Raw genomic sequence first — 56,615 nt, forward strand, 5'->3', positions numbered from 1 at the left:
GCACTTTCCTCGGACCAGGTCGACGGCGTCATTGCCGGCATGTCGATCACCGACGAACGCAAGGCCATCTATGACTTCTCCGAACCCTACTTTGAGTCGGGAATCCAGATGGCCGTCGCCAAGACCGATGACGCCATCAAGGGCTATGAGGACCTCAAAGGCAAGACGGTGGTCGCCAAGACCGGGTCCGAGGGCGAAACCTACGCCAAGTCCATTGCCGGCCAGTACGGGTTCGAAGTCACTTCCCTCGACCAGTCGGCCACCATGTATGAATCGGTGAAGGCCGGATCCGCCGTTGCCGTCTTCGACGACTACCCGGTGCTCGCCTACGGCGTGGCCCAGAACAACGGGCTCAAGACCGTCACCGACAAGGTTCCAGGTGGTTCCTACGGTTTCGCGGTCGACAAGGGAAACAACTCGGCCCTGCTGGCCGCCTTCAACGACGGCCTGGCCCAGCTGAAGGCCAACGGCGAGTACGACCAGATCCTGAACAAGTACCTTGCCGATCCCACCGCTGCGGTTCCCACCACCTTCTGGGAGCTGCTCACCGAATCGTTCCCGGCCCTGATGAAGGGCCTTGGCAACACCGTCCTGGTGACCGCCATTTCCTTCGCCGTGGCGATGGTCCTGGGCCTGCTGGCCGGTTTCATGAAAATCTCCCACAACATCGTGCTGCGCGGCATCGCCACCACGTTTGTGAACGTCTTCCGCGGCACCCCGCTGCTGCTGTGGGCCTTCATGTTCTACTTCGGCGTCCCGCAGCTGACCGGGCAGCCGATGAGCATCTGGGTTGCCGGCGTGCTGACCCTGTCGCTGAACTCCGGCGCCTACGTCGCGGAGATCGTGCGCGGCGGCATCCAGTCGGTGGATCCCGGCCAGCTGGAGGCATCCCGCTCGCTGGGCCTGGGCTACGGCAAGTCGATGCAGAAGGTCGTGGTCCCGCAGGCCTTCAAGATGATGACGCCGTCGTTGATCAACCAGCTAATCATCATGCTCAAGGATTCCTCGCTGCTGCTGGCCATCGGCTTTACCGAGCTGCTCTACCAGGGCCAGCAGATCTACGCGTCCAACTTCCGGGTCACCGAGACGCTGCTGATCGTCGGCGTGATCTACTTCGTGGCCATCATGGCCCTGACCAAACTGGCAAACTTCGCCGATAGGAAGTTCAACAAATGAGTGAAGCAACCGTAGCCTCGCCGCGCGAGGCGAAGATCGCCGTCAAGGGGCTGCGCAAGTCCTTCGGCACCAACGAGGTGCTCAAGGGCATCGACGTGGAAATCGCCGAGGGCGAGGTGGTGTGCGTGATCGGCCCCTCGGGCTCCGGGAAGTCCACGCTGCTGCGCTGCCTGAACAAGCTCGAGGATATCTCCGCCGGCCACGTCATCGTCGACGGCTTTGACGTGACCGACCCGAAGGTCGACATCAACGAGGTGCGCCGCCACGTGGGAATGGTGTTCCAGCACTTCAACCTCTTCCCGCACATGTCCGTGGCCGAGAACATCATGTTGGCACCCGTGGAGCTGAAGAAGGCGACCAAGGCCGAGGCCCGCGAGCAGGCACTGAAGCTGCTGGAGCGGGTGGGGCTGAGGGAGAAGGCCGACGCCCGTCCGGCGTCGCTCTCCGGCGGCCAGAAGCAGCGTGTGGCCATCGCCCGCGCGCTGGCCATGAACCCGGGAATCATGCTCTTCGACGAGGCCACCAGCGCCCTTGACCCGGAGATGGTGGGCGAGGTGCTCCAGGTCATCCGCGACCTGGCCGCCGAGGGCATGACCATGGTCCTGGTGACCCACGAAATGGGCTTCGCCAAGGAAATCGGCGACCGGGTGGTCTTCATGGACGCCGGCGTGGTGTGCGAGTCCGGCCCGCCTGCCGAGCTCTTCGGCAACCCGCAGCAGGACCGCACCAAGGAGTTCCTCTCCAAGGTGCTCTGACGGGGATTGCTCCCCGTGATGCACAAGGCCCGCGGTGCCCGCCTCCCCCTGATGGGGGAACGGCGGGGCACCGCGGGCCTTCGTCGTCGCGGCGGTGGTCCGGCGGCCTAGTTCCCTGCCGCGGCCTGCCGGCCGGTCTTGTAGTCCGTTCCGGGCTTCGGGTCGCCGACCAGCTGGCTGACGGTGACGAAGTGGAACCCGCGGGCCTTGAGGTCGGTGAGCATCTTTGGCATCGCCTCGATGGTGGACGGATGGATGTCGTGCATCAGGACGATCGAGCCGGGGACGACCTTTTCGGCGGCCTTCACGGTCTTCTTGGCGTCACGGGTCTTCCAGTCAAACGTGTCAACACTCCACATCGCCACGGGGAGGTCCAGGGACTTCATGTGGTCCTCCCGAATCGTGCCATAGGGCGGGCGCATCACCGTTGGGGCGGCGCCGGTGACTTCCTTGATGGCTGCGTCCGTCTTGCTCAACTCGCGCTGGCCGGCGGCGACCGAAATCTTGGCCAGGTCCTGGTGCGACCAGGTGTGGTTTCCAATTTCATGTCCCCTTGCCGCCTCGTCGCGCACGATGTCGGGGAACTTCACGACGTCCTTGCCGATCAGGAAGAACGTGGCCTTGGCCTCGTGTTCGTCCAAGACGTCGAGCAGGGACTCGGTGTGGGGGCCGGGGCCGTCGTCAAAGGTCAGTGCCACGCACTTGACCTGGGCGCAGTCCGGGCCGGCGTCGGCGCGCGGAGTGTCCTTGCCGTCCGCCTGGCCGGTGGCATCCGGAGGGAAGCCCTGCCAGGTGGCGCTCAGCGGGGCGCCGCAACCGGCCAAGACCAGGGCCAGCGCCGAGGCAGAGAGGAACTGAAGAACTCTTAAGCGGGAAACCATGATGACCATGGTCTCCCGTGAACCTGCGAAGTTCCTCAAACGGCCACCCGTTTCGGTCCTTTGTGTCGTTTCTCGCCTCCGGCCCGTGAGGCATATCTCACAGCACTTGAAGGTTCAAGTAAGTCTGTGGCATGGTTGAAGACAGATTGCGGACCGGACAAACCGGGCCGCCGCAACCGGCCGCCGAGCGGATCCCCGGTTGCGACGAAACGACCCAAGGACTTTTCATGGACACTGCAGTAAAGAACCCCGCGTTGGCCACCGCCGCACAGACCACCCTGCGCGTCGTCATCGGTTTCCTCTTCGCCGCCCACGGCTGGCAGAAGTTCTTCCAGTTCACGCTGGACGGCACCACTGCTGCATTCGGCCAGATGGGCGTGCCCGCGGCAGGCCTGGTGGCGCCGGTGGTTGCAACCCTTGAAATCGTCGGCGGCATCGCCCTGATCCTCGGCGTGCTCACCCGCATCTTCGCCGTGTTGCTGACCGTGAACATGCTTGGTGCATTGTTCATGGTGCATGCCCCGGCCGGCGTGTTCGTCGAGGCCGGCGGCTTCGAGCTGGTGTTGGCGCTGGCCGGCGGCGCCGCAGCGATTGCGCTGCTCGGTGCGGGACGCATTTCCGTGGACCGGTTCATCCCGGCCCGCATCGCAGCCTAGTCTCCAGACGCAGTAAACCCCCGTGGACACCGGTTGAAACCGGTGTCCACGGGGGTTTTCCCATTTTTGAACGCCTACTCGGCGTCGATCGGGACCAAGAGGTCCTTGACGGCCGGGTCGGTGCGCAGGAACTCCTGCACCGCGGGATCCTGGAACGCCTTGACCAGGTTCTTCACGTTCTCGGTGTCGGCGTACTCGGTGCCGATCGTCAGCTGCCCGGCGAATTCGTCCGGGGCCGCGGGGGCGAAAATCTGTTGCTCGACCGGAACCTTGGCCGCGACGTAGTACTCGGTGTAGCCCACGGCCGCATCCAGGTCCGGCAGCGCGCGGGACTGGGCGGCGAAGTCCAGCAGCTTGAACTTGAGGTCCTTGGGGTTCTCGGCCACGTCCTTCTGCGTGGCCTTCCACTTGTCCACGCCGTCGGCGAGCTTGATCAGCCCGGCGCGTTCCAGCAGCCACAGGCCCTGGGCCTCGTTGGCCGGGTCGGAATAGAGGGAGATGGTGGCCCCGTCCGGGATCTCGTCGACCGACTTGTACTTTTCGCTCCAGATCCCGAAGCCCCAGCGGAAGACCGGGGTCGCGGCGGCCAGCTTGAAGTCGGGGTTGGCCTCGAGCACCTGCGAGAGCCAGAGCTTGTGCTGGTAGATGGTTCCGGCAACCTCGCCGGTGGACACCGCGCGGTTCAGCGTTGTCGAATCGGCAAGCCCCTTGAAGGCCACCTTGATGCCGTACTTGGGGGCGACTTCCTCGGCCACGAAGTTCACCAGTGCCTGCTCGGCATGGTTGCCTTCCGCGGTGACCACCGTCAGCGTGGCCCCGGCAACCGTGTTCGGCGACTTCGTGCCCGCGTTGGAGTTGATGATGGCTGCCGCGGCGATGGCGCCGGCCAGGGCAATGGCGCCGAGCGTCCAGGGCCATTTTTTCTTCTTTTGGATGGTGAAGCCGTGCGACTCGGGTCCGGTGTCCGTCTTGTGGTCGGTGATGGTCATGGGGAGCTACCTTTCGGGCAAGGGGGAGTGGGCGGGCTGGCGTTGGAAGGAATCGGGGGGATTGCCTGGGCGGGTGCGGCGCGATGCCGCTGCGCCTAGGCGCGGCGGCGCAGGTGCGGGGTGGTGGCCCGCACCAGGGCGTCCCCGGTGAGCTGGACGACGGTGACCATCACGATCAGCAGGATCACCGTGGCGAGCATGACCGTCTGGTCGAAGCGCTGGTAGCCGTAGGTGACGGCGACGTAGCCGATGCCGCCGGCGCCGATGGTTCCGGCGATGGCCGAGTACTCGATCATGGCGATGGTGTTGATGGTCAGCCCGCCCAGGATGGCGGGGACGGCCTCGCCGAGCTGTGCGCTGCGGATGATCTGCAGCGGGGACCCGCCCGAGGCGCGCGCGGCGGCGGTGACCGAGCGCGGGACCTCGCGCAGGCAGTTCTCCACGAGCCGCGCGAAGAACGGGATCCCGGCCAGTGACATGGGCACCACGGCGGCGGCTATGCCGATGTTGGTGCCGGTGACGAAGCGGGTGAACGGGACGATGGCAGCCATCAGCACCAGGAACGGCAGGGACCTGCCGATGTTCACGATCCAGCTGAGCACCGAATAGGTGCCCCGGTGCTCATAGAGCCCGCCGGGTGCCATGTTGTGCAGCGCCACGGCGATCGGGGTGCCCAGGGCAACGACGATCAGCATCACGATGCCGACCATGGCCAGGGTCTCGCCCAGCGCCGGAACCAGCAGCGCCGGGAGTTCGGGGATCGGGGTGTCGGACAGGGCGCGGATCTGCGCCGCGGCGGGGATGCTCAGGCCCATTGGAGTTCCTCCGAGGATCGTGGTGCGGATGCGGTTCGGGCCTCCGGTGCTGCGGCCTCCCGGGGCACGGCGCGCAGTCCGTGGAGGGCAAACGCCGCGGCGGCGCGGGGCTCGGGGGCGTGCAGGCCGACGGTGGCGTTGCCGGTGCTGGTGCCGTCGATGCTCTGGATGGTGGCGGCAAGCAGGGCCACCGGTTCGCCGAGGTCGGCCGAGACCCGTTGCAGCCAGTCGGCCGGGACGGTCCGCGAATCGTAGGTCACGTGCCAGGCCCGCGACCCCGCCCCGGGATCCGCCGGGGACAGGCGCGGCTGCAGCGCCCGGCCCAGTGCCGAGTCGTGGTCGGTGAGCAGGTCCACCAGGGACCCCTGCTCGGTGATGCGGCCGTTTTCCAGCCGGGCGGCGGAATCGGCCACGTGCAGCACCGTGTCCATTTCGTGGGTGATGAACACGACCGCGAGGTCCAGGTCGTCGCGCAGCTGGCGCAGCAGCGAGACCACCGAGCGAGTGGTTTCCGGGTCCAGTCCCGAGGTGGCCTCGTCGGAGAGCAGTACCGAGGGACGCAGTGCCAGTGCGCGGGCGATGCCCACGCGCTGGAGCTGGCCGCCGGACAGTTCAAACGGGTAGTGGTTGGCGCGGTGGGACAGGCCCACGCGATCCAGCAGCTCCGCCACCCGCGCCTTCGTCTCGGCCGGGGTCACGCCCAGGTATTGGAGCGGCAGCGCAATGTTCTCGGCAGCTGTGCGGCGCGAAAGCAGGCTCGCGGACTGGAAGACCGTGCCGATGCGGCGCCGGGCAACCCGAAGCTTGCGTTCCGGAAGCCGGGCCAGGTCTTCGCCGTTGACGATGACCTGGCCGGAGGTGGGGCGCTCCAGGAGGTTGATGCACTGGGCCAGGGTGGATTTCCCGGCACCCGAGGGGCCCACGATGGCAAGGATCTCGCCGGTGGCAACGTCGATCTCCAGGTTGTCCAGGACCGTGACGGATTTGTCTCCGTGTCCGTAGACCTTGGTGAGGTTCTTCAGGCTGATCATGCGATGGCTTTCCGTGCTGGGTTGGCGCCGATGCGAGTCGGTTGCCGCGAGGGGGATGGTCAATTCTGCGCCGCGGCGACAGGCCCGGGCCATGGGCCTGTCACGCAGGGGCACGCAGCGTCTTGCCGCGTCACGCAGGCCGGCCGGGGCGCGCCTTTTATTGCGTTGCATGACGGACCAGGGGGCGAGGAAGACGTGCGGCGTCACAAACATGCCGCCGGTCGGAAACGCGGTGCCGCCCGCGAAAAAGCCGATTTTCGGTCCGTCCTGCCTCGTGCAGGACGGGGTGCGGCGTTCGGGGGGGGGCGAGTGGGGTTCGACCGCCGCCGCGGTTCGGCGTCCGCGCGGGGGGAGGGGGTGCGCCCGGGCAATCCGCGGTGCCGCGCCGGGCGCTTGCGCAGGGCGCGGAGATTGACGAAAAGGTGATCGTCCGCATATCCTGAACGAACGGTCAGTAAATAATCTTTTTGTCACAGTGAGGTGAGCACTATGGCTGCACAGCAAGAAAGCGGCGGATCGCTATCCGCGGTACTTTCTCCTGAGGAGCAAGCAGGGCAGGATCGCTTCAACGCGATCATTGCCGAGGATTCACGCATCGAACCGCGCGACTGGATGCCCGAGGCATACCGCAGGACCCTGACGCGGCAGATGTCCCAGCACGCGCACTCCGAAATCATCGGCATGCAGCCCGAGGCCAACTGGATCACCCGGGCCCCGTCCCTGAAGCGCAAGGCCATCCTCATGGCCAAGGTGCAGGACGAGGCCGGCCACGGCCTCTACCTGTACTCGGGCACCGAGACCCTCGGCACCCCGCGCGATGTGCTCAACGACCAGTTGATGACGGGCAAGGCCAAGTACTCCTCGATCTTCAACTACCCGGCACGCTCCTGGGCGGACATGGGCGCGATCGGCTGGCTGGTCGACGGCGCGGCCATCGCCAACCAGGTCCCGTTGTGCCGCGCCTCCTACGGCCCCTACGGCCGGGCCATGGTGCGCATCTGCAAGGAGGAATCCTTCCACCAGCGCCAGGGCTTTGAGATCCTGCTGGAGCTGGCCAACGGCACCGAGGCGCAGAAGAAGATGGCACAGGACGCCATCAACCGCTTCTACGCACCCTCGCTGATGATGTTCGGCCCGCCGGACTCCGACTCCCCGAACTCGGGCCAGTCAACCGCGTGGAAGATCAAGCGGTTCTCCAACGACGAATTGCGCCAGCGCTTCGTCGGCATGATCGTCGAACAGGTCAAGATCCTGGGCCTGACCCTGCCGGACCCGGAGCTGCGCTTCGACGAGGAATCCGGGACCTGGAAGCACATGGACCTGGACTGGGTCGAGTTCAAGGCAGTCATCGCCGGCAACGGGCCCTGCAACGCGCAGCGCCTCCAGCGCCGCCGCGATGCACACAATGAAGGCGCCTGGGTGCGCGAAGCTGCCGCGGCATACGCGGCAAAGATGGCTCGAAAGACCGAGGTTGCATAAATCATGACCGAATCAGAAGGCACCTGGCCGCTCTGGGAAGTATTCGTCCGCTCCTCCCGCGGGCTCTCCCACGTCCACGCCGGCTCCCTGCACGCACCGGATGCGGAGATGGCGCTGAAGAACGCCCGCGACCTGTACACCCGACGCAACGAGGGCGTGTCCCTCTGGGTCGTGGCCAGCAGCGACATCATCGCCTCGGACCCCGATGCCAAGGGCATGTACTTCGAATCCCCGCAGGGCAAGGACTACCGCCACGCCACCTACTACACCAAGTCCGAGGGCGTGAAGCACCTGTGAGCGCACACAACATCGACCATTCCCTGGACAGCTTCGGCGACTCGACGGCCTCGGCCACCCGCGTCACCCCGGGCAACGCGCTGCGCCCCGAGGACATCGCCATCGCGCAGGAGAAGCCCAGCGAGCAGGTCGCCGAATACGCCCTGCGCCTGGGCGACGACGCCCTGATCCTGGCCCAGCGCCTCTCGCACTGGATCTCGCGCGGTCCGGAGATCGAGGAAGACATCGCCCTGGGCAACATCGCCCTGGACCAGCTGGGCCACGCCCGCTCCTTCCTCTCCTACGCCGCCAAGGCCTGGGACAAGACCGAGGACGACCTGGCCTACTGGCGCGAGGAAGAGGACTTCCGCTCGCTGCACATCGTCGAACAGCCCAACGGCGACTTCGGCGTGACCATCGTGCGCCAGCTGATCATCTCCATCTACCAGCACCTGCTCTACACCGCGCTGCTGGACTCGGGCGACGCGACCATCGCGGCAATTTCCGCCAAGGCCGTCAAGGAGGTCGACTACCACCGCGACCACGCCATCGCCTGGACGCTGCGCCTGGGCATCGGCACCGAGGAATCGGCGCGCCGGATGCGCCACGCCCTGGACATCCTCTGGCCCTACGTCGGGGAGATGTTCGAGGACGAGGAACTGCACGCCGCCCTGGGCGACGTCGCTGTGGCCCCCTCCTCGCTGCGCGCGGCCTGGGAAGAGGAATTCACCGCCGTGCTGCACGACGCCGAACTGGCGGTTCCGACCGTTCCGTTCGCGATGGCCCGCGGACGGCGCGGCGAGCACTCCGAGCACCTCGGCTTCATTCTGGCCGAGATGCAGGTGTTGGCGCGCAAGCACCCCGGCGCCACCTGGTAAGCAAAGGACGAAAGAAAATGATTGCCACCATCACCGAGCTGCGCGAGATCGCCGCACGCGTGACCGACCCCGAGATCCCGGTGCTCACCATCGCGGACCTGGGGATCCTGCGGGACGTGGAGCTTCAGGGCGACACCGTGGTTGTCACCATCACCCCCACGTACTCGGGATGCCCGGCGATGGACGCAATCACCGAGGACCTGGGGACCGTCTTCCGGGCGTCCGGGTACCCGGATGTCCGGGTCAACCTGGTCCTTTCCCCTGCCTGGAGCACCGACTGGATGACCGAGTCCGGCAAGGCCAAGCTCCAGGCCTACGGCATTGCCCCGCCCACGGGCACCGGCCACCGCGGGCCGGTGACCCTGGGCCTGGGCGTGAAGTGCCCGCAATGCCACTCGCTGAATACCAAGGAACTTTCCCGCTTCGGTTCCACCTCGTGCAAGTCCATGTACCAATGCAAGGACTGCCTGGAACCCTTCGACTACTTCAAGGTGCTCTCATGACAGACACGACTGCTGCCCTGCCGGCCAACGACGGCGTTGACCCCGAGGTCCCGGGCCGTCGCCGGACCACGTTCCACACCCTCACGGTTTCCGAGGTCCGCCGGCTCACCGCCGACGCCATCGAGGTCACCTTCGAGGTCCCCGCGGACCTCGCCGGCCAGTACGACTACCTGCCCGGCCAGTACGTGGCACTGCGCAAGGAACTGGAGGATGCCGAGGGCAACCTCGTGGAGCTGCGCCGCAGCTACTCCATCTGCGCCGAGCCCACCGCCGGGGAAATCCGCGTCGCCATCAAGCGCGACATCGGCGGCATCTTCTCCACCTGGGCCAACGAGTCGCTGCGTGCCGGGGACACCATGGACGTCATGAGCCCCACCGGCGGCTTCATCTCCAAGCACAAGATGAACGGGATGAACGACCCCGAGGACATCGACGTCGAAACCGAGGACACCTTCGTGGCCGTGGCCGCTGGATCGGGCATCACCCCGGTCATGGCCATCGCCCGCACGGTGCTGGCAGCCAACGAGAACGTGCACTTCGACCTCGTCTACGCCAACAAGGCCGCCATGGATGTGATGTTCCTGGAGGAACTGGCGGACCTCAAGGACCGCTATCCGGCCCGCTTCGCCCTGCACCACGTGCTGAGCCGCGAACAGCGCATCTCCCCGCTGCTCTCGGGCCGCATCGACGCCGAAAAGCTGAACAAGCTGCTGGGCTCGGTCATCCGCACCGACCAGGTCGATGAATGGTTCCTCTGCGGCCCCTTCGAACTGGTCCAGCTGGTGCGCGACAACCTCGCCGCACAGGGCGTCCCGGCCGAGAAGGTCCGCTACGAGCTGTTCACCACCGGGGAGCCGACGCGTCCCGAGGGAAACATCGGCCGCCCCGTCGTGATCGACGAGTCCGACGAGACCTACCAGATCGCGTTCAAGCTCGACGGCCTGCAGGGCGAGGTCAAGAGCCCCGTCAACGCCCGCGAGACCATCCTGAACGCCGCGCTGCGCGTCCGCCCGGACGTCCCGTTCGCTTGTGCCGGCGGGGTCTGCGGCACCTGCCGTGCCAAGGTCGTCGAGGGTAGCGTGGACATGGACGAGAACTACGCGCTGGAGCCGGACGAGATCGAGCGGGGCTACGTGCTGACCTGCCAGTCGCGCCCCACCACCGAACGCGTCCTGGTCGACTACGACGCCTAGGCACCAACCACACCGGCAAGGATCCATCCGCGGGAGCGGGTGGATCCTTGGCGTAGGACCATAACCGGAGGGACACGGACCAACATGATTGAACTGAACATCACCGACGGCGTGGCAGAAATCGTGCTCAACGCCCCGGAGAAGATGAACTCGCTGAACGAGGCAGCCCTCGATGAGCTGGGCGCGGCCTACGACCAGGCCGCCGCGGGAGTCGAAACCGGACAGGTCCGGGCCCTGCTGCTGCGCGGCGAGGGCCGCGGCTTCTGCGCCGGACGCGACATCTCCGGGGTGGTCCCGGCCGACGACGACGTCCTGGGATACCTCGGCGGCAAGGTGCAGCCCTTGCTGGCCAAGATGTCCTCGTTCCCGGCGCCAACCTTCGCCGCCGTGCAGGGCGCGTGCCTCGGGGTCGGGCTGGGCCTGGCGATCGCCACGGATGTGGTGTACGTGGCGCAGAACGCGAAGATCGGTTCGCCCTTCGCCAACCTCGGAGCGACGCTCGACTCGGGCGGGCACTGGCTGTTCACCGAACGACTGGGCACCCACCGAACGCTGGATATGATCTACACCGCCGAGCTGATCAGCGGCGCCGACGCGGTGGCCTCCGGGCTCTTCTCCCGGGCCATGCCTGCAGACGATTTGCTGGAGACCACGCGCGGCATCGTCGCCAAGGTCGCCTCCGGGGCAACCGGTGCGTTCCGGGCCTCCAAGGAACTCGTGGCCGAGATCCGCGACCAGCGCCTGGGTTTGTGGGACTCGATGGCCAATGAGAACCAGGCCCAGGCGGACCTGTGCGCGACGGAGGACTATGCCGAGGGGTTCCTGGCGTTCCAGGAAAAGCGGAAGCCGGTCTTCAAGGGCTAGCGACCAGTGCCCGCGATGAAGCGGTGCCCCCGTCTCTGGCGGGGGCCCGTTCGCACGTGCGGGGTCCGGCCCGCATCCCGGCGCAACGTTCCGCCAGGTGGATCACGATCACGTTCGGGGTGGAAATCCTGCTGTGGGTGTTTGGCGAACCGGGGGGTGTGCCGGGGACGAACGTGCCGATCCGAGCCGCGTCCTTAAACCACTGAAGTCAACATGCTTTTGGCTAGGCCGATTCATGGCGCCGCCTGCCCGTTGCCGTCCAGAACGACAACAGCGGCAACCCCGCGCACGCCGTCACGCCCACCCATATCCACATGACCGGCTGCAGGCCCAGCGCATCGCCGGCCAAGCCGCCAATGATTCCCAGCAAGGGAACCGGACCCATCGTGAACACCAACCGGAATCCTTGCTGCCGACCCATCATGGTGTCGGGTGTCGCCCTGGCCAGAAGCCCGTAGGCAGTGGCGTTGTAGGACACCATGAGCGCGTTGTACAGCACCGAATGGGCGATCACCACGATGAGCGAGCCGGCGGTTAGGTTGCCCGCCAACGGAACCAACACGACCGAGAGCGGCAGGAAAAGAGCGGAGTACGCGAGGAGCCGGGTTTCGCCCAGCCTGGCCACCAAGGCGGGAACCGCCAATGAACCACACAGCCCCCCAACAGCGATCATCGAGATGACCAGCCCGATGGCCTGGGGCGTGAAGCCCAGGACCTTGACGAAGTAGAGGGTTTCCACGGCGGAACCAAAGGCCAGGCCCATGTTGGTGATCGCCGAGGAGGAAACCAGGGCTCGGATGGCGGAGTGCTTGAGCGTGAATCGGAGGCCCTCCCCAAATGACTGCCGGAAGCCGATCCGTGGTGTCGCTTCCCCCGGGGGAGCGGCGGACTTTGCCGCCGTGCGGAGGCCCCACAGCAGGGTTGCTGCGGCGAGCAGGTTCGCCGTCCCGGCCACGAGGAGGGTGAAGGGCGCGGAGATGACGGCGACCAGGGGTCCTGCCAGGCCGGGTGAGATGATGCCGGCAGAGGTATCGACGGTTTCCTTGCGGGCAAACGCCGCGGAAACCAGGTCGCGCCCGACGATGGCCGGTAACGCCGAGCCCGCCCCCATGCCCCACACCATGCCGGCGGCTCCCACCAGGAAGGAAACCACCACCAGCTGCGGATAGCCCAGAAGACCCAGCGACCAGGCCAAAGGGACCGAAAGGATCGCCGAGCCCGCCGCCAGTTGAGCCCAGAACATGGTCTTGACCCGGTTCACGCGATCGAGCATGATGCCCGCGGGGATGGCCAGGAACAGGAATGCCACGGATTCGGCGGCATTGAGGAACCCGATTTGGGTGGCGTTCGCATCGAGGGCGTAGATCGCGACCAGGTCATTGGCCACATTCAGGATCCCGGTGGAGATCGCCCCGAAGGCCACGGAAACCATCAGCGTTCCAAATCCGGGTCTGTCCCGCAGCCGGGGCGGCGTCTTCGCCGGCAGTCCCGGGGCTTGCCTCTGGCTCATGGGTTCCGCGCTTTCGTTCACGGGCATCGTGAACCCGATGCTACCCGAGGGGATTCGTCATCCGGCCGAGGGCGCCGGCCCCGGACGCGCGCGGCTCGCGGGCACGTTCCCGGCCAGCGCGGCTCCGGGCGAACATGACGGCGTGGATCCAGGCCTCAGCGGGTCGGCCGAGTGCCCGGCGCGGCGGCCGAAATTCTCGGCTCGCCGCGCAGAATGCGCGCCATGGTCCGGCGAGCCTGCCGCCCCTCCGGGATGGGCAGCAGCGGGTAGACGTGGACCATGCCCGGCGCCTGGTGGAACTCGGTGTTCACGCCTGCCGAGCGGGCCTTGGATACCAGGAGCTCGCAGTCCGGATGGGTGATGTCGCGGGTGCCTGCGAACACGGCGAGCGGACCGAGCCCGGCCATCTGGCCGAACAGCGGGGACACGAGGGGGCTGTCCAGCGGCAGGTCGCCGCGCCAAAGTTCCACGGCGGCCCGCAAGCCGGGCCTGACCAGCCACGGATCGTTGGGTTCGAGCTCGTCGATCACCGGATTGTCAAGGTTCAGGTCCAGGGCGGGTGCGATCAGCACCGTGTGGGCGAGCGCCAGGTGTGCGTCGCGGGCCAGCTGGGCGGCGGCGAGTGCGATTTGGCCTCCCGCCGAGTCGCCGACGACCGACACGTTCTCGGCCCCGTGCTCGCTGGCAAGACGCCCGAGCAGGTCAGCGACGCGCGGGACCACCGTCGCGGCCGTGCCCCGCGGGGCCAGGGGATAGATGGGGACCAACACCCGGGACCCGGTGGTGACAGCCAGCTCGGCGACCAGCTGCCAATGCTGGAGTGCTATCTGGTTGATCCACGCCCCGCCATGGACGTAGACGATCTGTCCGCGCGGAAGCCCGCTTGAGGGCACGATCTCGTAGAGGGGCCAGCCGCCCTCGTCCTCGACACTCACACTCACGCCCCGGCGCAGCAGCCGCGGGGGCCCGTAGGTGCGGGGACGCAAATTTCGTGCGGCAACAAGATCCTCGGTCGCCTGGGCACTGGCGAAGCGACGCCGGTAGCCGAGCGCGGTCAATAACGGCGGCATCATCCGGCTGGCGAGACTGGGCACGACGCACTCCTTGGCGGGAAAGGTTCCGACCGCAAGGCTGCATCCCGCTGCGCTGCGCCGGGCACAACTGACCTCTCGAACGTACCACCGCGGCGCGGGGTTTGATGCGGCCGGCGCCCTGAGGCCATGGGCCAGGACCGGCTCAGCGCGTGTCGACGTCCTCGAAGACCAGGAATGTCTGGGTGTCGAGAACCCCCGGCATGGACTGCAACTGGTCGAAGACCACCCTGCGCAGATCGACGTTGTCGCGCGCCCGCACCAACAGGATCACGTCGAAGTTTCCGCCGACCAGGCCGATGTGGTGGACCTCGGGCATCGCCGAGAGGCGTTCGCGCATTTCCCGCCAGGAGTGTTGGCGAAGTTTCAGGGTCACGTAGGCGCTGGCCCTCAGGCCCGCACGAAGCGGATCGACGACCGCGGTGTAGCGGGTGATGACGCCCTCGTCCTGCAGGCGATTGATCCTCGAATAGGCGTGCGCACGGGACACGTGGACCTTTTGCGCGACGGTGGTCACCGACTGGCGCCCGTCCTTGGTGAGCTCCTCCAGGATGCGCCGATCCACCTCGTCCAGCCGAACCGGGGGAGTCTCCATCAAATGCCTCTTTCCACTTTGTCCAAAAACCACGATGTAGCGACGGTCACACTTTCAAACCGTCTCCAAGAATATCGATCCTATGCGCAGTTTTCCAGAATATTCCAAGATGCTGGATACATTTCATCGAAAATAACGATACTTAAGGCAAGAACTGACGCAATGACGGGCCACCGGGACGGTTGCGTCCCACCGCACAGGAGAAAGGCGTGAACCGTGACAAACACAGAAGCGCGCGAAGCCATTGAGCAGGTGAGCAGCAAGTTCGGGATTACGCCCGAGGACTACATGCTTCCGGCCCGGACCGAAATCCACATGCTTGACATCAACGGCAAGCTTCACCCCGCAGGCGAGCAGGGCGCCGAACCCGGGCACGAGTACCCGCTGCCCAGCCCCAGGGCACTGGTGGATGCCTACGAGCAGCTGGTCATCGGGCGCCGCGTCAACGACCAGAACTCCGCCCTGGTGCGGCAGGGCCGCATGGCCGTCTACCCTTCCAGCCATGGACAGGAGGCCGCCCAGGTCGCGGCCGCGCTGTGCCTGGGGGAAGACGACTGGATGTTCCCCACCTACCGCGACACGGTGGCCGTCATGGCCAAGGGCGTCGCGCCCATGGAGGTGATGGCCGGGTTCCGCGGCGAATGGCACAGCGGATACGACCCCAAGCAGTACAAGGTGTCCATCCAGTCCACGCCGCTGACCACGCAGCTGCTGCACGCGGTGGGGGTTGCCCACGCGGCCAAGCTGCGCGGCGAGGACACCGTGGTGCTTGCCATGTGCGGCGACGGCGCCACATCCGAGGGCGACTTCCACGAGGCGCTGAACTTTGCCGCGGTCTTCAACCTGCCGGTGATCTTCTTCGTGCAGAACAACCAATACGCGATCTCGGTTCCGCTCTCCCAGCAATCGGTTGCACCGTCCCTGGCACACAAGGCCGTCGGCTACGGCATGGCCGGCGAGCGCGTTGACGGCAACGACCTGGTGGCCCTGCTGGCCGTGCTGGGCCGCGCCGTGCGGCTGGCCCGCGAGGGCAACGGACCGCTGCTGGTCGAGGCCCACACCTACCGGATGCAGGCGCACACCAACGCCGACGACGCCACCCGCTACCGCGACGATGCGGAGGTCCAGGGCTGGATCGCCAAGGACCCCGTCACCCGCATGCGCAGCTACCTCCAGGAGGCCGGCCTGCTCCCGGAGGCCACCGAGGCACGGATCGCCGCCAGCGCGGAGGCCGTGGCGCAGGCGCTGCGCGACGGCATGAACTCGGAAAACAACCCGGCCCCGGCCGATCTCTTCGCCCATGTCTTCTCCACCCAAACCACCCAACTGGCCGAGCAGGCCGCCCTGCTGGCCGACGAACTCGCCCGCGAGGAGGACGCAAAATGAGCCCCACGGCAACCACGTCATCGGCCGCAACTGGCCATGTCAGTGCCGCAACCGCCGCGGCAGCGGCGCGCAGCGCCGACACCGGCACCCAGCCGGTCACCTTTGCCAAGGCCCTGAACACCGCCCTGGCCGACTCCATGGCGGCCGAGGACTCGGTCCTGGTCTTCGGCGAGGACGTGGGGGTGCTCGGCGGGGTCTTCCGCATCACCGACGGGCTGACCAAGCGCTTCGGCACCGGACGCTGCTTCGACACGCCGCTGGCCGAATCCGGGATCGTGGGCATGGCCATCGGCATGGCAATGAACGGGATGCGCCCGGTCATCGAGATGCAGTTCGACGCCTTCGCCTACCCCGCCTTCGAGCAGATCGCCTCGCACGTGGCCAAGATGCACAACCGGACCAAGGGCCGGATGCCGCTGCCGATGGTCATCCGCATCCCGTATGCCGGCGGCATCGGGGGAGTGGAGCACCACTGCGACTCCTCCGAAAGCTACTACGCGCATACCCCGGGGCTGAAGGTCTTCACCCCGGCCACCGTCACCGACGCCTACCTGATGCTCCGCGAGGCCATCGACTCCCCGGACCCGGTCATCTTCATGGAACCCAAGAAGCTGTACTGGACCAAGGAACAGGTCGACCTGGACGCGCTGCGCATTTCGCACGAGACCGACGCCGTGCCGCCGACCGAGGGCCGGGCGGCCATTGCGCGCTCCGGCACCGACGCCACGCTGATCGCCTACGGGCCCTCGGTTTCCACCGCCATGGCGGCGGCCGAGGCAGCCGCACTGGAAGGCCGCAGCCTCGAGGTCATCGACGTGCGCACCATCGTCCCGCTGGACGACGCGACCATCTGCGAATCCGTGCGCAAGACCGGACGGGCGGTCGTCATTGCCGAGGCGCCGGGCTTTGCCTCCGTCTCCAGTGAAATCGTGGCCCGCATCCAGGAACGCTGCTTCCACTCGCTCGCGGCCCCGGTGCTGCGCGTGACCGGGTTCGACACCCCGTACCCGGCACCGAAACTCGAAAAGTACTACCTGCCGTCCGTTGACCGCATCCTGGATGCCGTTGACGCATTGCAATGGGAGGGAGGGGCATGAGCGTGAAGACCTTTTTGCTGCCGGACCTGGGCGAGGGCCTGGCCGAGGCCGAGCTGGTGAAGTGGCTGGTCGCCGTCGGGGACACCATCGTCATTGACCAACCCGTGGCGGAGGTCGAAACCGCCAAGTCCATGGTGGAAGTGCCAAGCCCCTACGCCGGGACCGTGCACGAACTCCACGGCAGCGTCGGGCAGATGGTCATGGTGGACTCCCCGCTGTTCTCGGTGCTCGAGGAAGGCGCGACCGCGCCGGCCGCAAAGCCGCAACCGCAGGCCACGGTGCCGGTGCGCGAGAGGGCCCAAAGCTACCGCGAAGAGGAGCGCGCAGGCACCAAGGCCCCGGCCGGCCAGGGCTCGGGCAACGTGCTCATCGGCTACGGGACCCCCGATGGTCTGTCGGCCACCGCGCGCAAGCGCCGTCCGCGCTCCGGTGCGGAAACACCCGCGGCGCCGCAACGCACCGTCGCGGCCGAACCCCGACGCGCCCCGCTGGTCATTTCCCCGTTGGTCCGCAAGCTGGCGAGGGATCGCGGCATCGACATCGCCGCCGTCACGGGCAGTGGTCCCGGAGGCCTGGTCTTGCGCTCGGATGTCGAGGCGGCATCCGCGGGCACGGCGGCGGCTGCCACCGTTTCGGCTCCGGAACCGGCGGGTGCCACCGCAACCGCCCAGGCGTCGGCACCTGCCACCGCCGCGACCCCGGGGGAACTCGATGCGCGCTCGGGCCTGGCCATCGCCTCCAGGACCCCGATCAGCGGCGTGCGCAAGACCATTGCCCAGGCCATGGCCAGGTCCCGGAGCGAAATCCCCGAGGCGACGGTGTGGGTGGACGTGGATGCGACCAACCTGTTGGCGCTGCGCGCCTCGATGAAATCCACGGACCCGGAGAACACCCCGGGCATCCTGGCCTTCATCGCCCGCTTCGTGGTCGCCGGGCTGCAAAAGTACCCGGCGCTGAACACCCGCATCGAACACAACGCCCAAGGGGATGCCGAGATCATCGGCTTTGACGGCATCAACCTCGGCATCGCGGCGCAGACCGACCGCGGCCTCATGGTGCCGGCCATCCGCAACGCACAGCAGTTCAGCGCCCGCGGCCTGAATGCCGAGCTGGCCCGGCTCACCGAGGTCACCCGTTCCGGGAAGGCCACCGTTGCCGAACTCACCAGCGGCACGTTCACCCTGAACAACTACGGGGTCTTCGGGGTCGACGGCTCCGCGGCCATCATCAACTACCCGGAGGTGGCCATCCTGGGCGTCGGGCGGATCATCGACAAGCCCTGGGTGGTGGGCGGCGAGCTTGCGGTGCGCAAGGTCACCGAATTGACGCTGGCCTTCGACCACCGGGTCTGTGACGGCGCCACGGCCGCAGGGTTCCTGCGCTTCGTGGCGGACGCGATGGAAAACCCCGCCGCGGTGCTCGCGGACCTGTAGCGGTTCCCGGGCTCGCGGCCCACCGGTGCCCGCGGCGACAGGTTGCTCCCCAACCCTCGCCGCGGGCACCGCTGTATCGGTGGCAGTCGGGCAGAGCCCGCGCGCATCCACCGGATGACGTGTTTCTTCGCGATTCCGCCACCCCTATTGAAAGAGGCCCCGACCCACTATCCTGATGCCATGGAAAAGCTACCTGCAGAATACGAGCACTACCTTGTAGGCAAGGACGAACTCCACATCGAGACGATCATGCCCATCTTCCGGGAATCGGTCGCCGAGGGTAAATACGGGGTCCACATCCGTGGACTCGGCGGCGTTTCCGAGCAGGCCTTCGTCGATGAGTCCGTCCCCTTCGGCAAGATCAAGATCACCGTTCCCTAGCGCCTGCCCTTCCCTGGCGGTGCGGCACGATTGCCCGGGGACCGGCCTGCGGTCCCCGGGCAATTGATTTTGCCCCGGCGCGTTTTCGTGCAGAATGAGCTAAGCGCCGCTACACCGGTGCAGACCGGAACCGAGGAAATGGGATCCCGCCATGATGCAGCAACTGGTGCCACACGTTGAACAACTTGACGCGCACTGCTGGCGGATGCACCACCAGGGTTTCTCCATGAACTCCGGACTCATCGTGGGCGAGGAACGGGCCGCGGTCATCGACACCGGCTCCGGACCACGCGAGGCCGCGGGGCTGTACGCCGCAATTCGCCGGATCACCCACCTTCCCCTGCTGGTGGTCAACACCCACGCCCACGGCGACCACGTCTTTGGAAACAAGTATTTCGCCGCCCACGACGTGGAGGACTTCCACGCCACTGCCGCCGCGGCGGAACACCTGCGCGGGCACGGGGATGCGGAGCGCCAGTTGGTACGGTTCCTGGAACCGGAAATGGCCCTGCGCCAGGGTCCGTATTCGGGAATCGTCGTCCCCTCCGGGATCGTTGCCGACAGCGGTGAGGTCCTCGAACTCGGCGGCGTCAACATGGAGCTCTTTGGCCTGGGGAGCGGGCATACGACCGGGGACCTGCTGGTGCGCTGCGGCCGGATCCTGTTCACCGGGGACCTGGTCGAGGAAGGCGGCCCGCCAAACTTCGAGGACGCCGACCCCGCTCTTTGGGCCGACCTGCTGGGCAGGCTCGGGGAGCAATGCGGCCGGGACACGGTGATCGTCCCGGGGCACGGCAACGTGGTGGACGTGGACTTCGTTCGCCGCCAGCACCGGGAAATGCTCGCCGCCATCCGGGAGGGGAAGCAAATCGTGGCGTCCTGGCCGGCCGGAAGCTTCGACCCCACCGCCTACCAGTTGGAGCTGTTGCCGTACGGACCTGAACAGTCGACGATCTTCCTGCAAAGGCTGAGTGAATTATTGCCATAACCGGTTGCGTAGGATGAATGCATGAGTGAGCAACCCTTCAGCCTGCGTCGGATCGCGGTGAAGGTGTACTCACCCTCCCTGCTCTACGGGCTGGGGCTGGGCGCGGTGACGCCCATCATTGCCCTGTCAGCACTGGACCGCGGGGCCAATCTGGCCACGGCGGCATTGATCGTCACCCTGGTCGGCGTCGGCTCGCTGATTTCCAACGTACCGGCCGCCATGCTCACGACGCGATTCGGCGAACGCCTGGCCATGGTCGCGGCCGCCGCCTGGGCCTCGATGGGCATGGTGCTGGGCATCGTCCCCTCCAACCTGGCGCTCTTTGCGGTGGGCGTCACCATGCTGGGCATGGCCGGCGCCGTCTTCAACCTGGCCCGCCAGAGCTACCTGGCCGAGGCCGTCCCGCTGGCGTTCAGGGCCAGGGCCATGTCCACCCTGGGCGGGGTCATGCGCATCGGGGTGTTCATCGGGCCCTTTGCCGCAACCCTGGCCATGACGTGGCTGGGGATCGCCGGTGCCTACTGGGTGGGAATGGCCGCGATGCTGGTTGCGATGATCGTGTGTTTCCGGATCCCCGACCTGGAATCGCGGGCACCGCTGGAGGCCGGCCAAAGCCGCGCCGGCGGATCCATGTGGAGCATCGCCAAGGACCAGTGGCGGACACTGCTGGGGATCGGGCTGGGCATCGTGTGCATTACCGCGGTGCGCTCCACCCGACAGGTCGTGCTTCCCCTGTGGGGAGAGAACATCGGGCTGGACGCCGCCACCATTTCCCTGGTCTACGGCGTCTCCGGAGCCATTGACATGCTCATCTTCTACCCCGCCGGCAAGGTCATGGACAAGCGCGGACGGGTGTGGGTGGCGGTGCCGTGCATGGTGGTGATGTCCCTGGCGTTGTTCCTGCTGCCGCTGACCCACAGCGTGCCGAGCATGATGGCGGTGGCCATGGTGTTGGGGTTCGGCAACGGCATCGGTTCGGGAATCGTGATGACCCTGGGCGCCGATTATTCGCCGGTGGCGGGCAGGGCCAAGTTCCTGGGGCTTTGGCGATTGATGTCCGACTCCGGGGCGATGGCTGGGCCGGTGCTGCTTTCGGCGCTCGTGGCCACGGCGACGTTGGGCGCCGGGGTCTGGGCCATCGGCGGGGTGGCACTGCTGGGGGCGGGGATCTTCGGCTACTTCATTCCGCGGACAAACCGCCGGCGAATGGGAGCCCCGTAACGGGCAAACAGCACGTGCACGAACAGGCCGGTAACCATCGCCGTACCCAGCACCAGGGCCAGGCCCACCGCCAGAAACAGCAATAGCGGTCCGTTTCCCACGGTCCCGATGGCCGGGTGCGGCATCACCAGCGCCAGGGCCAGGGAGCCTGCCACGGCCAATGCGCCGAGGCTCGCGAGGACCCGCAGGAACCTTTCCGGTGCGGGCCGCGGGCCATGGCCTCCGCTCCCGGGGGCCGCTGAACTCCCGTGCGCATGGCGCAGGAACAATCCCGCCAGCACGCACCACCAGGCCACCACCAGATAGGCGGCGATCACGTCGCTCGGGCGGTGCCAGCCCAGCACCAGGGTCGAGGCCCCGGCAATCGCGGCATACCCCCATCCGAGCAGGGCCAGCAGGGGCCGGTGCGCGTCCGGGGTGACGATGAAGATCGCGGCCATGGCGGCGGCGGCAAAGGTGGTGTGCCCGGAAGGGAACGAGTTCATGGCCGCCGCCGAGATGTTCAGGTCGGGCCTCTCCAGCACCACGTGCTTGAGCAGCTGGGTGGTGCCGGCGGCTCCCAGCAACAGTGCCCCGGCCACCGCAGGGCGAAGGAAGTCGCGCCGCCGAACCAGGGCAAAAAGGACGAACGCGCCCGCCGCCAGCGCAGATGCCGCGGGCATGTAGTCCAGGAAGGCCAGGGCCGGGCCGCGGGTCTTGTCGGCCGCCAGGAAGGCCTCCCCGCCCAGCAGTGCGGCCTCGTCGATCCACTGCCCCAATTTGGTGTTGACGAAGAAGGTGAAGCACGCCCAGAAGGCTGCCGCGATCAACACCAGCGCGCCATACCAGGGCCACAGGGCGCGGCCCGGGGAGACTGTCGTGGAAGGCATGGTGGAAGGACTCATTGCCACTAGGATTTCACAATTTCGCCGTCGCGTGCCCGGAACGTGGGCTTTATCCCACCGGTTCGCCGGGCATCCAGGGCCTGGACACCGACCGTCCGGAACCGGGGGCCCCGCAGCCGGCGACGCGCCGCGGTGTCGCTGCCGATAGGCTGGAAACCATGAACCAGCTGCCCGGACTCGACGAACTCATCCATGCCGCGCATGTGGTGACCCTGCCCATGACGGTGCAATTCCGCGGGGTGCGGCACCGCGAGGCGCTGCTCCTTGAGGGACCGGCCGGCTGGGGCGAGTTCTCGCCCTTCCTGGAGTACGGGGCCCCCGAGGCGGCCTCGTGGCTGCGCTCGGCCATCGAGGCGGCATGGGAAGGCTACCCGGATCCGGTCCGCGGCAGTGTTCCGGTCAACGCCACGCTGCCGGCCGTGGGCCCCGAACGCATTGAGGCCGTCCTGGCCTCCTACGACGCCACGCACACCATCAAGGTCAAGGTCGCGGAGAAGGGCCAGGACCTCGCCCAGGACGTCGCCCGGGTGGCGGAGGTCCGCCGACTGCTCCCGGACGCCGCCATCCGCATCGACGCCAACGCCGGATGGACCCACGGCGCGGCAATGGAGGCGCTGGAGGCGCTGGCAGGCTTCTCCCTGCAATACGCGGAGCAGCCCGTGGCCGGGATCGAGGCCCTGGCCCGGGTGCGCGAAGAGGTGGCCCGCCGCGGGTTGGGGATCCTGATTGCCGCCGATGAATCGGTGCGCAAGGAGTCCGACCCGCTGGCGGTGGCCCGCGCGGGCGCCGCCGACCTGATCGTGATCAAGGCCCAGCCGCTGGGCGGGGTGCGCCGGGCCCTGCAGATCGTGCGGGACGCCGGCCTGCCCGCCGTCGTGTCCTCGGCGCTGGACACCTCTATTGGCCTGCGGCAGGGTGCGGCACTGGCCGCCGCGCTGCCGGAGCTGCCCTACGCCTGCGGGCTTGCGACAGGCTCGCTCCTGTCCGCGGACGTCACCGCCGACAGGTTCATCGCCGTCGACGGGTCACTGCGGCTCAGGGACATCGCCGCGGACCCGGAGCTGCTGCGCCGGCACGCGGTCGACGCCGGCCGCCTGGCCTTCTGGCGGCAGCGGCTGGCCGACTGCCACGAACAACTGCGCCGGGCAGGCGCCTGACCGAGGCAGGTATCGGTCCCCGGCCGGTGCCGCGACACGCGCAACGGGCGAGATCCACCTCACAATTCAGTCCCGCGGGCCGAAAACGACTCCTCCCGGTCACCCGCCGTTAACCCTGCGGCGGCCCGTCGCTCACCGGTGGCTGGAACGCTAAGAGCCGAAGTCATCCACTCGATAGCGTTGCACGGAGAAAACCATGAGCCTCACACGTACGTTCCTTCCCATGCTCGGCCACACCCGTGGCAACCGCGATGCCGCGACCTGCCACTTCAAGTGCGGCAACGCGTGCGCCAAAGACGTCTGCAACACCAGCGACAACGGCTACTTCCGGGACATTGCCGACGCGGCACTGAGCCGCCGCTCCATCCTCGGCTTGGGGGCCGTGGCATCCGCCGCTCTGGTGGTCGGCGTCGAGACCGTTGGCGCCTCCGCTGCCCGGGCCGACACCGTGGTGGCCCCCAACGGGGGCGGCAAGCTGGCCTTCAAGGCCATCGCCCCGGTGCCGCGCACCACCGACGCCATGACCGTGCCCGAGGGCTACGACTGGGCGCCGATCATCCGCTGGGGCGATCCGCTGTTCCACAACACCGCGCAATTCGACATCACCGCGCAGAGCGCCAAGCGCCAGGCCGGCCAGTTCGGCTACAACAACGACTACCTGAACATCATCGTGGACAAGTACTCGGGCCGCTCGGGCGTGCTGGTGGCAAACCACGAATACACCAACGAAGACTTGATGTTCGATCCGGCCTGGTTCGCCGCCAACAAGGCCGAGGCCGCGAAGATCGCGATGGCCGCCCACGGTTTCTCCGTGGTCGAGGTCAAGCGCGTCAAGAGCGGCACCCCCTGGACCTACGTCCGCGGGGGCGAGCGCAACCGCCGCATCACCGCCACCACCCCCTTCGCCGTCGACGGCCCGGCCGCCGGGTCCGACCTGCTCAAGACCGTTGCCGATCCCGAGGGACGCACGGTGCTGGGCACCTTGAACAACTGCGCCGGCGGCACCACCCCGTGGGGCACCGTGCTCTCCGGCGAGGAGAACTTCAACCAGTACTTCCGCGGCACCGGTTCGTCCACCGACGCGCGCTACGGCATTGCCGACCAGGCGACCGAACGCGGCTGGGAGGACGTGGACCCGCGCTTCTCCGCCCGCAACCCGGGCTACGAGAACGAGATCAACCGCTTCGGCTGGGTCGTCGAGATCGACCCGCAGAACCCGTCCTCCACCCCGGTGAAGCACACCGCGCTGGGACGCTTCAAGCACGAGGGCGCCAACGTGCGCATCGCCGCCGACGGCCGCGTCGTTGCCTACTCGGGCGACGACGAGCGCTTCGACTACGTCTACAAGTTCGTTTCCAAGGCCAAGTACCGCCGCGGGGACCGCAAGCACAACATGACCCTGCTCTCCGAGGGCGACCTCTACGTCGCCAAGTTCTCCGGCAATTCCCCGGCGGCCCAGATCGACGGCTCGGCGACTGTGCCTTCCGACGGGGCATTCGACGGCTCGGGCAGCTGGATCCCGCTGGTCAAGGACGGCGCCTCCATGGTTCCGGACATGAGCGTGGAGGAAGTGCTCGTCTACACCCGCCTGGCCGGCGACAAGGTCGGTGCCACCAAGATGGACCGTCCCGAGGACGTGGAGCCGAACCCGGTCACCGGAAAGCTCTACATTGCGTTGACCAACAACACCCAGCGCAACACCACCGGCAAGGCGACCGTGGACGAAGCGAACCCGCGCACCAAGAACCGCGACGGCCACGTGATCGAGCTGACCGAACGCAACAACGACGCGACGGCCACCGAATTCGGCTGGAACATCCTGCTGGTGGCCGGCGACCCCTCCAAGGACGAAAGCACCTACTTCTCGGGCTACCCGAAGGACAAGGTCTCGCCGATCTCCTGCCCGGACAACCTGGCCTTCGACTCCAAGGGCAACCTCTGGATCTCCACCGACGGGCAGCCGGGAACCATCGGCTACTGCGACGCCCTGCACAAGGTCACGCTAACCGGTGCGGAGCGCGGACGCGTCGAGCAGTTCCTGGCCGTTCCGGCCGGGGCGGAAACCTGCGGACCGCTGATCCACGACCGCGACGGCTCGGTCTTCGTCGCCGTCCAGCACCCGGGCGAGAACGGCACCTACCAGGATCCGACGTCGTTCTTCCCCGACTACGTGCTCAGCCCCTCCCAGGCAAAGCGCGGCCAGGTCTATGGCCCGCGTCCCTCGGTGGTCCAGGTGTTCTCCTCGGCCAAGGGCAACGGGCCCAGGAAGTAACCCACTCCGCACCGTAGGTGTAGGGCAAGGCCCCTCGCGGCGGCGGTTCACGAACCGTCGCAGCCAGGGGCCTTTTGCCTGCCCGGGGGCCTTTCCGGCTGCGTGCCGTCGGGAACGGCAGGATGTTGGCCGCCACATCGCCAATTGCCCATGGCGGCGGAACGGTTCTGGTCGGGCACGGAATTAGGATGGAAGGCATGCCAACTGATTCCGTTCCCGAACTCGCCTCCATGGATGTTGCCCGCCTCCTGCTGGCCGCACTGCAGACCCACGGGATTCGCGACGTGGTGATCTGCCCCGGATCGCGCAGTGCACCGCTGGCCTACGCCCTGGCGGAGGCCGAGGCAGCGGGCACCATTCGCCTGCATGTGCGCATCGACGAACGCGGGGCGGGATTCACCGCGCTGGGCCTCAGCCTGGCCGGAGGTGCCCCGGTGGCCGTGGTGACCACCTCGGGCACCGCGGTGGGGGAGCTGCTGCCGGCGGTCATGGAGGCCAACCACGTCGGGGCCGGGCTGGTGGTGCTCTCGGCCGACCGCCCCACCGAATTGCACGGCACCGGAGCCAACCAGACCACCAACCAGGTCGACCTGTTCGGGGTGCACGTGCGCCGCAGCGTCAGCATCCCGGCCGGATCGGATCCGGAACCGCTGGTTGCCAAGGCAATGTCGGCGGTCCGCGGATCGCAGGCATCGGCTCCCGGCCCGGTGCAGGTCAACGTGGCCTTCCGGGACCCGCTCATCCCCGATCCGGGGGACAGGCTCCCGGATTTCGGGGCCAACATCATTGTCCCACCCGTTGCACTCGAGCCGAATGCGGAGCCGGGGTGGAAGAACCACATCCCGGTGTCCGAACACCGAACCGTGGTGGTTGCGGGACACGGAGCCGGCCCGGAGGCCGAGGACTTCGCCAGGACCCTGGGACTGCCGCTTTTTGCGGAGCCAAGTTCCAACGCCCGGTTCGGGCCCAACGCCGTCGGCCCCTACCGCACCCTGCTGGCCAAGCACATGGCACGCATCGAACGCGTGGTCCTCTTCGGCCGACCGACCCTCAGCCGGCCGGTCGGCATGCTGCTGGGAAACCCGAACATCGACTCGGCCCTCTGGTCTCCGGCACCGGCCCCATGGTTCGAACCGGGACGCAGACGCGAGCGGATCGTCGCCGATCCCGCCGCACTGGTGGAGTTCGCCGGGGTGGCCCCCGAGGGCTGGCTGGGACAATGGGAGCGCCTGGGCAAGCGGGCAGAGGAAGCCATCCAGGCATCCATCGCCGCCGGTGCGGGGCTGAACGGACCGGTGGTTGCCCGCGAGGTCTGGGAGTTGTCCCACGGGAACCTCGTGCTGGGGTCCTCGAACGTCATCCGCGACGCCGACCTCTGCGGACAGCCCGCGAAAAGGGCAGTCGCAAGCGTCTACGCAAACCGGGGCCTGGCCGGGATCGACGGAACCGTGGCCACCGCCACGGGCATCGCCCAGGCACGTGGCGGGACGAAGACCACGCTCCTGGTCGGGGACGTGACGTTCCTGCACGACGTGGGTGGGCTGCTGATCGGTGAGGGCGAGCCCACGCCCGAGATGGATGTGGTGGTCCTCAACGATGCCGGAGGCGCCATCTTCTCCACCCTCGAACACGGTGCGGTCGAGGAATCCGGGCGCTACGCAAATGCGGTCGAAAGGCTCTTTGCCACCCCGCACCGGGTGCGGATCCAGGCGCTGGCCGCGGCCTTCGGATGGGACTACCTGGCGGTGGACACCGTGGAGGAGCTCAGAAGGGCGCTGCAAACCCCGGGAACCCGGCGCATCATCGAGGTCGCGGTGCCCCGAGCGGGACTGCGCGCCATGCATGCCCGGATCGCGGCTCAAGTCAACGAACTTGGCTGGCCGGAAACACGCTAGGCCCAACTGGCGTCATCCGGTAGGGCACCGAAGAGCTACTGCGGTGCCACCGGAGCCGCTCCCTCGCCGAGGTGCGGGGACGAGAGGATCCGTGGCGGCCCCGCGCTTGTGCCGTCCAATTCCAGGATGAGCACCTGGTTTGCACCTGGCCGCACAACCGGGGCGGGGACAAAAAGCCGGGACTGCGGCCCTGCATCCCAGAAGCGTCCCAGGGAAAAACCGTTGACCCAGACATAGCCCTTGCCCCAGCCCGACATGTCGATGAACCCATCCGCCGCGGCATCGGCGCCAAAGCCGAAGGCGTGGAATGCGGCCTCGTGTGGTGAAGCCTTCGACGCCTGGCCCAGCAATGTGGCTGCCGGGACCCGGGGGAGTTCCATGGCGGTCATTCGCCAGCCGTGAAGCTCCTGGCGTTCATGCAGCACCGCGCCCACAATGCCCTTGCGTTCCCCGACTAGCCTGCCGTAATTGACCCTGCCCATGGATTCGACGTAGAGCTCAATTGCCAGCCCGCCCGCCGGTACCGGCAACTCGAAGGCTCGCTGGTCGTTGCGTTGGAAGACATGGACAATCTTCCCGTCAATGACCAAGTGGGCGCGGTCGTTGAGTCCGTCGATGCTCAACGGGTAGGCGCGGCGCGGACCTGGGATCGTGGTGGCATAACGGACCACGCCGTGGGATAGGCCCAGCTCCTCGAAGCTCAGCGGATGGCCGGCCTCCACCTCCGGGTTCCCGGTGGTTGCGAGCAGATTCATATAGGCACGCATGCTCACGGGCGCGGATTCCGCGAAGAGCTCGGTGGGCGGCAACAGCGGCTCGCGGAAATCTTCAAGGGCCGGAACCTCACGGTACTTCGCGATCACCCGTCGATAGGCGTGGAACTTTGCCGTCGGCGCGCCACGTTCGTCCAAGGGGGCGTCGTAGTCGTAGGAGGTCACCGTCGGCTGGTAGGTGCCGTTGGCCACCGCCTGGGGCGGATCGAAGTTCGCTCCGGCACCCGTGCCGAAGTTGGTGCCGCCGTGCGCCATGTAAAGGTTCACCGAGGAGCCCATGGACAGCAATTCATCAAGGGCGTCGGCCGCGTCCTGGGGTTGGCGAACGTGGTGCTCTTCGCCCCAGTGGTCGAACCAGCCGTTCCAGAACTCCATGCAAAAAAGCGGGTCGTTCGGGCGGTGCCGGCGGAAGTTGGCGAATGCCGGGCCGGCGCCCGAGCCGAAGTTCGCCGTTGCGGCGATTCCCGGGACCATGCCTCCGGTGAGCATGTGGTCCTCGGGCCCATCGGAGGTAAACAGCGGTACATCCACGCCGCGTTCGACGAGGGCCTTGTGCACGAGATCCAGGTAATGGGCATCGGAACCGAAGGACCCATATTCGTTTTCCACCTGCACCATGCTGATCGGGCCGCCGCGGGTTTCCAGCAGTGGCACCATGCGCGGCAGCAACTCGTCAAAGAACGCCTCGACGGCCGCAACGTAGCGGGCGTCGCGGGTGCGGACCCGAATTCCCGGTTGGGAGGTGAGCCAGGCGGGCAGTCCGCCGTTGTCCCACTCGGCGCAGATATAGGGCCCAGGACGCAAGATGACCTTGAGCCCTTCCTGCGCCGCAAGATCCACGAAATGCTCCAGATCGGCGCCGCCGCTGAAATTGAATTCTCCCTGGCGGGGCTCGTGGACGTTCCAAGCCACATAGGTTTCGACGGTGTCGAGCCCCATGAGCCGGAGCCAGTGCAACCGGCTGCGCCACTGTTCGGGATGCGTCCGAAAATAGTGAATGGCTCCGCTGATGATCACGTTCTGGTTCCTCGGTTCTGGCTCGAAGCTGCTACCCAGCCACGAAATTTTCGGTGCCGGTCATCCGCCGCAGTGCGGGACGGCACCCGCGACTCACGCTGGTGTGTCATTCGATTGTTATCGATAACAACTATTTTTGCAATGGGTGTGTTGCGCAGCCTGGCGACCTTAGCGGTTTGTGGTGCTGGAGCGGACGATCAGCTCGGGGGTGATGAGCATGGTCTCGGTCCGCGGCCCGCGCCCGTCGTCTTCGCCGAGTTCGGAGTCCAGGTGGCGCACCGCATGGCGGCCGATCTCCTCCAGGGGCTGTCGGACGGTGGTCAATGGGGGAGTGCAATAGGGCGCCAGCTCGATGTCGTCGATGCCGACCACCGAGATGTCTTCGGGTACCGAACGCCCCAGCTCGGACACCGCCTTGATCAGTCCAAATGCCATCTCGTCGCTGGCCACGAACACCGCGGTGACATCGGGCATTCGCCCCAGGATCAGCCCTGCCCGATAGCCGGACTCGGCGCTCCAATCGCCATAGATCTCAGGCGGGACCTGCAGCTGCGCCGACTCCAGGGCATCCCGCCAGCCGGTGATCCGGGCGTCGGACTCCACCCAGTCCTTGGGGCCGGCGACATGCCAAATATTGGTGTGGCCACGCTCGACCAGGTGTTCAACCGCGAGCCTCGCGGCATGGACCTGGTCAAAGGCAGCGACCTGCTGACCCGCGGGGAGCGGGGAGTCGATGGCCACCGATGGAACCTCATTCAACAGGCTCTCGACCTCGGCGGAGGATCCCTGTAACGGAACAGCGGTGATGATTCCGTCCACTCCCTGGGTGACGAGCCTACTCAAGCCCGCTTCCAACGACCTGGCCGAGAGGTCGGTAATGGACACGAAGGTCACCGAATACCCGCGCGCCGCCGCCTCACGTTCAATGCCGACGATCAGGGTCATGCGCGAGTACGAGCTGGAGGATAGGGTGATCACTCCTATCATGTTGCTGCGCCCGGTCACCAGCGCCCTTGCTGTGGCGTTCCTGCGGTAGCCCAGGCTTCGGGCGGCCTCCTTGACGGCCTGGCGTGTTTCAGCCTGCACGTTCGGATGGTCGCTCAGGACTCGGGAAACGGTTTGCGCCGATACCCCGGCTAGCTGGGCGACATCGCGCATTGATGGTGCGCGGTGCGGTTTCTGGGCCATCTAGTCCTTCTTTTCTCTCAGTGCGCGTCGCGTGCGTGGGCCCGGGGGCGCGTGTTACGTATCAAGTGACTCTATGTGATGCAAACCAGCCTTGACCATGAAATGGGACGTATCCGGGAAATCGATCAAGGTACTTGTTATCGATAACAACCTATGGCATTCTGGTTTTCACGCCTAATGTTGCGCGGCTCACAGACGCTTGTTCCGAGAGATCCCGCGCAGGTCCAGGTGTCGGGTTGAAATCCCGAAGTCCCAGCCTTTGACAGACATGCCGGCCAGCCGGTGGTAGCAACTGGAGGAAACATGAAGAGCTTCAAGCGTTTGGGGATCGCCGCGGCCGGTGCCCTCGCAGCGACACTCGCCCTGACAGCGTGCGGCGGCGCCAGCGGAGCCCCGGCTCCAGCGGCATCCAGCACCGAAGCGGCCTCGCCGGCCGAGCTGACCTTCTGGGGATGGGCCCCGGGCTATGCCGACAGTGTCAAGGCATTCAACGAATCCCAGTCGGATATCGTCGTGAAGTACGAAGAAATCCAGCCCGGATCTCGTGGCGGCTACGAAAAGATGCTGAATGCGGTGCAGGCCGGCAACGCGGCCTGCCTGGGCCAGGTAGGCTACGAAACCCTTACCAGCTTCGCTGCGCAGGGCGCGCTTGAAGATGTCTCGCAGTTCGCCACCGCCAACCAGGCAGAATACGTTGAATTCGCCTGGAACAGCGTCAAGGTCGGAGACAAGGTGTTCGGGGCACCGGTGGACACCGGCCCCATGGCCCTGTACTACAACAAGGAACTCTTCGAAAAGCACAACGTCGACGTTCCAGCCACGTGGGACGAATACAAGGCCGCGGCCGAGAAGCTGAAGGCGGCCGATCCCAAGATCAAGATCAGCTCTCCGTACGCGAACTACGACTACGCCGGTATGTCCTGGCAGGCAGGTGCACCGTGGTTCGGGATCGAGGGGGACAGCTGGAAGGTTTCCGTCGACTCGGAGGAAAACAAGAAGGTTGCCGAATACTGGCAGTCACTGGTCGACGCCGGCACCATTGCCAAGGCGCCGATGTACGACCCTGCATGGTTCAAGGGATTGGGCGACGGCTCGATCGCAACCCTGGTCGGTGCTGTTTGGCAAGCCGGAGTCCTCAAGGGCGATGCGGCCGACGGAGCCGGGAAGTGGGCGGTGGCCCCCATGCCGCAGTGGGATGCGGCCAATCCGTCGGTGGGCAACGTGGGCGGCTCGGCCACCGCGGTGCTCAAGGGGTGTGAAACCCCCGAAGCGGCCTGGAAGTTCGCGAACTTCCTGTCCACCGATGCGGACAGCTACGGCAACCTGATCGACAAGGCTGCCCTGTACCCGGCGGCCAAGGCGCTGTTGGACCTGCCGCAGCTGAGCAAGGAAGACAAGTACTTCTCCGGGCAGAAGATCTTCGATGTGTTCAAGGACGAGGCCCTGAAGGTCAACACCGATTGGACCTGGGGACCCAACATGCCACTGACCACGACGAAGCTTGACGACGGGTTGAACAAGGCCTGGGCAGGCAACGGCAAGCTGGCCGATGCATTGGCCGAAGCCCGCACCGCGACGGTTGACGATATGAAGAGCCAAGGCATCAACGTCGCCGAGTAGTCCGATTGCCGTGGCGGACCCGTTGGGCCGCCACGGCAATCCACCCCTGTAGCAAGCATCGGAAGGCAGCAAGACCATGAGCGTGGTTACCCCAACCCGATCTCCGATCCCCAAGGCGAAAACCATTGGCCGCCAGGCACGAACAGCGGCATTGCTGCTGGCGCCATTCGTGGCGGTATTCGTTGGCATGTACCTGGCCCCACTGTGCTTCGCCGTCTATCGCAGCCTCTTTGTGCTCAAGCGTGACGGTCTTGGGCTCACGGCCCCCACCATGGTGTTTGAACCGTTCACCAACTACCTCAAGGCGTTCAGCGACCCGGTGTTCATCGAGTCGCTCGGACGGGTGCTCCTCTTTGGGGTGGTCCAGGTGCCGTTCATGCTTTGCCTGGCCACCGGGCTTGCCCTGTTGATCGATTCACGCTCGGCACGAGCCAAGGGATTCTTCCGCCTCACCAGCTTCCTTCCCTACGCGGTTCCCGGCGTGATCGCCGCGCTCATGTGGTCATTCCTCTACTCGGGCACCTCGAGCCCGATCAACGCCCTACTCGCACCCCTCGGGATCGAGATTCCCTTCCTGAGCGAGGACATGGTCCTGTGGTCGGTTGCCAACATCGTGACCTGGGGCTGGACGGGCTACAACATGATCATCATCTACTCCGCCCTCCAGTCGATCCCCGGGGAAATCCTCGAGGCGGCAAAGATCGACGGCGCCTCCGCTTGGAACATCGCGTGGCACATCAAGATTCCCATGGTGCGCCCGGCACTCATCCTGACTGCGGTCTTCTCCATCATCGGCACGGCGCAGCTGTACAACGAGCCCAAGGTGCTGCAAAGCGTCTCGGGCGGTTCCATCGACTCGTCGTTCACCCCGATCATGGCCGCCCAGGCAGCCACAGCCGCACAGAACTATCCGTACGCCGCAGCCACCTCGGTGATTCTCGCGGTGCTCGTGGGCATCCTCTCCATCACCTTCTTCAAGATCACGAACCGAGGCTCGGACGCATGAGCACACAACTAGCGGCAGATGACACCTTGGCCTCGACCGACACCGAAACCAGAGGCGCGGCGGTATCCGCCGGGCGTACACGCGCCGGCCGGAACTTCGGCAGGGGATCGGGCTCGAACCCCCGCAACAACCGGGAAACGTCGCTGACCAGCCGCCTGGTGGTGACCATTGTGTTGGGCTGTTTCGCCGTCTACTTCCTGGTGCCGATCTGGTGGCTGCTGGTCGCTGCGTCAAAGCCCATGGGGGAGCAGTTCTCCTCGCCCGGATTCTGGTTCAACGGAATGCACCTGGGCAGCAACGTCGCCGAGCTGCTGTCTTCCCGCGACGGCATCTTCATGCGCTGGATCCTCAACTCGATCTTCTACGCAGGGGTGGGAGCCATCGTAGCGACCCTGCTCGCCTCCATGGCCGGCTACGCGCTGGCCAAGTACAGCTTCCGCGGCAGAGAAGTCGTCTTTGGCGTGGTGCTTGCAGCCGTCCTGATCCCCAAGATCCTCTTTACCCTTCCGCTCTACCTGATGTTTTCCGAGGTCGGGCTGATCAACAACCCGTTGGCGGTCATCCTGCCCAGCATCGTCAGCCCCTTCGGCGTCTACCTGTCCAGGGTCTTTGCCGCGCAGTCCGTGCCCGACGAGGTCATCGAGGCGGCGCGAATCGATGGGTTGGGAGAGGTGGGGATCTACTTCCGGATCGGCCTGCGCATGATGATGCCGGCGTTGGTCACGATCTTCCTCTTCAACTTCGTCGAAATCTGGAACAACTACCTGCTCCCGGCGATGGTCATCAACGACTCCTCACTGCAACCGGTCACGGTCGGCCTGGTGTCCTGGTTCGCCTCCAACGGCAAGGTTCCCATGGCCCTGGTAGTCATCGGTGCCCTGGTCTCGATCATTCCACTGCTGCTGCTCTTCCTGTTCCTGCAACGCTTCTGGAAGGCCGGGCTGACCGCGGGCGCCCTGAAATAGGGACCAACCGATTCCCGCGTAGCGGCGAGTCGGTGCCCCCGCTGGGACTACATGAAATGGCGTGGTCGGCATCCCCAAAACGGGGTGCCGGCCACGCTGCTTTGCGCGTGAACGCGAGTTGGCTTTTGGTCGCCCCACTTGTTGTGGCGAGGCCAATTCCCCAAGCAGAGGGTCGCGGGTTAACGAGAGGAGCGGCCGGCATCCGGATGGATGCTGGCCGCCCCCTCGGCTGTTGAGCGAGCTACTCCGCGATCTCCACGTGGGTGGGATCGAGGACGCGCTTGAGGAAGTCCTGGGTGCGTGGCTGCTGCGGGTTGCCGATGACATCCTTGGCCGGCCCCTGCTCGACGACGACGCCGCCGTCCATGAAGATCACCCGGTCGGCGACTTCCTTGGCGAATGACATCTCGTGGGTCACCACCAGCATGGTCATGCCGGCCTTGGCCAGCGAGCGCATGATGGCAAGCACTTCTCCGACGGTCTCAGGATCAAGGGCAGAGGTAGGTTCGTCAAAGAGCATCAGCGTCGGGTCCATGGACAGCGCCCGGGCGATGGCCACGCGCTGCTGCTGGCCTCCGGAGAGCTGGTCCGGGAAGCGGTCGCCGAAGTCACCAAGCCCCACTCGACCCAGGTTGGTCGAGGCAACCGCCCTGGCCTTGGCCGCGGGGCGCTTGAGCACCTTGGTCTGCGCCACCGTGCAATTCTGCATGACGGTCAGATGAGGGAACAGGTTGAACTGCTGGAAGACCATGCCGACCTTTTGGCGCATCTTGTCCAGATTGACGTCCAGGTCGGTGGCGTCGAAGCCGCCGACGTGGATCGTTCCGGCGTTGGGCTGCTCCAGCAGGTTGACGCAGCGAAGCAGGGTGGATTTGCCCGAACCCGAAGGACCGATCAGGCACACTACCTCGCCGGGCTTGACCTCGAGGTCGATGCCCCTGAGTACTTCGTTGTCGCCGTAGGACTTGTGCAAGCCGCGAATGTCCACGCCTGAGGCCTTGAACGTGCCTGGGGTGTTGGTGTTGTCAGTCATGAGGAGGTTCCCTATCGCTTCGTCCGTGCGGAACGGGATTCAAACTTTCGAGCGATGAGGCTCAATGGAATGGTGATCACGAGGTAAAGTGCGCCGGCCACGATCAACGGGGTGATGCCTGCACCCAGCGAGGCGATCCCGTCGCGTCCGAACTTAGTCATCTCGTACTGTGCCGCGGTTGCGCCGAGAATGAATGCCAGCGACGAATCCTTGGTCAGCAGGATGATTTCGTTGGTCAGCGGCGGCAAGACGATCTTGAATGCCTGTGGGATGACGATGGTGACCATGGCACGCCATGCCGGCATGCCCAGCGAGCGGGCTGCCTCGATCTGCCCCTTCGGCACGGCCTGGAGACCGGCACGCAATGTCTCGGCGATGTAAGCTGCCGAAACCAGGCCCAGTGAAACCATGACGATGACCGGCTGAGGCCAGCTCGTGCCCGGGAACGCGGTCGGCACGCCATATCCGAAGGTGATGAGGACCAAGATCGCGGGGATGCCTCGGAAGAACTCAATAAATCCCGTGGCGAACCAGCGGTACGGGGCGAAGGTGGCCATTTTCATCAGGGCCAGAAGCAGGCCCAGCGTCAGGCCGAAGGCAAAGGATATGGCCGTGTAGTACACGGTGTTCTTCAGGCCGATCGTGAGCAGATCGGGGAAAATGGGGCCAAGCTTGTCGAACGCGAAGAACTGTTCGCTCAATACTTTCCAGTCGACCTGCAGCACCACGGCGAGAATGACACCGAAGAAAACGACGATCTGGATGAGTTTGCTTAACCGGGCGCGTTGACGTGTTGTCATGGCCATGGGATGGAAGCCTTCCGTGAAAGGGGGAGAGGCCCCGGTTCCGATCGGGAGCCAGGGCCTCGCCTGAGTACGTGCATCAAGCGTTGCTGATGTTAGTTGGTCGCGCCGCACCAGGTCTCGGTGAACTTGGCCAGGGAACCGTCATCGGTCAGTCGCTTGAGCGAGGTGTTGACCTGCTCCAGCATGGCCGCCGAGCCCTTCGGGACTGCAATGCCCAGCTGTTCTCCCGTCTTGAAATCGGCAACGCGCTTGAGCGATGGATCATTCTTGATGGCGTAGCCCAATACCGACTGGTTACCCAGCGATGCCACGGTGGTGCCGGCCTTCAGTGACGCGAGTTGGAGGCCCGAGTCCTCGTAGCCGATGGCCTCAAGACCCTTTTCCTTGGCGAACTTGGCACCGGTGGTCGCTTGCTGCACGCCGACCTTCTTGCCCTTGGCGGACTCAAGATCGGTGATCCCCGAGCCCTCCTTGGCAACGAGGGTGAGGTCGTCATCCATGTAGGGGGTGGAGAAGTCCATGTTCCCCTTGCGCTCTGGGGTAATGGATACAGAGGAAATCGCGACGTCGCACTGGGTCCTGAAGAGGCCGGACTCGATGGAGTCGAAGCTTGAATCGATCACGTTGAGCTCGAGCTTCATGTCCTTGGCGATTTCGGCGGCGACATCCATGTCGAAACCGACGTTCTTGCCGTCCTTCACGAATTCGAATGGTTCGTACGGGATGTCCGAGCAAACAGTGAGTTTGCCGGCGTTGATCAGCTTGAGGGCGTTGGCATCCGTCGACGCAGCGGGGGTGTCGCTGCTGCCACAGGCAGTCAATGCGAGGGCCCCCACGGCCGCTACAGCCAATGACTTGAGCACAGTTGATGTAATCCGCATGGAGTGTGATCCTTCTCTTGGTGATCGCTCGCAGGGTTTGCGTTGGTGATCATTCTAACCGGAAGCGCAGACCCATGAGATGTGCCTCACAGGCTACATTCATTTTCTATGGGTAAACAAGTCCCGTTGTGCAATTGTTGTCTGGACTCGATCCAGTGGCTAAATGCCCAACGCCTCGCGCATGGGACGCATCTTGGCCCATGATTCCGCTAGTTCTGCGGCCGGGTCAGAGGCGGCGACGATGCCGCAACCCGCGTAGAGCCTAATTGAGGTCGGGGATTCAATCACTCCACCACGCAGGGCGATGCCAAATTCACCATTCCCGCGTGTGTCGATCCAACCCACGGGACCGGCGTAAGGTCCGCGATCCATGCCCTCAAGCTCACGCAGGATCAAGCCGGCCTCCTTGGTGGGAGTCCCACACACGGCCGCGGTGGGATGGAAAACCTCGGTCAAATCCAGCATGCTCGGCACCGAACCGTCCGCCCGGATGGCCAGGGTTGCCTTCACGTCCGATGCCAGATGCCAGACGTTGGGCAGCTGCAGGACGAACGGCTCGTCGGGCGCGTCCATGCCCGAGGACAGTGGGCCGAGCTGTTCGGTCAACGAGTCGATGGCCAGCTGGTGCTCATGGCGTTGCTTCTCGTCCTCGAGGAGCATGCGGTGCGCGTAGTGCGCGTCCCCGCTGGGGGCGGTGGCGCGATCCAGGGTGCCGGCCAGCACGCGGGCCTCGGCAATGTCGCCGCGCACCCGGACCAGCATTTCCGGTGTCGCACCAATGAGCCCGTCCACCGAATAGGTCCAGCAATCGCTGTAGCGAAGTGCCAGTTGGCGCAGCACCTGGGCCACGGCGATCGGCGAGCCAAGTTCGGCAACGGCGTCACGGGCCAGGACCAGCTTGGTGACGGCGCCGGACTCGATGACGGAGACCCCCTTGCGCACGGACTCCAGATAGGATTCCTCGGAAATCTGCCCGGCGACGAGCCGGTCGATGCCGGTGTCCAGTTCGTGTTCGGGGGAGTAGTCCTCCAGCAATGACGCCAGCTCCGCCTCGGCCGCTTCCACGCTCAGCTCGGCCCCGGGATCGGCGACGGTGTAGGTGATCCAACTGCAGGCGTCGTTGCGGCCCACGACAATCCTGGGAACGATCAACCGGGAGACGTAGGAGCTGCTGAAGGAAAAGGAGAAGGCCCCGTAGGCGATCAGCCCCGTGCCCGACTGGTTCACGTTGTCCTCGACGTCGGCGGCGGCGGCCACCGCATCCCACCACGCACGTGCCTCTGCGAAGCGCTCGGCGCCCGTTGATTCAAAGCGCGCCACCTGGCCAAAACCGACGGTCCCCTCGCCACGGCGTGACCACACCAGGGAATCGTCGCGGACGACGTAATCGAGCAGGCCGTGCTCGCTCATGGCAGGTCGCTGGATCGTGATCGAGCGCAGGCTAGGTACTGTGCCCGGGGCCTGGGCCCCCAAGGCGGCGGAAAGTTGGGAAGTCATGGTCTGCCAAGCTTACCGCCGGAAAACGGCCGCCATGGAGGCGCAGTGGCGCCGCTCACCCGCGTTCCCGGGAACGGGACGTTTTCCCCTAGCCCCGGAACTTTGCGACAATGAAAAGGTGAGCCGTGCATCGCTGGAAAAGCGCCCCGAAGAAGTCCAAGCCATGTTTGATGATGTTGCCCCGCGTTATGACGTGATGAACGACATCCTGTCCATGGGCCAGACCCGCCGATGGCGAAAGATCGTTGTCGATGCGGTGGGTGCCAAGCGCGGCCAGCGGGTCCTTGATCTGGCCGCCGGAACCGGCACCTCCTCGGAACCGTACGCGGATGCCGGCATCGGCGTTGTCGCGTGCGATTTCTCCCAGGGCATGCTCAAGGTCGGCAAGCGCCGCCGACCCGACATCGACTTCGTCGCCGGGGACGCCACCAACCTCCCCTTTGCCGATGACAGCTTCGATGCCTCCACGATCAGCTTTGGCCTGCGCAACGTCAACGAGCCGAAGAAGGCGCTGGCGGAGATGCTGCGCGTCACCAAGCCGGGCGGAACCCTGGTCATCGCCGAGTTCTCCCACCCGACCTTTGCCCCGTTCCGCACCGTGTACACCGAGTACCTGATGCGCGCCCTTCCTCCGGTGGCCAAGAAGATCTCCTCGAACCCCACCGCCTATGTCTACCTGGCCGAGTCCATTCGCGCCTGGCCGGCGCAGGACGGGCTGGCCTCGTGGATCGAGGACGCGGGCTGGGAATCATGCCGCTACCGCAACCTTTCCGGCGGCATCGTGGCGGTGCACCGGGCCACCAAGCCCCTGGCCTAGTCCCGCAGCGCGGGCCGCCGCCCGGCGTCCGACCTGCCAGGATCCCGGCACATTGGATGGCCGGGCAATGAATGGCGATAGAGTGATCCATGTACTAGAGCAGCTGGTGCCTACCGACCAGCACCCAGAATCGGCCACGTGCCGCGGCTGGAGCCGACCGTCGAGAGATAGTAAGTCTTAGAACAGTGACCGATTCCCAGACAAACTGGACAGCTGCCGGACACGGCGTGCACGACTCCTTTGATTTGAACCCCGAGACCGGCGTGCTGGCCGCGGCCGTCAACCTCCCCGGCGGCTTCGGCCTGATCGCCCAGGACCCCGAGTTCGGCCCGGCCATCGCCACCGGCCTGGCCAAGGTCGAAAAGCTGTTGCGCGACGCCATCGCCAACTCCGACCCGCTCATCGATGCCACCAGCCGCCACCTCGTCGAGGCCGGGGGCAAGCGCATCCGGCCGCTGCTGGTGATCCTCACGTCCTTGCTGGGCGAGGGCGTGACAGAGGACGTCATCAAGGCCGCCGCCATCGTGGAATTGACCCACTTGGCCACGCTCTACCACGACGACGTCATGGACTCCGCGCCGCTGCGCCGCGGTGCACCCACCGCCCACGAGGTCTGGGGCAACTCCGTGGCGATCCTCACCGGCGACCTGATCTTCGCCCGCGCCTCGGTGATCGGCGCCGAGCTGGGCCCGGAGGCGGTGTCCATGCAGGCACGCACCTTTGAGCGCCTCTGCCTGGGCCAGTTGCACGAGTCCGTGGGGCCGCGCGAGGGCGACGACCCGATCGAGCACCACCTGAACGTGATTTCCGACAAGACTGCATCCCTGCTGGCCACCTCCGGGGCCTTCGGCGCACTCTTCGGCGGCGTGGGCCAGTACGTCGAGGTGCTGCGCTCCTATGGCGAGAAGGTCGGCGTGGCCTTCCAGGTGGCGGACGACGTCATCGACGTCACCGGCGCGCAGGTCCGTTCGGGCAAGACCCCGGGCACCGACCTGCGCGAGGGCGTTCCGACGCTGCCGATCCTGCTGATGCGCGATGCCGCCGCCGGCGGTGACAAGGATGCGGCAGCGGTGCTGGAATTGGTTGACGGCGATTTGACCGAGGATGCGGCCCTTGCCCGTGCCGTTCAGGCAGTTGCGGGAAACCCCGCCACCACGCAGGCCTGGGATGTTGCCCGGCACTGGGCCGATGCCGCCATCGAGGCCCTGGCCCCGTTGCCGGAGGGAACCGTCAAGGAGTCGCTGGCGGCGTTTGCCGATGCCGTGGTGACACGCGAACTCTAGGGCAGGCGCATAGACGACAACTAGAAGCTGAACCTTTCGGGGCGTTCTCCCCAAAGGTTCCCCTCGCCAAGGGCCGCCCGCAACTGGGCGGCCTTTTGCGCGCGCTGCTCCACCGGGACGGGGTGTCGCAGGTGCCCGTAGAGGTTGTCGTCCGGGAAGCGCGGGAAGACATGCTGGTGGTAGTGCCACACATGCTGGTTTCCGGCAGGCTCGTTGTGCTGCCGGGTGCTGGTTCCCTCGGGGTTCCAGGCCAGCTTCATGGCCAGGGCGATGCGCCTGGTTTCGAGCATGATGTTCGCCGCCACCTCGTCGGGCAGGTCGTAAAGGGCCTCGTGGTGGTCCGCCGGGATGACCATGGCGTGTCCGCCGTAGGGGCCGAAGCCGTCGCACGCCATGATGACGGCGACGGACTCGGTGCGGTAGATCAGGTCACTGGGCGCGCATCGGTTGCCCGGGGAGAGCACTCCGCCGGCGAGCAACTCGCAAAACGGGCAGAGGTAGCCTTGCGGAGCGTGCGATTTCCACAACCCGTCCATGAACGATGGTTAGTTGTTCAGTTCGGGGGATAGTTCGTCAAAAACCCAGCTGAACATGTCCAGGACGTATTCGCTGAAGGTTCCTTCTTCGCTCTTCCAGATGCCGCGGGCGTTCTGGCGGCGGTACACAATCGGGTCGGGGACCTCGAGCTGGTCCACGCGGATGCCCCACACGTACTTTTCCTCTTCGTCCTCCAGGAACAGGAGATAGCCGTCCTCGACCTCCAGCTCGTCGGGATCGAAGAAGTAATGGTACGCCTCCATCAGGTCCTCGCAGCCGCCCAATGCCAGATAGAACTCTCGCAGCACCAGCGGGATGGGGGAGGGGACCAGGGACAGGGCGTCGTCGAGCTCGGACTCGGTCAACCCGTCCTCAACCTGCCACTCGTCCTCAAGGTACAACGGAACCAGCGAACGGAACTTCTCAAGGAACATTTCAGCCATGTCACCCATTCTATCGGGCGGGGTGCTAGTTCAAGTCCATGGCCGTGAGCGCGAGCCACAATTGCACGCGGTCGGCCGTTTTCGTCGGGTCGTAGCCGGAGAGCTCGCTGATCTGCTGCAGCCGGTAGCGGACGGTATTGCGGTGCAATCCCAGGGCATCGGCCACGGCCCCGACGCTCCCGTCGAGTTCCAGGTAGCTGCGCAATGTGCCCAACAACTCGGCAGAGTGCTTCTTGTCAAAGGCCTGCAGCGGTTCCAGGGCCTCCTGCGCCAGGGCATGCAGCGGCACGTCGCGGGCCGCGAGCAGCAGGGAAGTCAGCGAGAGCTTGGAGGGGGTGTTCAGCCGTTCGCCGTGGCGCAGCGCCTCGATGGCCTCGAAGAAACTCCAGCGCAGGCCGTTGGGCTGGGTGTAGCCGCCGCCGAAACCGACGCGCGCCCCGATGCCCGCCCCCTGCAGGTACTTGTCGATCCCGTCGGCCAGTGGCGCTCCGTCGTGCAGCGCCACGACCAGCGCGAGCCTGTCATCGACGATGGCCGAGACCGCGTAATCGAATTCCGGCGGGACGGGCAGGGTGCGCAGGGCCTTTTCCTGGCCCGGAGCCGCTGCCACCAACACGACCGAGTGCGGCTGGCTGGGTGCCACGCCGATTCCCTGCAGCCTGGCGTTGGCCTCGGAGCCCGTGAGCGTTCCTGCCAGGAGGTCCGAGAACGCCTGCCCTGCGACCAGCCGCGTGGATTCGCGCAGCCGCGACTGGTTGGCCAGTTCCAGCCCGATCAGGCCCTGGGCGTAGTCCACGAGGCCGTCGTGCCCGTAGGGCTCGGCCAGGTGCAGGGTGCACTTGTCCCGCAGTCCGGTGGCGATGGGCACCTCGTGCCACGAGTCCTCACCCAGTTCCGGCCCGTGGATCCGCGCGGCGAACTGGGTCAGCGCCACCGCGGTCCCCAGCATGCGGGAGAGCTCGTGCAGCATGGCCCGCAGGCCGCCGGTGAGCAGCGTGGAGGCCAGCTGCTGGTGGCCCTTGAGCAGCTGCTCGAGCCGCTGCAGGTGGTCGGCGTTCAGCGCATCGGCAATGAGCTTGGTGATGGCCATGAACGGTGTTTCGTAGGGAACCTCGAAGACCGGCAGGCCCAGCTCGGTCGCCTCGCGGATCACGGCGGCGGGCACGGAGCGGTGGCTCAGCCCGGTCCCGTACCCCAGGGCCAGGACGCCGGCCGCGTGAACCGTCCGAACAAACGACTCCTGGTTGGCGATCGTGGTCTGCCGCAGGCCCGTGGTGAGCACTATGGCCCCGGTGGTGAGGAAGGGGGAAGGGTCGCGCAGTTCGGTGACGGCCGCCCATTCGATGGGGGTCTCACCCACGGCGGAAAAGTCCGTGTGCGCCTTGAGCCCGAGGCTCTTGGACTCTAGAAGTTTCAACAGGGTGATGGCCATGCACCAATACTATGAAAGTTTTTGTGCATTCGTACGACAGAAGGCGGCGGCAGCGGGAGATAAAGCGCGCGGTGACCTGTGGCCACGCTCACCAGTGGGTTAACGTAGGTGCATGACCACAGCATCTTCGGGCGGGACGCCACTGGCGGCACCCGTCGGCAGGGAGACCTTCTCCTCGCGCAAACTCTTCATCCTCTCCGCCATCGGCTCCGCCGTCGGCCTCGGGAACATCTGGCGCTTCCCGTACATCGCGTACGAAAACGGAGGCGGCGCCTTCCTGATTCCTTATCTGGCAGCACTGCTGTCAGCGGGCATCCCGCTGCTCTTCCTCGACTACGCGATCGGGCACAAGTTCCGCGGTTCAGCGCCGCTGGCCTACCGCCGCATGCACCGCGGCGCCGAGGTCCTGGGCTGGTGGCAGGTGCTCGTTTGCTTCATCATCGCCATCTACTACGCGGTCATCATTGCCTGGGCCGCGATGTACACCTGGTTCTCGGTGACGCAGGCCTGGGGCGACGACCCCGGCGCCTTCTTCACCGGCGAGTTCCTCGAGGTCTCCGAGACGGTGAACGTCGGCTTCAACTTCGTGCCGGGTGTTTTCTGGCCACTGCTGCTCACCTGGGTTGCCGTCATCGGCATCATGGTCGCCGGCGTGCGCAAGGGCATCTCGCGGGCCAACGGCTTCTTCCTGCCGCTGCTCGTCGTGATGTTCGTGTTGCTCGTGGCCCAGTCGCTGTTCCTGCCCGGGGCCATCGACGGACTGAACGCATTCTTCACCCCGAATTGGGCCGCACTGGGAGATCCCAGCGTGTGGGCGGCAGCCTACGGACACATCTTCTTCTCGCTCTCGGTGGCCTTCGGCATCATGATCACCTACTCCTCCTATCTCAAGCGCAAGACCGACCTGACCGGTTCGGGCATGGTCGTCGCGTTCTCCAACTCGGCGTTTGAAATCCTCGCCGGCATCGGTGTCTTCGCGGCCCTGGGCTTCATGGCGTTCACCGCGGGCTCGACCGTGGGCGACGTCGCGGTGCCCGGCATCGGGCTCGCCTTCATCGCCTTCCCGACGATCGTTTCGGAGGCGCCGTTGGGTGGGCTGATGGGCGTGCTGTTCTTCGGTTCGTTGGTATTCGCGGGTATCACCTCGCTGATCTCCATCCTGGAGGTCATTGTCGCCGCGGTGCAGGACAAGTTGGGCTGGCCGCGCGTGAAGGCCTCGCTGGCAGTGAGCATCCCGGTGGCGTTCATCTCGCTGCTGCTCTTCCCGACGGCCACCGGCCTGTATCTGCTTGACACCTTCGATGCCTTTGTGAACAGCTTCGGCATCCTGGCCGGCGCGCTGGTTGCCGTGATCCTGGTTGCCTGGTTCCTGCGCAAGCTGCCGATGCTCTCGGACCACCTGAACAGGGTCTCCTCGGTGCGCATGCGCTCCGTCTGGATCGCCTTGGTCGCAGTGGTGGCCCCTGTGGTGTTGGGCTACATCCTGATCAACGAGTTCATTTCCAAGATCGGGACAACTTACGAGGACTACCCGACCTGGTTTGTCGGGGTCTTCGGCTGGGGCATGGCCGCCGCGCTTGTTGTCGTGGCCGTGGTGCTCACTCTCATCCCGTGGAGCTCCAAATCCAAGCTGCACCACGATCCCGAATACGCGGCCCTGATCGCCGCGGAAGAAAAGGAGGAAGGACGATGACTCCCATCGCAATCACCTTTCTGGTGATCTCCATCCTGACCGTGTGGGGCGGGCTGGGGCTCGCCCTGGTCAACCTGTCCCGGCACCCCGAGGACGAGGGCCACCTGCCCGAGGAGATCGCCCCGGAGCTTTAGCCAACACGACGTGTAACCACACGTCAGCCCCTTGACCGGCCCGGTGCGGCGGCAGGAACTTCCTGCCGCCGCACCGGGCCGGTCGTGTGTGAGGCCGGCGCCCGGGCGGCCTGTGCATTTGCACTGGAATCCGGGATTCCGACTGTGCCAATTCCACTGGCGGGCGCTGTGGCGCGCGGCATAGGCTACTGGGTAGTAGAGACCACCAACACACCGGGTTCCAGGGTGCCCCGGTGCCCGGACCGCAACGGCCCCGGCACCGGCAGCCAGGTCCGGGAAAGGACTGAACCTTCATGGACATCACCTATCGCATCGAGCAAAAGCGACACATCGGCGGCGCATTCCCCGGGCCCAAGTCGGCGGAGCTCGCGGCCCGCCGCGCCAACGCCGTCGCACTGGGCGTGGCATCTGCCATGCCCGTCTACGTGGCGGACGCCGACGGCGGGATCATCGTGGATGTCGACGGCAACGCCATCATCGACCTGGGCTCGGGCATCGCGGTGACGTCGGTCGGCGCGTCCAACGAAAAGGTCGCGGCCGCGGTTGCAGCGCAGGCCGCCCGCTTCACCCACACCTGCTTCATGGTCACCCCCTACGAGGGATACGTCGAGCTGGCCGAAAAGCTCGCCGAGATCAGCCCGGGCACCCACGCCAAGAAGGCGGTCTTCTTCAACTCCGGCTCCGAGGCCGTCGAAAACGCCATCAAGGTGGCCCGGGTGGCCACCGGACGCACCGCGGTGGTCGCCTTCGACCACGCCTACCATGGCCGCACCAACCTGACCATGGGCCTGACGGCCAAGGCCGCCCCGTACAAGCGCGGCTTCGGCCCGCTGGCCTCGGAAATCTACCGCATGCCCATGAGCTACCCGTTCCGCGAGGAGAACCCGAACATCTCCGGCAAGGAAGCCGCCGAGCGCGCCATCCTGGCCATGGAAAAGCAGATCGGCGGCGACCAGATCGCGGCCATCATCATCGAGCCGATCCAGGGCGAGGGCGGCTTCATCGTCCCGGCCGACGGCTTCCTCCCCCGCCTGGCCGAGTGGGCCAGGGAACAGGGCATCGTCTTCGTCGCCGACGAGGTGCAGGCAGGCTTCTGCCGCGCCGGTGCCTGGTTCGCCTCGGAGATTGAGGGCATCGTCCCGGACATCATCACCGTGGCCAAGGGGATTGCCGGAGGCATGCCGCTCTCGGGCATCGTGGGCCGGGCCGATCTCCTGGACTCGGTCCACCCCGGCGGCCTGGGCGGCACCTACGGCGGCAATCCGGTTGCGGTTGCGGCGGCGCTGGAGACCATCAGGTTCATGGAAGAGCAGGACCTCTCGGCCCGTGCCCGCGAGATCGAGGGGCAGTTCTTCACCCGCATGCGCAAGCTTCAGTCCGAGGTCCCGGCCATCGGCGACATCCGCGGACGCGGCGCCATGGTGGCCATCGAGCTGGTCAAGGCCGGCGGCATCGAGCCGGACGCCGAGATCACCAAGAAGATCGCCGCCGACTGCCTCGCCGAGGGCGTGCTGATCCTGACCTGTGGAACCTACGGCAACGTCATCCGCCTGCTTCCCCCGCTGGTCATCGGCGACGAGCTGCTGGCCGAGGCGTTCGAGGTCCTCGAAAAGGCCATCCGCGCCAACGCCTAGCCGGTCCCCGGCAGGACCGGGAAGTGGGTCGGCGGGCTGTCCAGTTTCCTGGACAACCCGCCGGCCCGCTTCTTTTTTCGTGCCGCGCCCTAGCCGACCTTGACCGGCACGATGCGGCGGGGCAGGCGGGCCATGTCGATGCAGAGCAGGATCACCGCGACCCAGACCAGCGAAAAACCGATCAGGCGTTCGGGGGGCATGGGTTCCTTGAAGACCACCAGGGCCACGATGAACTGCAGGATGGGGGCCAGGAACTGCAGCGTTCCAATCGTGGTCAGCGGCAGGCGCCGCGCGGCCGCCCCGAAGAGCAGCAGCGGCACGGCGGTGATGATTCCGCTGGAGGCCATCAGCCAGAAGTGGGCGGGCCCGGAGGAAAGCACCGTGTCGGTGTTCGTGGCCACCAGCCACGCCATGAACCCGAGCGCCGGGAGCGCCAGGATCGCCGTCTCCATGCTGAGCGAGGTCAGTGCGGTGGCGGTGCGGCCCACCCGGTTTTTCACGAAGCCATAGAATCCAAAGGAGAACGCCAGGACCAGCGCAACCCAGGGAACGTTGCCGTAGGCAAACGACAGCGTCGTGACGGCGGCCAGGCCGAATCCGATGGCCACCCACTGCAGCGGGCGCAGCCTTTCCTTCAGGAAGACCACGCCCAGGGCGATCGACACCAGCGGATTGATGAAGTAGCCCAGCGCCGCCTCCGCCGCGTGCCCGTTGAGCACCGCATAGGTGTAGGTCAGCCAGTTCACCGCAATGAGGACCGATGCCACGGCGAGGCGTGCCATCGCCCGGCGGTCGCGGCCCAGCGCGGTGAAGCGGCGCCAATTCCGGGTCGCCAGCAGCAGGACCGCACAGAACACCACCGAGAAGACGATCCGGCCGGCGACGATTTCCAGGGGAGAGGCGATGGAAATGGTGAGGAAGTACAGCGGCAGTATTCCCCACAGGCCGTACGCGCCCAGGCCCTGGAGCAGCCCGGCATGGCGTTCGTTTGCGGGGGCGCTCGAAGCCGCGGTGGTCGTCGTTGCCGGGGAGGGCATCTGGGTCATGGTCGCTTCAACCGCGTTTGCATGGTTTCCATTCCGGGTGTGCGTGTCCGCGGGGCGTTCACGCTGGTCGGTGTCGGCCGTGGGCCGGAGTCAGGCGCCGTGCCCGGCACGGGTGCCGGGCGTCGCGCCGGGGCGCAGCCTGCGTCGCAACCGAGCCTATCGCGCGCCGGGTGCCCGGGATGACGGGCCCGTGGGGCCCCCGCTGCCGGGCGCCCGATTCGCGCGGGTCCGGCCCCGGGGAGGGTGAGCATGCCCACACCGGTTCACGTTTAGTGGCCGCGGCCAATTAGACTAGCGTGGCGTGCGCTATTTGCGCGCCCGAATGATCATTCTCCGGAAGGAACCCCTCGTGTCCGATTCAGCAGTTCGCCCGCTCCGTGTCGCCATCATCGGGGCAGGTCCGGCTGGCGTCTATGCTGCCGACATTCTCACCAAGGCGGAGCGTGAATTCGAGGTAAGCATCGACCTGCTCGATGCCTACCCCGCTCCCTACGGCCTGATCCGCTACGGCGTGGCCCCGGACCACCCGCGGATCAAGGGGATCGTCAATGCCCTGCACAAGGTCCTTGACCGGGGGGACATCCGCTTCCTGGGCAACGTGACCTACGGACGCGACCTGACGCTGCACGACATCCGCGACATGTACGACGCCGTCATCTTCGCCACCGGCGCCATCAAGGACGCCCGCATGGACATCCCGGGAATCGACCTCGAAGGGTCATTCGGGGCCGCCGACTTCGTCTCCTGGTACGACGGACAGCCAGACGTGCCGCGGACCTGGCCGCTCGAGGCCAAGCAGATCGCCGTCCTGGGCAACGGCAACGTCGCCCTGGACGTGGCGCGCGTGCTCTCCAAGCACGCCGAGGACCTGCTGGTCACCGAGATCCCGGAGAACGTCTTTGAGTGCCTGAAGGATTCGCCCGTCACCGACGTCCACATCTTCGGACGCCGGGGACCGGCACAGGTGAAGTTCACCCCGCTTGAACTTCGCGAACTGAGCCACAGCCGCGACGTCGACATCGTGCTCTACCCCGAGGACTTCGAGTTCGACGAGGCCTCCGATGCGCTGATCAAGTCCAACAACCAGGTCAAGACGATGGTCAACACGCTGACCAACTGGATCGTCGAGGAACAGGACACCGGCGCCTCGCGCCGCCTGCACCTGCACTTCCTGCACAACCCGATCGAGGTCACCGGCGAGGATGGCAAGGTCACCGGAATCAAGTTCGAGCGCCAGGAACTAGACGGCACCGGCAATGTCAAGGGCACCGGGGAATTCATCGACTACCCGGTGCAGGCGGTGTACCGGGCCATCGGGTACCTCGGCTCCGAGCTGGCCGAGCTCGAATTCGACGAGAAGCGCGGCGTCATCCCCAACGAGGGCGGGCGGGTGCTTGACGCCGCCGGCGCGCACGTGCCGGGCCTCTACGCCACGGGTTGGATCAAGCGCGGACCCGTGGGCCTGATCGGCCACACCAAGGGAGATGCGCTGGAGACCATCGGCAACCTGCTCGAGGACCGACTGTCGCTGCCGGTTGCCTCCAACCCCGACGAGGACGCAATCATCGAGCTGCTGGAGTCCCGCGGCGTTGAATACACGACCTGGGACGGCTGGAAGAAGCTGGACGCGCACGAGATTTCCCTGGGCGCGGCGGCCACCCCGACGCCGACCTCCAACGGCCCGGTGGACCGCGCCCGCATCAAGGTTGTCGAACGCGAGGAAATGGTCAGGATCTCACGGGGCTAAGCTATAGGTGGGCAGGGGCCCGTATTTTTCGAAGTAGCGGAAAATACGGGTCCCTGTTCTTGCTTAACGGCGAAGCGGCCCGGCCTCCCGCAGGAGACCGGGCCGCTTCACCGGTGGCGGCCGGAGCCGGAGGCCGGTTAGGCCTTGCCGGCCATTTCGGCGGCGCCATCGGTCGAGCCCGCAACGCCGGCCGCGTAGGCCTCGCGCAGGATCGCGCCGAGGTTCGCATCAACGTTGGTCCAGTACTGGAAGAAGCCTTCGCGGATGGACTCGATGCTGATGCCCTGGCACTGGCCCAGCAGGGTCGCGTGGAAGCGTTCCTTGGCAGCTGCATCGTAGACCTCGCGGTACAGGGTGCCTGCCTGGCCGAAGTCGTCGTCCTCCGAGCGCAGGGTCTGCGCGGCGCGAACCATCTCGCCGTCGGTCTCCCAGCCGCCCTCGCCGGCACGTTCCGGCTGTGCCGCCGGGCCGCCGAAGGAGTTCGGGGTGTAGACGCGGGCGTCTGCGTCGTTGAAGTGGTACTGCATGGAGCCCTCATGCATGTAGTTGTTCACCTTGGCCGCGTGCGGCTGGTTGACCGGCAACTGGTTGTAGTTGGTGCCGATGCGGTTGCGCTGGGCGTCCGGGTAGGAGAACACGCGCGCCATCAGCATCTTGTCGGGGCTGATGTCGATGCCCGGGACCAGGTTAGAGGGCGAGAATGCCGCCTGCTCGATCTCGGCGAAGAAGTTGCGCGGGTTGCGGTTCAGCGTGAAGTGGCCAACCGGGATCAGCGGGTAGTCCGCGTGCGGCCAGACCTTGGTCATGTCGAACGGGTTGAAGCGGTAGGTCTTGCCCTCTTCGTACGGCATGATCTGGACCTTGACGTCCCAGGTCGGGAAGTTGCCGGCCTCGATGTTGTCGAACAGGTCGCGGCGGTAGAAGTCGGCGTCGGAGCCCGCAAGCTTCTCGGCCTCTTCGTTGGACATGTTGTGCACGCCCTGGCGGGAAATGAAGTGGTACTGCACCCAGAACCGCTCGCCCTCGGCGTTGATCCACTGGTAGGTGTGCGAGCCGTAGCCGTTCATTTCGCGCCAGGAGGTCGGCAGGCCGCGGTCGCCCATCAGGTACGTCACCTGGTGTGCGGACTCGGGGGAGTGGGTCCAGAAGTCCCACTGCATGTCGGCATCGCGCAGGCCGGAGGCGCCCAGGCGCTTCTGCGAGTGGATGAAGTCGGGGAACTTAAGCCCATCGCGGATGAAGAACACCGGGGTGTTGTTGCCCACGACGTCGTAGTTGCCCTCGGTGGTGTAGAAGCGAAGTGCGAACCCGCGCACGTCGCGCCAGGTGTCCGGGGAGCCCTGCTCGCCGGCCACGGAGGAGAAGCGCAGCAGCGTCTCGGACTTGGCGCCCGGCTGGAAGACGGCCGCGCGGGTGTACTTCGAGACGTCCTCGGTGACGGTGAATTCACCGAAGGCCCCGCCGCCCTTGGCGTGCGGGTTGCGCTCCGGCACGCGCTCGCGGTTGAACGCGGCAAGCTTCTCGACGAGGTAGCGGTCGTGGAGGGCGGTGATGCCGTCCGGGCCGGAGGTCAGCGAATGGGCATCGCTGGCAACCGGGGCGCCGCTCTGGGTGGTGGTGAAGTTCTCGCTCAAGAGATTCTCCTTCTTCATGTGGGTTGGTAACTCTTCTGCCGGATTTCCGACGGGCGGCTAGGCCGCGCCGGTTTTCCTGCAGTTTTCACAGAAGCCCTGGTAAAGGACATCGGCAATCTGGATTTCCATGCCGTGGCTGTCCGACGGGGTCAGGCAGGGGGCGTGGCCCACCGCGCATTCCACATCTTCGATCCTGCCGCAGCTGGTGCAAATGGCGTGATGGTGGTTGTCGTTGACGCGGGTCTCATAGAGGGCCGCGGAGTGCGGGGGAGTGAACCGTCGCAACATGCCTTGTTCCGTCAGATCATTAAGCACGTTGTAGACGGACTGGATGGAAACATCCGGCAACGCCCGGTGGACCGCGGTGACAACTCTCTCCGCCGAGGAGTGCGGATGGTGCTCCAGGGCCTCGAGCACGGCAAGGCGGCCGCGGGTGACCCGCAGTCCAAGTTCCCGCATCCGTGCCGAATAGTCCATGTGATCCATTCCACCGTCTTATTTTGAATCTGTCAAGATAAGGGTCGGCGTGTTGCGGCCGCTGTCGCTAGACTCGATCCGTGGCCCGACTCCTTGCCGACCTGACCCCCTTGCGCGAAAGCCCCGCCTTCAAGAGGCTGTGGATCGGCAATGCCCTCTCGGCTGTCGGCGGACAACTCACCCTCGTGGCGGTCAGCCTCGAGGTCTACGCCCTGACGGGCTCCAGCCTCTACGTCGGCCTGCTGGGCGCCTTCGCGCTGGTGCCGCTGGTGCTGACGGGCCTGTACGGCGGTTCCATCGCCGATGCCCATGACCGCCGCAAGGTCGCGCTGGCCTCGGCGCTGGTGCTGTGGGCCGCCACGGCCGCCATTGCTGCCCAGGCCTGGCTGGGCGTGGACAACGTCTGGGTGCTCTATGGGCTGGTGGCCGTCCACTCCGCGGCCGGCGGCATCAACCAGCCCACCCGGGGGGCCATCATCCCGGCCATCGTCGGGCTCAAGGCCCTGCCGGCGGCCAACTCGCTGAACATGGTCACCTTCGGCATCGCCCAGATGGTCGGGCCGTTGCTCGGCGGGCTGCTGGTTGCCCAAATCGGGTTCGGCTGGACCTACTCCATCGATGTGCTGACCTATGGCGCCGCCGTGTGGTCCGTCTACAAGCTGCCCTCGCTGCCGCCTGAGGGAACGCCGGCGAAGGCCGGGCTGCGGTCGGTCATCGAGGGGTTCAGGTTCCTGGGCACCCAGCCCAATGTCCGCATGACCTTCCTGATCGACCTGGCGGCCATGGTCCTGGCCGCACCCCGGGCGCTGCTTCCCGCCATCGGGGCCGTGCTGATCGGCGGTGGCGAGCTGACCATGGGCGTCCTCCTGGCGGCGACGGCCATGGGTGCCTTCCTGGCGGGACTGTTCTCCGGGCCCGTGGGACGGATCCACCGCCACGGCGTGGCGGTGTTCATCTGCGTCTGTGCCTGGGGAGCGAGCATCGGCCTCTTCGGTGCCTTCGTCATCCTGGCCGCCCGCAGCCCGGTTCCGCCCGACGGCACCGCCGGTGCCTGGATCTGGCCGGCCGCGGCATGCATGGCGTTGGCCGGCGTTGCCGACGCCGTTTCCTCGGTCTTCCGCACCACCATCCTGCAAACCGCCACCCCGGATCACCTGCGCGGGCGCCTGCAGGGGGTTTTCATCGTGGTGGTCGCCGGCGGGCCGCGGCTGGGGGAAATGCTCTCCGGTTCCGTCGCCGGCGGCATCGGCGAAGGCTGGACGCTACTTCTCGGCGGGATTGCGTGCATTGCGGCCGCCGCCGCACTGATGCGCTGGGAGCCCGGGTTCCTGCGCTACGACGCGCGGGAACCGAAGCCCTGAGCGGTGCTCCCGGCGGGAACAAAGCACGCTCCCAGACACGTTCACTAGACTGGACCCAACAATCGGCACGACGCGGCCGAACCGTACCCCGAGGAGAGAAACACAGTGCACAATCACAACAACGGCCTGAAGACGGCGGGGTTGCTTGGCGGCATGTTCGCGCTGCTGCTGGCCATTGGTGCCCTGCTGGCGTCCGGGACCGGAAGCAGCAGTTTTATCTGGATCTTCGCCCTCATCGGCGTGGCAACGACGGCCTACGGTTACTGGAATTCCGACAAGCTGGCGATCCGCTCGATGCAGGCCTACCCGGTCACCGAGGCGGAACAGCCTGCCATGCACCGGATCGTTCGCGAGCTCTCCATTGCCGCCCAGCAGCCGATGCCGCGCCTCTATGTTTCCCCGACCAACGCGCCCAATGCCTTCGCCACCGGACGCAACCCGGAAAATGCCGCGGTGTGCTGCACCGAGGGCATCCTGCACCTGCTCAATGAACGCGAGTTGCGCGGGGTGCTGGGCCACGAGCTGATGCACGTCTACAACCGGGACATCCTCACCTCCTCGGTGGCCGCGGCCGTTGCCGGTGTCATCACCTCGGTGGCGCAGATGATGCTCTTCTTCGGAGGCGGCGACCGACGCAACTCCAACCCGATCGCCCTGATCGCCATGTCGCTGCTGGCTCCGCTGGCCTCGACCGTCATCCAGATGGCCATCAGCCGCACCCGCGAATACGATGCCGACGAGGACGGGGCCAAGCTGACCAACGACCCGCTGGCACTGGCCTCGGCACTGCGCAAGCTCGAGGGCGGCGTGCAGCGTGCCCCGCTGCCGGCCGACGACCAGCGCCTGGTGAACACCTCGCACCTGATGATCGCCAACCCCTTTGCAGGTGCCCGGAAGCTCTTTGCCACGCACCCGCCGATGGACGACCGCGTGGCCCGGCTGGAAAAGATGGCGGGCCAGTCCCTAGGCTACTGACGGTAGCCCGCACCACCACGGAACCCAAGCAACGGTCCCGGGCCTTGGCCCGGGACCGTTTTTCGTGTCGCATCAACCGGCCGTCCCGGCGGGTCACCCGGATCGCCTGCGTCGCGCCGCCGACGATCCCCTTTATTTCCGCAGGGTTCGCACCCACAATGGATCCAAGCGGGCAACAATCCCGCCGCGGCTTTCCGCCTGACCCCGTCCGTGACCCACCCACACCCGAGGACCCCATGAAAATCGCTCGCCCGCTCCGGTTCACGGCGGTACTGTCCGTGGCGGCGCTGTCAGTCACCGGCTGCACCGGCACCACCCCCGAGGCTGAAGGGGAGGGGCCCATCCAGGTCACCAGCAGCGAGGACTCCTGCACGCTCTCCACTGCGACCGCACCCGGCGGAACCGTCACCTTCAACGTGAAGAACGAGGGCAACCGGGTCACGGAGTTCTACCTCCTGGCCGAGGACGGGCTGCGCGTCATTGGCGAGGTGGAGAACATCGGCCCCGGACTGACCCGGGACCTGATCGTGGTGGCACCGGAAGGAAAGTACGTCACCGCCTGCAAACCCGGAATGGTGGGCGACGGCATCCGCGCCGACATGGTGCTCAGCGCCGCACCCGAGGGGCAGAACATCAGCACCGACCGGGCGGAGAAGCAGCGGCAGGCCGTCACGCTGTACGCCGCCTACGTCAAGGACCAGACCGGGCAGCTGGTGACGGGCACCGGGGAATTCGCCAAGGCCTTCACCGACGGGGACACGGCCACCGCGAAGGAGCTGTACCCCGTGGTGCGCATGCACTGGGAGCGCATCGAACCTGTCGCCGAATCCTTCGGCGACCTCGACCCGATCCTGGACGCCCGCGAGGCGGACCTGGAAGAGGGACAGGAGTGGACGGGCTGGCACCGCGCCGAGAAGGACCTCTGGCCGCCGGCCACCGGATACAAGCCGATGAGCGCCGCCGAACGCTCGGAGCTGGCCGCCAAGATGGTCGCCGACACCGGGGAACTCTACAACCGCACCCGCGAGCTGACCTACACCCCGGACAAGCTCGCCAACGGCGCCAAGGAACTGCTCGACGAGGTCGCCACCGGGAAGGTGACCGGCGAGGAGGAAATCTGGTCGCACACCGACCTCTGGGATTTCCAGGCAAACATCGATGGCGCCCGCATCGCCTACGAGGACCTCAAACCGCTGCTCTCCGATTCCGACGCGGAATTGGACGCCTCGCTGCAGCAGAAATTCGACGAACTGCAAAAGCTGCTCGACCAGCACAAGGTGGGCGAGGGATTCGTGTTCTATGACAAGCTCAGCCGGGCACAGGTGCAGGAACTCAGCGCCGCCGTCGACGCGCTGGCCGAGCCGCTGTCCAGGCTGACCGCCGCCGTGGTGAAGTAGGGACCATGCGCAGCAAGGCCAGCGCCACGGCGGGTACCGGGGGAGATCACGTGGCTCCGGAGGCAGGGTCGGGGCGGGCCTTGCCCAGCAGGCGCTCCCTGTTGGTCGCGGCGGGGGCCGGCGGACTCGGGGTTGCCGCCGGTGCCCTGGGGCACGCCAAGCTCGGTGCCGCCCAAGAGCCCGCCGGCGACGTCGTGGCATTCCATGGCCCCCACCAACCCGGCATCGCCACACCGGCGCAGGATCGCATGCACGTCGCGGCCTTCGACGTCACCGCCGAGGGCCGGCGGGAGCTCATTGCCCTGCTCACCGAATGGACGGCAGCCATCGAACAGCTGATGCGCGGCGCGGACGTGGGGGAGTCCGGGGCCACCGGGGGCAGCTACGATGCGCCGCCGGAGGACACCGGCGAGGCCCTGGGCCTGTCGGCGAGCCACCTGAGCATCACCGTGGGCTTTGGCCGCAGCCTCTTCGCGGACGCGCACGGCCCGCGGTTCGGGTTGGAGGGAAGGATTCCCGCGGCGCTGATCGCGTTGCCGCACTTCCCCGGCGATGCCTTGGAGGACACCCGCAGCGGGGGAGACCTCGTGGTCCAGGCCTGCGCGGATGACCCGCAGGTGGCGGTCCATGCGGTGCGGAACCTGGCGCGCATTGCCTTTGGCCGGGCGCGGGTGCGGTGGTCCCAGATCGGTTTTGGCCGCACCTCCTCGACTTCCACCGCACAGGCCACCCCGAGGAACCTCTTCGGCTTCAAGGACGGCACGGCAAACCTGAAGGCGGAGGAGCAAAAGGCCCTGGACGAACACGTCTGGGTAGGTGGCGCCACCGGCGCTGAGGCGTGGATGAACGGAGGCACCTACATGGTGGCGCGCCGTATCCGCATGCACATCGAAACCTGGGACCGGACGTCCTTGCGCGAACAGGAAAACATCTTCGGCCGCACCAAGCGCGAGGGTGCACCGCTGTCCGGCGGCACTGAATTCTCGAAGCCGGACTTTGCCATGGCGGGCCGCGGAGGGCCAATCATGCCGGTGGATTCACACGTGGCGCTGGCCCACCCCTCGGCCAACGGCGGCGTGCAGATGTTGCGCCGCGGCTTCAACTACACCGACGGCTCCGATGGCCTGGGCCGCCTGGATGCGGGTCTGTTCTTCATAGCGTTCGTAGTGGATCCGCGCACGCACTACGTGCCGATGCAAAATGCCATGGCGAGGAACGATGCGCTCGTTGAATACCTGAAGCACACCGGGTCCGGGCTCTTCGCTGTCCCGCCGGGGGTGCGGGAGGGCCAATATCTCGGGCAGGGCCTGTTTGGCTGATGGCTGCCGCGTGCCGCACCTAAAGCAACGGGAGGCCGTCACCTCTGGTGGTGACAGCCTCCCGTTGTCCGCGGCGGAGCCGCGCGATCAAGGACTTCGCTTAGCGGAAGTTCACGAACTGCAGATCTGCTTCCTCAAAGCCGCGCAGCAGGGTCATGGTGGCCTGCAGATCGTCGCGGGACTTGGAAGACACGCGAAGTTCGTCACCCTGGATGGTGGACTTCACACCCTTGGGGGCCTCGTCGCGGATCAACTTGTTGATCTTCTTTGCCACATCCTGGGCGATGCCTTCAACGATCTCGGCCTCGATGCGGTATTCCTTGCCCGAGGCGAATGGTTCTCCGGCTTCCAGGGACTTCAGTGAGATGTTGCGCTTGACCAGCTTGGACTGGAAGACGTCGAGAACCGCCTTGACGCGTTCCTCGGAGTTTGCCTTCATGAGGATCTTTTCGCCGCTGAAGTCAATCTCGGCGCCGATGCCCTTGAAGTCGTAG

General features: G+C 66.3%; 52 protein-coding genes (2 of these 52 running past the window's edge). 31 read left to right on the forward strand and 21 right to left on the reverse strand.

Translation table 11 applies throughout. The features are described from left to right. Together KRR55_RS11930 and KRR55_RS11935 are read left to right on the forward strand one after the other, a co-directional pair. Window positions 1–1,176 carry the 3' portion of an amino acid ABC transporter substrate-binding protein/permease gene (locus KRR55_RS11930; RefSeq protein ID WP_217389511.1) on the forward strand. The gene continues 225 nt to the left of window position 1, outside the view, so the window shows 1,176 of its 1,401 coding nt (coding positions 226–1,401); its start codon lies off the left edge, out of view; the stop codon is at window positions 1,174–1,176. Further along, entirely contained in the window at window positions 1,173–1,931 is a 759-nt protein-coding gene (locus KRR55_RS11935; protein WP_217389323.1) for an amino acid ABC transporter ATP-binding protein, read from the forward strand. Before KRR55_RS11930 ends, KRR55_RS11935 begins: the two co-directional genes overlap by 4 nt. A gap of 107 nt (window positions 1,932–2,038) precedes the next feature. Here KRR55_RS11935 and KRR55_RS11940 read toward each other — a convergent pair whose 3' ends face one another. Next, window positions 2,039–2,851 (reverse strand): polysaccharide deacetylase family protein, encoded by an 813-nt coding sequence (locus KRR55_RS11940; RefSeq protein ID WP_254456143.1) that lies wholly within the window; start codon window positions 2,849–2,851, stop codon window positions 2,039–2,041. Between the two features lie 188 nt (window positions 2,852–3,039). Between KRR55_RS11940 and KRR55_RS11945 the strand changes: the two genes are divergently transcribed. Then, window positions 3,040–3,468, forward strand: coding sequence for a DoxX family protein (locus KRR55_RS11945; protein ID WP_217389324.1), 429 nt, complete (start codon window positions 3,040–3,042; stop codon window positions 3,466–3,468). A gap of 74 nt (window positions 3,469–3,542) precedes the next feature. Here KRR55_RS11945 and KRR55_RS11950 read toward each other — a convergent pair whose 3' ends face one another. The 3 genes from KRR55_RS11950 to KRR55_RS11960 form a co-directional block, all read right to left on the reverse strand. Beyond that, window positions 3,543–4,457: a MetQ/NlpA family ABC transporter substrate-binding protein gene (locus KRR55_RS11950; protein ID WP_217389325.1), complete on the reverse strand. Its 915-nt coding sequence runs from the start codon at window positions 4,455–4,457 to the stop codon at window positions 3,543–3,545. A 95-nt stretch (window positions 4,458–4,552) separates the two neighbouring features. Then, window positions 4,553–5,272, reverse strand: coding sequence for a methionine ABC transporter permease (locus KRR55_RS11955; protein WP_217389326.1), 720 nt, complete (start codon window positions 5,270–5,272; stop codon window positions 4,553–4,555). Continuing rightward, complete coding sequence (locus KRR55_RS11960) at window positions 5,263–6,303, reverse strand: methionine ABC transporter ATP-binding protein (RefSeq protein WP_217389327.1); 1,041 nt, start codon at window positions 6,301–6,303, stop codon at window positions 5,263–5,265. The genes KRR55_RS11955 and KRR55_RS11960 overlap by 10 nt, the downstream gene beginning before the upstream one ends. 489 nt (window positions 6,304–6,792) lie before the next feature. Between KRR55_RS11960 and paaA the strand changes: the two genes are divergently transcribed. From paaA to KRR55_RS11990, 6 genes are all read left to right on the forward strand, one after another. Further along, a complete protein-coding gene (gene paaA / locus KRR55_RS11965) occupies window positions 6,793–7,782 on the forward strand; it encodes a 1,2-phenylacetyl-CoA epoxidase subunit PaaA (protein ID WP_217389328.1) in 990 nt (329 codons plus the stop codon). A 3-nt stretch (window positions 7,783–7,785) separates the two neighbouring features. Beyond that, window positions 7,786–8,079 carry a 1,2-phenylacetyl-CoA epoxidase subunit PaaB gene (paaB, locus tag KRR55_RS11970; protein ID WP_217389329.1) on the forward strand — a complete coding sequence of 98 codons (294 nt, stop codon included), beginning with the start codon at window positions 7,786–7,788 and terminating at the stop codon, window positions 8,077–8,079. Then, window positions 8,076–8,936, forward strand: coding sequence for a 1,2-phenylacetyl-CoA epoxidase subunit PaaC (paaC, locus tag KRR55_RS11975; RefSeq protein WP_217389330.1), 861 nt, complete (start codon window positions 8,076–8,078; stop codon window positions 8,934–8,936). The genes paaB and paaC overlap by 4 nt, the downstream gene beginning before the upstream one ends. A gap of 17 nt (window positions 8,937–8,953) precedes the next feature. Then, entirely contained in the window at window positions 8,954–9,439 is a 486-nt protein-coding gene (paaD, locus tag KRR55_RS11980) for a 1,2-phenylacetyl-CoA epoxidase subunit PaaD (RefSeq protein ID WP_217389331.1), read from the forward strand. Continuing rightward, complete coding sequence (gene paaE, locus KRR55_RS11985; protein WP_217389332.1) at window positions 9,436–10,632, forward strand: 1,2-phenylacetyl-CoA epoxidase subunit PaaE; 1,197 nt, start codon at window positions 9,436–9,438, stop codon at window positions 10,630–10,632. Before paaD ends, paaE begins: the two co-directional genes overlap by 4 nt. A gap of 84 nt (window positions 10,633–10,716) precedes the next feature. Next, entirely contained in the window at window positions 10,717–11,496 is a 780-nt protein-coding gene (locus tag KRR55_RS11990; RefSeq protein WP_217389333.1) for an enoyl-CoA hydratase/isomerase family protein, read from the forward strand. A 223-nt stretch (window positions 11,497–11,719) separates the two neighbouring features. Here the strand turns inward: KRR55_RS11990 and KRR55_RS11995 are convergent, their stop codons facing one another. The 3 genes from KRR55_RS11995 to KRR55_RS12005 form a co-directional block, all read right to left on the reverse strand. Beyond that, a complete protein-coding gene (locus KRR55_RS11995) occupies window positions 11,720–13,006 on the reverse strand; it encodes an MFS transporter (RefSeq protein ID WP_217389334.1) in 1,287 nt (428 codons plus the stop codon). A 155-nt stretch (window positions 13,007–13,161) separates the two neighbouring features. After that, window positions 13,162–14,100, reverse strand: a complete 939-nt coding sequence (locus tag KRR55_RS12000) for an alpha/beta hydrolase (protein ID WP_336245105.1) — start codon at window positions 14,098–14,100, stop codon at window positions 13,162–13,164. A gap of 142 nt (window positions 14,101–14,242) precedes the next feature. Next, the gene (locus KRR55_RS12005; protein WP_217389335.1) at window positions 14,243–14,692 is read right to left on the reverse strand and encodes an Lrp/AsnC family transcriptional regulator; all 450 of its coding nucleotides are present in this window, start codon (window positions 14,690–14,692) and stop codon (window positions 14,243–14,245) included. Between the two features lie 216 nt (window positions 14,693–14,908). Here KRR55_RS12005 and KRR55_RS12010 point away from each other — a divergent pair, with 216 nt between their 5' ends. From KRR55_RS12010 to KRR55_RS12035, 6 genes are all read left to right on the forward strand, one after another. Continuing rightward, the gene (locus KRR55_RS12010) at window positions 14,909–16,078 is read left to right on the forward strand and encodes a thiamine pyrophosphate-dependent enzyme (RefSeq protein ID WP_336245106.1); all 1,170 of its coding nucleotides are present in this window, start codon (window positions 14,909–14,911) and stop codon (window positions 16,076–16,078) included. Beyond that, entirely contained in the window at window positions 16,075–17,175 is a 1,101-nt protein-coding gene (locus KRR55_RS12015; RefSeq protein WP_217389336.1) for an alpha-ketoacid dehydrogenase subunit beta, read from the forward strand. Before KRR55_RS12010 ends, KRR55_RS12015 begins: the two co-directional genes overlap by 4 nt. Then, entirely contained in the window at window positions 17,172–18,608 is a 1,437-nt protein-coding gene (locus KRR55_RS12020; protein ID WP_217389337.1) for a dihydrolipoamide acetyltransferase family protein, read from the forward strand. Before KRR55_RS12015 ends, KRR55_RS12020 begins: the two co-directional genes overlap by 4 nt. A gap of 180 nt (window positions 18,609–18,788) precedes the next feature. Further along, window positions 18,789–18,989: a hypothetical protein gene (locus KRR55_RS12025; RefSeq protein ID WP_217389338.1), complete on the forward strand. Its 201-nt coding sequence runs from the start codon at window positions 18,789–18,791 to the stop codon at window positions 18,987–18,989. A 151-nt stretch (window positions 18,990–19,140) separates the two neighbouring features. Then, the gene (locus KRR55_RS12030; RefSeq protein ID WP_217389339.1) at window positions 19,141–19,977 is read left to right on the forward strand and encodes an MBL fold metallo-hydrolase; all 837 of its coding nucleotides are present in this window, start codon (window positions 19,141–19,143) and stop codon (window positions 19,975–19,977) included. 21 nt (window positions 19,978–19,998) lie between these two features. Continuing rightward, entirely contained in the window at window positions 19,999–21,198 is a 1,200-nt protein-coding gene (locus tag KRR55_RS12035; protein WP_217389340.1) for an MFS transporter, read from the forward strand. On the opposite strand, the gene KRR55_RS12040 is transcribed toward KRR55_RS12035, so the two are convergent. Further along, on the reverse strand, window positions 21,153–22,067 hold the full coding sequence (locus KRR55_RS12040) for a phosphatase PAP2 family protein (RefSeq protein WP_217389341.1): 915 nt from the start codon (window positions 22,065–22,067) through the stop codon (window positions 21,153–21,155). The two genes, KRR55_RS12035 and KRR55_RS12040, sit on opposite strands and share 46 nt — an antisense overlap. Before the next feature lie 173 nt (window positions 22,068–22,240). On the opposite strand from KRR55_RS12040, the gene KRR55_RS12045 reads away from it, so the two are divergent. From KRR55_RS12045 to menD, 3 genes are all read left to right on the forward strand, one after another. Then, a complete protein-coding gene (locus tag KRR55_RS12045) occupies window positions 22,241–23,239 on the forward strand; it encodes an o-succinylbenzoate synthase (protein WP_217389342.1) in 999 nt (332 codons plus the stop codon). 196 nt (window positions 23,240–23,435) lie between these two features. Beyond that, window positions 23,436–25,511 carry a PhoX family protein gene (locus tag KRR55_RS12050; RefSeq protein WP_217389343.1) on the forward strand — a complete coding sequence of 692 codons (2,076 nt, stop codon included), beginning with the start codon at window positions 23,436–23,438 and terminating at the stop codon, window positions 25,509–25,511. Between the two features lie 197 nt (window positions 25,512–25,708). Further along, window positions 25,709–27,406 (forward strand): 2-succinyl-5-enolpyruvyl-6-hydroxy-3-cyclohexene-1-carboxylic-acid synthase, encoded by a 1,698-nt coding sequence (menD, locus tag KRR55_RS12055; RefSeq protein ID WP_217389344.1) that lies wholly within the window; start codon window positions 25,709–25,711, stop codon window positions 27,404–27,406. 35 nt (window positions 27,407–27,441) lie between these two features. On the opposite strand, the gene KRR55_RS12060 is transcribed toward menD, so the two are convergent. Continuing rightward, a complete protein-coding gene (locus KRR55_RS12060; protein ID WP_217389345.1) occupies window positions 27,442–29,196 on the reverse strand; it encodes a glycoside hydrolase family 35 protein in 1,755 nt (584 codons plus the stop codon). Between the two features lie 168 nt (window positions 29,197–29,364). Continuing rightward, window positions 29,365–30,384, reverse strand: coding sequence for a LacI family DNA-binding transcriptional regulator (locus KRR55_RS12065; RefSeq protein WP_217389346.1), 1,020 nt, complete (start codon window positions 30,382–30,384; stop codon window positions 29,365–29,367). Window positions 30,385–30,687: 303 nt separating this feature from the next. Here KRR55_RS12065 and KRR55_RS12070 point away from each other — a divergent pair, with 303 nt between their 5' ends. The 3 genes from KRR55_RS12070 to KRR55_RS12080 all read left to right on the forward strand — a co-directional run bounded on the left by KRR55_RS12070 (window position 30,688) and on the right by KRR55_RS12080 (window position 33,975). Further along, the gene (locus KRR55_RS12070; RefSeq protein WP_217389347.1) at window positions 30,688–32,004 is read left to right on the forward strand and encodes an ABC transporter substrate-binding protein; all 1,317 of its coding nucleotides are present in this window, start codon (window positions 30,688–30,690) and stop codon (window positions 32,002–32,004) included. A 76-nt stretch (window positions 32,005–32,080) separates the two neighbouring features. Beyond that, a complete protein-coding gene (locus tag KRR55_RS12075; protein WP_217389348.1) occupies window positions 32,081–33,010 on the forward strand; it encodes a carbohydrate ABC transporter permease in 930 nt (309 codons plus the stop codon). Beyond that, window positions 33,007–33,975, forward strand: coding sequence for a carbohydrate ABC transporter permease (locus KRR55_RS12080; protein WP_217389349.1), 969 nt, complete (start codon window positions 33,007–33,009; stop codon window positions 33,973–33,975). The genes KRR55_RS12075 and KRR55_RS12080 overlap by 4 nt, the downstream gene beginning before the upstream one ends. A 241-nt stretch (window positions 33,976–34,216) precedes the next feature. Here the strand turns inward: KRR55_RS12080 and KRR55_RS12085 are convergent, their stop codons facing one another. The 4 genes from KRR55_RS12085 to KRR55_RS12100 form a co-directional block, all read right to left on the reverse strand. After that, entirely contained in the window at window positions 34,217–35,008 is a 792-nt protein-coding gene (locus KRR55_RS12085) for an amino acid ABC transporter ATP-binding protein (protein ID WP_217389350.1), read from the reverse strand. A gap of 11 nt (window positions 35,009–35,019) precedes the next feature. Next, entirely contained in the window at window positions 35,020–35,814 is a 795-nt protein-coding gene (locus tag KRR55_RS12090; RefSeq protein ID WP_217389351.1) for an amino acid ABC transporter permease, read from the reverse strand. Between the two features lie 92 nt (window positions 35,815–35,906). Next, on the reverse strand, window positions 35,907–36,695 hold the full coding sequence (locus tag KRR55_RS12095; protein ID WP_217389352.1) for an ABC transporter substrate-binding protein: 789 nt from the start codon (window positions 36,693–36,695) through the stop codon (window positions 35,907–35,909). Window positions 36,696–36,854: 159 nt separating this feature from the next. After that, the gene (locus tag KRR55_RS12100; RefSeq protein ID WP_217389353.1) at window positions 36,855–38,192 is read right to left on the reverse strand and encodes an isochorismate synthase; all 1,338 of its coding nucleotides are present in this window, start codon (window positions 38,190–38,192) and stop codon (window positions 36,855–36,857) included. A 118-nt stretch (window positions 38,193–38,310) separates the two neighbouring features. Here KRR55_RS12100 and KRR55_RS12105 point away from each other — a divergent pair, with 118 nt between their 5' ends. Both KRR55_RS12105 and KRR55_RS12110 read left to right on the forward strand, forming a co-directional pair. Further along, entirely contained in the window at window positions 38,311–39,009 is a 699-nt protein-coding gene (locus tag KRR55_RS12105) for a demethylmenaquinone methyltransferase (protein ID WP_217389354.1), read from the forward strand. Between the two features lie 185 nt (window positions 39,010–39,194). Continuing rightward, entirely contained in the window at window positions 39,195–40,292 is a 1,098-nt protein-coding gene (locus KRR55_RS12110; protein ID WP_217389355.1) for a polyprenyl synthetase family protein, read from the forward strand. 20 nt (window positions 40,293–40,312) lie between these two features. On the opposite strand, the gene KRR55_RS12115 is transcribed toward KRR55_RS12110, so the two are convergent. From KRR55_RS12115 to KRR55_RS12125, 3 genes are read right to left on the reverse strand one after another with little or no spacing between them, the layout of a single operon-like run. Next, the gene (locus KRR55_RS12115) at window positions 40,313–40,828 is read right to left on the reverse strand and encodes an HIT family protein (protein WP_217389356.1); all 516 of its coding nucleotides are present in this window, start codon (window positions 40,826–40,828) and stop codon (window positions 40,313–40,315) included. A 9-nt stretch (window positions 40,829–40,837) separates the two neighbouring features. Then, window positions 40,838–41,272: a hypothetical protein gene (locus KRR55_RS12120; RefSeq protein ID WP_217389357.1), complete on the reverse strand. Its 435-nt coding sequence runs from the start codon at window positions 41,270–41,272 to the stop codon at window positions 40,838–40,840. 25 nt (window positions 41,273–41,297) lie between these two features. Then, complete coding sequence (locus tag KRR55_RS12125; RefSeq protein ID WP_217389358.1) at window positions 41,298–42,704, reverse strand: PucR family transcriptional regulator; 1,407 nt, start codon at window positions 42,702–42,704, stop codon at window positions 41,298–41,300. Window positions 42,705–42,816: 112 nt separating this feature from the next. Between KRR55_RS12125 and KRR55_RS12130 the strand changes: the two genes are divergently transcribed. From KRR55_RS12130 to gabT, 3 genes are all read left to right on the forward strand, one after another. Further along, window positions 42,817–44,397 (forward strand): sodium-dependent transporter, encoded by a 1,581-nt coding sequence (locus KRR55_RS12130; protein ID WP_217389359.1) that lies wholly within the window; start codon window positions 42,817–42,819, stop codon window positions 44,395–44,397. Further along, a complete protein-coding gene (locus KRR55_RS12135) occupies window positions 44,394–44,531 on the forward strand; it encodes a methionine/alanine import family NSS transporter small subunit (protein ID WP_217389360.1) in 138 nt (45 codons plus the stop codon). The genes KRR55_RS12130 and KRR55_RS12135 overlap by 4 nt, the downstream gene beginning before the upstream one ends. Before the next feature lie 293 nt (window positions 44,532–44,824). Then, entirely contained in the window at window positions 44,825–46,165 is a 1,341-nt protein-coding gene (gabT, locus tag KRR55_RS12140) for a 4-aminobutyrate--2-oxoglutarate transaminase (protein WP_217389361.1), read from the forward strand. 89 nt (window positions 46,166–46,254) lie between these two features. Here gabT and rarD read toward each other — a convergent pair whose 3' ends face one another. Then, on the reverse strand, window positions 46,255–47,211 hold the full coding sequence (gene rarD, locus KRR55_RS12145; RefSeq protein WP_254456144.1) for an EamA family transporter RarD: 957 nt from the start codon (window positions 47,209–47,211) through the stop codon (window positions 46,255–46,257). 322 nt (window positions 47,212–47,533) lie between these two features. On the opposite strand from rarD, the gene KRR55_RS12150 reads away from it, so the two are divergent. Further along, a complete protein-coding gene (locus KRR55_RS12150; RefSeq protein WP_254456145.1) occupies window positions 47,534–48,958 on the forward strand; it encodes an FAD-dependent oxidoreductase in 1,425 nt (474 codons plus the stop codon). Between the two features lie 137 nt (window positions 48,959–49,095). On the opposite strand, the gene KRR55_RS12155 is transcribed toward KRR55_RS12150, so the two are convergent. Together KRR55_RS12155 and KRR55_RS12160 are read right to left on the reverse strand one after the other, a co-directional pair. Then, the gene (locus KRR55_RS12155) at window positions 49,096–50,610 is read right to left on the reverse strand and encodes a catalase (protein WP_418888838.1); all 1,515 of its coding nucleotides are present in this window, start codon (window positions 50,608–50,610) and stop codon (window positions 49,096–49,098) included. 39 nt (window positions 50,611–50,649) lie between these two features. Further along, window positions 50,650–51,078 carry a Fur family transcriptional regulator gene (locus tag KRR55_RS12160; RefSeq protein WP_217389364.1) on the reverse strand — a complete coding sequence of 143 codons (429 nt, stop codon included), beginning with the start codon at window positions 51,076–51,078 and terminating at the stop codon, window positions 50,650–50,652. 71 nt (window positions 51,079–51,149) lie between these two features. On the opposite strand from KRR55_RS12160, the gene KRR55_RS12165 reads away from it, so the two are divergent. The 4 genes from KRR55_RS12165 to efeB all read left to right on the forward strand — a co-directional run bounded on the left by KRR55_RS12165 (window position 51,150) and on the right by efeB (window position 56,121). Continuing rightward, on the forward strand, window positions 51,150–52,430 hold the full coding sequence (locus KRR55_RS12165; RefSeq protein WP_217389365.1) for an MFS transporter: 1,281 nt from the start codon (window positions 51,150–51,152) through the stop codon (window positions 52,428–52,430). Window positions 52,431–52,535: 105 nt separating this feature from the next. After that, window positions 52,536–53,405, forward strand: coding sequence for a zinc metalloprotease HtpX (htpX, locus tag KRR55_RS12170; RefSeq protein WP_217389366.1), 870 nt, complete (start codon window positions 52,536–52,538; stop codon window positions 53,403–53,405). A 236-nt stretch (window positions 53,406–53,641) separates the two neighbouring features. Then, window positions 53,642–54,802, forward strand: coding sequence for an iron uptake system protein EfeO (gene efeO / locus KRR55_RS12175; protein ID WP_217389367.1), 1,161 nt, complete (start codon window positions 53,642–53,644; stop codon window positions 54,800–54,802). A gap of 5 nt (window positions 54,803–54,807) precedes the next feature. Continuing rightward, window positions 54,808–56,121: an iron uptake transporter deferrochelatase/peroxidase subunit gene (gene efeB / locus KRR55_RS12180; RefSeq protein WP_217389368.1), complete on the forward strand. Its 1,314-nt coding sequence runs from the start codon at window positions 54,808–54,810 to the stop codon at window positions 56,119–56,121. A 100-nt stretch (window positions 56,122–56,221) separates the two neighbouring features. Here efeB and KRR55_RS12185 read toward each other — a convergent pair whose 3' ends face one another. After that, window positions 56,222–56,615: the 3' portion of a YajQ family cyclic di-GMP-binding protein gene (locus tag KRR55_RS12185; RefSeq protein WP_217389369.1), read on the reverse strand. 95 nt of this gene lie beyond the right edge of the window; 394 of the gene's 489 nt are visible here — the last part of the coding sequence; its start codon lies off the right edge, out of view; the stop codon is at window positions 56,222–56,224.

The sequence above is a fragment of the Paeniglutamicibacter quisquiliarum genome, assembly GCF_019084045.1.
GTDB classification, from domain to species: Bacteria; Actinomycetota; Actinomycetes; order Actinomycetales; family Micrococcaceae; genus Paeniglutamicibacter; species Paeniglutamicibacter quisquiliarum.

Bases quoted from the DNA above. Each gene is read 5' to 3' on its own strand.
- KRR55_RS11995 (WP_217389334.1), bottom strand. From the start codon at position 13,006: ATGAGCCAGAGGCAAGCCCCGGGACTGCCGGCGAAGACGCCGCCCCGG.
- efeO (WP_217389367.1), top strand. From the start codon at position 53,642: ATGAAAATCGCTCGCCCGCTCCGGTTCACGGCGGTACTGTCCGTGGCG.
- KRR55_RS12125 (WP_217389358.1), bottom strand. From the start codon at position 42,704: ATGGCCATCACCCTGTTGAAACTTCTAGAGTCCAAGAGCCTCGGGCTC.
- KRR55_RS12080 (WP_217389349.1), top strand. From the start codon at position 33,007: ATGAGCACACAACTAGCGGCAGATGACACCTTGGCCTCGACCGACACC.
- efeB (WP_217389368.1), top strand. From the start codon at position 54,808: ATGCGCAGCAAGGCCAGCGCCACGGCGGGTACCGGGGGAGATCACGTG.
- KRR55_RS12030 (WP_217389339.1), top strand. From the start codon at position 19,141: ATGATGCAGCAACTGGTGCCACACGTTGAACAACTTGACGCGCACTGC.
- KRR55_RS12015 (WP_217389336.1), top strand. From the start codon at position 16,075: ATGAGCCCCACGGCAACCACGTCATCGGCCGCAACTGGCCATGTCAGT.
- KRR55_RS12085 (WP_217389350.1), bottom strand. From the start codon at position 35,008: ATGACTGACAACACCAACACCCCAGGCACGTTCAAGGCCTCAGGCGTG.
- KRR55_RS12020 (WP_217389337.1), top strand. From the start codon at position 17,172: ATGAGCGTGAAGACCTTTTTGCTGCCGGACCTGGGCGAGGGCCTGGCC.
- KRR55_RS12100 (WP_217389353.1), bottom strand. From the start codon at position 38,192: ATGACTTCCCAACTTTCCGCCGCCTTGGGGGCCCAGGCCCCGGGCACA.
- KRR55_RS11945 (WP_217389324.1), top strand. From the start codon at position 3,040: ATGGACACTGCAGTAAAGAACCCCGCGTTGGCCACCGCCGCACAGACC.
- KRR55_RS11990 (WP_217389333.1), top strand. From the start codon at position 10,717: ATGATTGAACTGAACATCACCGACGGCGTGGCAGAAATCGTGCTCAAC.
- gabT (WP_217389361.1), top strand. From the start codon at position 44,825: ATGGACATCACCTATCGCATCGAGCAAAAGCGACACATCGGCGGCGCA.
- rarD (WP_254456144.1), bottom strand. From the start codon at position 47,211: ATGACCCAGATGCCCTCCCCGGCAACGACGACCACCGCGGCTTCGAGC.
- KRR55_RS12115 (WP_217389356.1), bottom strand. From the start codon at position 40,828: ATGGACGGGTTGTGGAAATCGCACGCTCCGCAAGGCTACCTCTGCCCG.
- paaA (WP_217389328.1), top strand. From the start codon at position 6,793: ATGGCTGCACAGCAAGAAAGCGGCGGATCGCTATCCGCGGTACTTTCT.
- KRR55_RS12120 (WP_217389357.1), bottom strand. From the start codon at position 41,272: ATGGCTGAAATGTTCCTTGAGAAGTTCCGTTCGCTGGTTCCGTTGTAC.
- KRR55_RS12025 (WP_217389338.1), top strand. From the start codon at position 18,789: ATGGAAAAGCTACCTGCAGAATACGAGCACTACCTTGTAGGCAAGGAC.
- KRR55_RS12050 (WP_217389343.1), top strand. From the start codon at position 23,436: ATGAGCCTCACACGTACGTTCCTTCCCATGCTCGGCCACACCCGTGGC.
- KRR55_RS12135 (WP_217389360.1), top strand. From the start codon at position 44,394: ATGACTCCCATCGCAATCACCTTTCTGGTGATCTCCATCCTGACCGTG.
- paaD (WP_217389331.1), top strand. From the start codon at position 8,954: ATGATTGCCACCATCACCGAGCTGCGCGAGATCGCCGCACGCGTGACC.
- paaE (WP_217389332.1), top strand. From the start codon at position 9,436: ATGACAGACACGACTGCTGCCCTGCCGGCCAACGACGGCGTTGACCCC.
- KRR55_RS12005 (WP_217389335.1), bottom strand. From the start codon at position 14,692: ATGGAGACTCCCCCGGTTCGGCTGGACGAGGTGGATCGGCGCATCCTG.
- KRR55_RS12095 (WP_217389352.1), bottom strand. From the start codon at position 36,695: ATGCGGATTACATCAACTGTGCTCAAGTCATTGGCTGTAGCGGCCGTG.
- KRR55_RS12045 (WP_217389342.1), top strand. From the start codon at position 22,241: ATGAACCAGCTGCCCGGACTCGACGAACTCATCCATGCCGCGCATGTG.
- KRR55_RS12035 (WP_217389340.1), top strand. From the start codon at position 19,999: ATGAGTGAGCAACCCTTCAGCCTGCGTCGGATCGCGGTGAAGGTGTAC.
- KRR55_RS12090 (WP_217389351.1), bottom strand. From the start codon at position 35,814: ATGGCCATGACAACACGTCAACGCGCCCGGTTAAGCAAACTCATCCAG.
- menD (WP_217389344.1), top strand. From the start codon at position 25,709: ATGCCAACTGATTCCGTTCCCGAACTCGCCTCCATGGATGTTGCCCGC.
- KRR55_RS12065 (WP_217389346.1), bottom strand. From the start codon at position 30,384: ATGGCCCAGAAACCGCACCGCGCACCATCAATGCGCGATGTCGCCCAG.
- KRR55_RS11955 (WP_217389326.1), bottom strand. From the start codon at position 5,272: ATGGGCCTGAGCATCCCCGCCGCGGCGCAGATCCGCGCCCTGTCCGAC.
- KRR55_RS12150 (WP_254456145.1), top strand. From the start codon at position 47,534: ATGATCATTCTCCGGAAGGAACCCCTCGTGTCCGATTCAGCAGTTCGC.
- KRR55_RS12075 (WP_217389348.1), top strand. From the start codon at position 32,081: ATGAGCGTGGTTACCCCAACCCGATCTCCGATCCCCAAGGCGAAAACC.
- KRR55_RS12155 (WP_418888838.1), bottom strand. From the start codon at position 50,610: ATGAAGAAGGAGAATCTCTTGAGCGAGAACTTCACCACCACCCAGAGC.
- KRR55_RS12160 (WP_217389364.1), bottom strand. From the start codon at position 51,078: ATGGATCACATGGACTATTCGGCACGGATGCGGGAACTTGGACTGCGG.
- KRR55_RS12130 (WP_217389359.1), top strand. From the start codon at position 42,817: ATGACCACAGCATCTTCGGGCGGGACGCCACTGGCGGCACCCGTCGGC.
- paaB (WP_217389329.1), top strand. From the start codon at position 7,786: ATGACCGAATCAGAAGGCACCTGGCCGCTCTGGGAAGTATTCGTCCGC.
- KRR55_RS11950 (WP_217389325.1), bottom strand. From the start codon at position 4,457: ATGACCATCACCGACCACAAGACGGACACCGGACCCGAGTCGCACGGC.
- KRR55_RS11960 (WP_217389327.1), bottom strand. From the start codon at position 6,303: ATGATCAGCCTGAAGAACCTCACCAAGGTCTACGGACACGGAGACAAA.
- KRR55_RS11935 (WP_217389323.1), top strand. From the start codon at position 1,173: ATGAGTGAAGCAACCGTAGCCTCGCCGCGCGAGGCGAAGATCGCCGTC.
- KRR55_RS12040 (WP_217389341.1), bottom strand. From the start codon at position 22,067: ATGCCTTCCACGACAGTCTCCCCGGGCCGCGCCCTGTGGCCCTGGTAT.
- KRR55_RS12070 (WP_217389347.1), top strand. From the start codon at position 30,688: ATGAAGAGCTTCAAGCGTTTGGGGATCGCCGCGGCCGGTGCCCTCGCA.